Origin of the sequence: Clostridium sp. K13, assembly GCF_019734195.1 — a bacterium.
Lineage (GTDB): Bacteria > Bacillota > Clostridia > Clostridiales > Clostridiaceae > Clostridium.
This window is the reverse complement of sequence record NZ_JAASHM010000017.1, coordinates 1-57,671: the sequence shown is the minus strand read 5'-3', so window position 1 is coordinate 57,671 and position 57,671 is coordinate 1. Positions and strand designations below refer to the sequence as shown.

Genomic DNA, 57,671 nt, shown 5'->3' with positions numbered 1-57,671 from the left:
CAAAGGGATCTAATGTAGAACAAGATTATAATTTTCAAGAGTGGTTTAATTTAATAAAAAGTTATTATAAAAATTGTATAATATTTAGTCCTTGCGGACCAGATATTAGATGGATAGGTAATGAACAAGGATACGCAGGAGATCCATGCTGGTCAACAATTGACATAAAAAAAATGAATGTTTCAGTAGATCAAAAATATTTAAATACAGGTGAAGAAAATGCTCCAGACTGGGTAATTGGAGAGTGTGATGTATCAATAAGACCAGGTTGGTTTTATCATGAATCAGAAGATTTAGAAGTAAAATCATTAGAAAAATTAATGGATATATATTTCAATTCTGTAGGAAGAAATTCAGTGCTTTTATTAAATCTTCCACCTAATAAGGATGGATTACTTCATGATAATGATGTAAATAGGTTAAAAGAATTTGGACAAGCAATAAGAGACATTTTTAAAGAAAATTTGGTGGAAAATTGTAAAATAAATTCAAGTAGTATATTAAATGAAGATAAAGAGTACTCAGTTACTAATACTATAGATGGGAAAAATAATAGTTACTGGGTGCCGCAAATAGAAGATGGCAATAGGTGGGTTGAAATAGAGTTTGAACAAGATAAAGTTTTTGATGTTATTTCAATACAAGAATTTATAGAGTTAGGACAAAGAGTTTCAGAATTTAATGTTGAGGCATTTATAAATGGAGAGTATAAAGAGATTTTTCAAGGTAAGACAATAGGATATAAAAGGCTTATAAGAATAAAACCAATAAAAACAAATAAGATTAAAATAAACTTTTTAAAGTCATTAGATATACCTCTTATAAATAACATAGGAGTATTTAAGCAACCTAAATATATGGAACTTAGAGAACAGGATATAGATAATAAAATAGAGTTTGAAGAGAAATATTATGAGGTTAATAAAAGTGAAAAAAATATTATAGTAAAAGTTAAAAGAACTGGTGATATGAATTCTAAATTAGAGTTAGATTATACAACAGTTTCTGGAACAGCTATAAATGGAGTTGATTATCAACCATGGTCAGGAACTTTGAAGTTTAATGAAGGTGAAAAAGAAAAATCAATTTCTATAGTAATAGTAGATAATAATATAAAAAATTCAGATAATAAATATTTTTATTTAAAATTAGAAGATAATTTAAATCAAGGTATTTTAGGTGAGAAATATGAAACTACTATAAATATAAAGTAGTAGTATATAAAGAAAAATGGGGATGTATCAAAATTCTATTTTGCACATGATAGTTTTGATACGTCCCCTTTTATGTTGTTTTATAATATACAGAAATTAAAAGTAAATATGGAATTATATTGATTATTTGTATACTTTGTATTATAATATATAATACAAAGTATACAAAGGAGTTTAGTATTATGTTAATAAATTTAGATATGACAAGTAATATTCCAATTTATGTTCAGCTTAGAAATGAAATTGTAATGGGAATTGGAAGAGGAGAACTTAAAAAGGGAGAAGGACTTCCTACAGTCAGACAAATGGCAGAAGATATAGGTGTAAATAATATGACTGTAAATAAAGCATATGGAATATTAAAAAATGAAGGATATATAGAAATAGACAGAAGACATGGAGCTAAGGTTAGTACAGAGATAGATATGAATAGAGAATTTAAAGAAAAGCTTGAAAATGAATTAGAGTTAATTATTGCAGAGTCAGGTCTTAGGGGAATTGAATATAAAGAATTTATGAAAATGTGTGAAGATATTTATAAGAATATGAATGGATTAAATATAGGATGGAATGAGGGATAGATATGGGAGTTTTTAATATTATATGGGGAAGTGTACCTATAGTATTTGTATTAGCAATGTATTTTAATTGTAGATATATGATTAAGGGAAATAAGAATATTTTAATAGGAGTAACTATTCCTTTTTTAGAGCTTAAAAATGAAAAAGTATTAGATATAACAAATAAATTTAAGAGGGAAAATATAATTTTATATATAATAGCTATTATTGCATTTATTCCATCCTTTTTCTTTAAGTTTAATTCAAATCAAATATTATATTTGTTTTTATGGATAGGTGTATTCTATGAATTTAGTAGACGTTTATTCATGAAATACAATAAGAAGCTTATGGATTTAAAAAGAGAAAATAATTGGTTATTACCAAGTAAAAGGTTAATAACAATTGATACAGAAGTTACTCGTTTAAAGGATAAGATGCCAGTATCTGTTTTTTGGTTTATTCCAAGCTTTATAATTTCTTTAATTCCAATAGTAATTGTATTTAATAATATTAAAGAGTATGGAGTTTCTTTTGGAATTGCAGCAAGTAATGCATTAATAGGAAATATAATTTTCTTAATTATGTATAGATTATATTCTAAAGGAAAAACAGAAGTTATAAGTGAAGATACAAGTGCTAATATAGCATATAATAAAATTTTTAAAAGAACTTGGACTATGGGAACTATAATTGCAGCTACAGTTCAAAGTTTAGGAATGTTATTTACGTTTATTATATTTTTAAATAATATTAATAGCGCTATATTATTTCTCTTATCAGTAATAATACCTTCAAGTATTATTCTTATTGGTATAGTTTATATAAATAATAAGATAAGAGAAGAACAAGGAAAGATATTAAATACTTGTACAAATCCTATTTATACTGATAATGATGAGTTTTGGAGCAAAGGGGTATACAATAATCCTAATGATAGAAGTGTAACTGTCGAAGATAGGACTTGCTATGGAGTAACATATAATTTAGGTACTAAAAAAGGAAGAACAATTTATTATGGCAGTTTAATATTTGCTGGAATAATTGTAATAGGTGTTACTTTTAATTTGATGAGATTTGATCATACAAAGTTTGATTTAGATATAGTTAGTAATATAGTAAAAATAAGTGCACCAACATATGGAACAGAATTTAATATAAATGATATTGAGGAAATATCAATGATTAATAAATTACCTTCTGGAATAAGAACTAATGGCGTAGGGGCATCAACATATAACCTTGGTAATTTTAGTATTAAGGATTATGGACAATCTAAGTTATATGTTTATTTTGAAAATCCAAATTGTATAAGTATTAAGCTGAAAAATAATACTTATATTTTCTTTAATAGTAAAAGTAATGAGGAAACTTTAAAATATTATAATGAATTAAAAAATGTATTAGGAAAATAGTTAAGAACTTTGTAACAATTAAGGAGTACTATGTAAAAACTTCCATGTATTATATAATTAAATAATATGTGGAGGTTTTTTATTTATGAAAAAAGTTTTAATTGCAATGTTACTTATAAGTAGTATGGTTAGTGTTGGATGTAAGGATAGTATTATTTTAGATGAAAACACTTTAGCACAACAGAAAGAAGTTCAAAATTTTGAAATAACGGAAATGCCAGTAGACTTAAATGGAAACTTTACAGCTTTTAATTATGTAGATGATAAAGTTATTGGATTTAAGGTTGTACATGAAGATAAAGAGTACAATCTTGAAGAAGTAATTATAAATGAAGAGGGAAAGTTTATAGAAGATGAAAAATATCTTATATCAGGGGAAACATTTAATGATACTATCTTTTGTGGAGCAGAAGGAATTACTCAAGAGTATGATACTGAAAAGCAAGGTGATGAAAGAGAGTTTTATTATAGAGACAATTTAAATGATATAACTATAAGGTTAGATGGCTTTAATGAGTTAATCAAAAATTATAAGGATGGATACTATAAAGAAGGCAGAAAATTAAGTAATAGTCAAAAATATTATGTTATCTCATTAAATAAATATGATATAAGTTTAAAAGAAGATTTTAATAGTGGTATAAATCAACAAATAATAATTTTAGATATAGAGCATGAAAAAATGTATTATAAAAATGAAGCTAGAATTATTAATAGTAATAATATAGATATAAGTAATAGTGATAATGAAAGAGTGATTTCTTTATATTATGATGAAGGTATTAATTCTATTATGGCAATTACTTATAGTGGTAAAGTTAAGAAAGTAATTTTAGAGGGTAATAATATAGAGTTTGAAGATTATAAAGTTTTAAATTTACAAGGATATAAGTTGTATAATAACGGAGTAGTAGAGATTATGCAATTATCAGATAAAAAATTTATATTAACATTAGAAGATAGTGAAAATACAGGATACGTTTATGCTGTATATGATTATACTTCAGGTGAGTTAAATATATTAGAAAAAGATATTCAAGATGTTTATACTTTAGGGAAAAATAATTTATTTACAGTTAAATATAATCAAGAGGCATATTTAGCTCAATTAAAAGAAGATTATAGTGTAGAATTTATATATAAATTCAGTAAGGATAATTATAAATGTATCAATGCATATGGTGTTATGAATGGTAATGGTGACAAGGTATTTATAAAGAAGTATATTTATACAGGAGAAGATATAAATAAAGGATATGATGACAGTGATATAGAAGTAGAACATTCTTTTTTAGAATTATACAATAAATAAAAAATAAAGAGGGAACAATGAGTAAAAGAAAAATATTGGTAGTGGAAGATGAGTATTCAATTAATGATGGATTAACCTTTGCTTTAAGAAAAGAGGGGTATGATGTTAGAAGTGCCTTTAATGGGAAAGAAGCATTAGAGTTAGTAGAAATATTTAAACCAGACTTAGTATTATTAGATTTAATGTTGCCAGATATGGATGGCTTCGATATATGCAAGGAGATATCTAAAAATACTTATGTAATAATGCTAACTGCTAGAGGAGAAATATTTGATAAAATAGTAGGGCTAGAATTAGGAGCAGATGATTATATTGTTAAACCTTTTGAAATGAAGGAAGTATTAGTTAGAATTAAGGTTATATTTAGAAGAAATAATAAGAATTTTAATGAATATATACAAGAAGATAAGAAAGAAATTAACGGTATAAGAATTTCTTCTAAGGAAAGATGTGTATTTAAGGAAGGAAAGCTTGTTCCTATGAGAAAATTGGAATTTGATTTATTAAATTTCTTATATGAAAACAGGGGTGTTATTTATTCAAGAGAAGATTTATTACAAAAGGTTTGGGGATATGAGTATGAAGGTGATACTAGAACTGTTGATGTCCATATAAAAAGATTAAGAGATAGATTAAAAGAAGATAAAGATAATTCTATAATTGAAACAGTTTATGGTATAGGATATGTGATGAGGTGATTTATTGTTTAAAACACTAAGGAGTAAGTTGTTATTTGGAACAATAGTTTCAGTAGTATTAATAAACTTAGTATTTACTATTTTTATTGCATTATTTTTAGAAAATACATTAAGAAGTGATATTATAAATGAAATAACAAATATAAAGAAATTTTCCATAAATACTATTAATCAAAATGAACTTATCGGAGAAAGTAAGTGGAAAAGTTTAAATAGTATTAAGGAATTAACTAATTCATATGTTTCGATGATAAATGATAAAGGTGAAATAAATGAATTTGTTAGTGTACTAATAAGTGAAGAGGAAATTAATAATATAGTAAATGACAGTGAAAATCTAAAGTCTATTATAAGATTTAAAATGTTAAATAATATTTACTGTGTAACATATAATTATCCTATTTATTTAGAGGATGATTTTTATTGTAATTTAATTATTCAAAAAAATTATACTGATAAATATAATAAGAATATTAATTTAATAACAATAGTAATCATTGGACAAGTTATTGCAGTTTTATCAATAGTTATTGTAATTTCAATTATCATAAGCAAAGTTACTAAACCGATAAATGAATTAAGTGAATCCATGAATGATTTGTCAAAAAGTATAGATTCAAAAGATATTATTATTAATAGCAATGATGAGATTGGTGAACTTTCAAAAAGTTATAATTTAATGAAAAATAAAATAAAAGATCAAATGGAAATTATAATTGAAGAAAAAGAAAAAGTTGAAGAACTACAAAAGGTTTCAAGAGAGTTTTTTAATAATGCAACACATGAACTAAAAACTCCTGTTACAGCAATATCACTATATGCACAAATATTTAAAGATAATAAATTAAAAGAATTAGATGAAGAGTTTATAAGTAGAGCTAGTGATAGAATAATAATGGAAAGTGAAAAGATGAAAACCTTAGTTGAAAAAATACTTGATGTATCAAAGGGAGAAATTAATTCAGCTAAGAATAAATGTGAATTTTCACTAACAGAATTAATTGATGAAATAATAGAAGACTTTAAAGTAAGAATAGAAAATAAAGGTTATATAATAAACAAAACACTACAAGAAGTAACTATATATTCTGTTTTAGAAGATATGGAGTCAATAATAGTTAATTTAATTGATAATGCTTTAAAGTATAGTGTTGGGAAAAAAATAGATATTAATTTATATGAAGAAGAGGAAAATATAATTTTTAAAATAAGTAATAAATGCACTGATATTCCAGAGAATATAAGAAAAAATCTATTAGAGCCTTTTATAAAATATAATATTTATAACGATATATCTAAAGAAGTAAGCAGTTCGGGCTTAGGATTATATTTATGTAATGAATTATCAAAAGGAATTGATGGAAAATTAAGTTATAAGATAGATAATGATATTATTAAATTTACATTAAAAATAAAAAATAGTAGACAATCTAGTGAATAGAATGCTACTAATTTTTAAATGCTATTTGTCGAAATAACTAAAGTTGTAATATGGTGTAAAATATATTGCAGTATGTTTTACATCATAGTCTATTATTGACACTTTTTTTTACTTTATACTTACTTAAGATAAAAATTTTAATTTATACAATAAAAGTACTTTCATCAATCCATTTATATTCAGGTTTAATTTCTTGAATATCGCTAACAAGTTTGAAAAGAGCAAGGTCTTTTTCTTTACATTCAAGCATTATATCTATATCAGTATTAAAAGTTTTTATGTTTTCTAAGAAATTAACAAAATCATTAGGATTAATAAAATCAGCATGTTTTCTATCTTTTTCCCCGGTTTTAGGTGATGAAAAATGTAGCTTAGGTGGTAATTTTTCATTTTTCCAAGTTTGAAATATTTTAGGTATTAATTTGTATATGTCATCATCAGAATTGTTACAATTATGATGATGAATATCTAAAACCATTGGTAAATGCAATTCGTTACATAAATTTAGAGTTTCCTGTGCAGTGTATGTTTTATCATCATTTTCAATAATTATCTTAGATTTAACCTCTTCCGGAAAAGTTCTAAAATTATTTATAAACCTTTCTATACCAGCTTCCTTACCATTTGTAGCACCACCAACATGAATAACCATTTTTCCTAAATCATATTTAAAATCTTCAAACCACTCAGCTTGACACATTAGATTTATTTTAGTATTTTCAACTACATTAGGATTAATACTATTAATAACATTAAATTCATCAGGATGAGTATCAACTCTCATATTAGAATTATTAATAAGTTTACCTACATATTCAAAATCTTTTTTTAAAAACTCTCTGTGTCCCCAATATCCTACTTCAGGATGAGTTACTAGTGGAATTAATGCAGATGTTATTCTATAAAAATGAATATTATTTTCTATATTATACTTTATTATTGTTTCTAAATCTTTTAGGTTTGAAGCTGCAACTAGTTTTAGCTTTTCAAGTCTTTTTTCAGGAATAGCAATTTTATTATAATTAGTAAAAGTTACAGTACTAGATGATGTAACTTTTTTTCCGAGTTTTTTTGATATAGCAACATAGCCAAGTCTAACTTTCATTATATCCCTCCAAGTTCTTAATATTATTTATTTAGTATGTCCATAATAAAATAGTCATATGTTTTAAAAGAAATCATAAATATTTAATTGAAATCAATTCTATATATTATTTTTTATTAGTGAACCATAATATAAATTAAATAATTAAAAGTAATGAATATACTAATAATAATTAAAAATGTTAAAATGTTCTGAAAAATCCAAAAGAAATCTAAGAAAATAGCAGTCAAAATTCAGAATATTATTGTATAATAATATTGTCGGAAATGAAGAGTGTTTTAACATTCTGACGAGGGGAGAAATCGTATGCTAATAAACACACATTTAGTAATAGGTTCGTATTGTTACAAGATTTGCAATGATAAATATAATTTAAGTTTAAATAAAAAAAGATTCTTAGAAGGTTGTGTAGAGCCAGATTTACACAAGAGAGGAAATAAGATTAAACACACATATAGTGTTTCAAAGGATAAAATGCTTGAATATAAAGAATACATTGAAAATAATGAGTTAGATATTAATGAGGTATCATTTATTATAGGAAAAATAGCTCATTATATTGCAGATTGCTTTTGTAAGTATCACTTAGAAGAGTATTATGGTAAAGATATGAAGAGTCATTTTGCATATGAATTTACTTTACATGTAATGTTAAAAAAGACATTAATAAAAAATAAGTATATTTTTGATGGTATTTTAGATAATATAGATGAAACAGTTGATTATCTCGATGAATTAAAGATAAATAGAGAAGAGTATTTAAGTTTAGAAGAAGATTGTATAAATGATATATTTTATACAGTAAAGACAACTTGCCAACTTTTATATGTGGCACAAAAATATTTTGTTAAGGTATTTGAGTCATATATTTAGATAAAAAGTTAAACGCAGTAATAGTAGTTTATTATTACTGCGTTTTTTTTATTAGGAAAATCTTAAATGGTAATTATATATATACATGATATAATTTAAATATAAATTTATTTACAGTTAATAGAAAAGGTGATTAAATGAAAAAAACAATAGGTATTTTAGCTCATGTTGATGCTGGAAAAACAACTTTTTCTGAACAAATTCTTTATCATACAAATGCTATAAGAAATAGAGGAAGAGTAGATCATAAGAATTCATTTTTAGATAGTCATGATATTGAAAAAGAGAGAGGAATTACAGTTTTTTCAGATCAAGCAAGTTTTGAATTAGGAAAATCAACATATTATTTAATAGATACACCAGGACATATAGATTTTTCATGTGAAATGGAAAGAGCTATAGGAATTATGGATTATGCAATTATAGTTGTAAGTGCAGTAGAGGGAGTACAGGCTCATACAGAAACTGTATGGAAACTGCTTGAAAAATATAATGTACCTACATTTTTATTTATTAATAAATTAGATAGAACAGGAGCAAATTTAGAAAAGGTTATTAGTGAAATAAAAATAAATTTAACTAAGGATGCTTGTTATATAGATAACATTACAGATATTAAAGATGATGTAGTTGAGTTTATAGCTGAAAGAAATGATGACTTATTAGAAAAATATCTTAATGGAGAATATAATAATAAGCTATGGATAGATGAGCTAAGTAAATTAATTAAAGAAAGAAGAATATTTCCATGTTTTGCAGGAGCTGCCCTTCAGGATATAGGGATATCAGAATTTTTAAATTCTTTAGAAGAATTGACTTTTACTAACTATAATGAAAGTGAAGAATTTTCAGGAGTTGTATATAAAGTAAGATATGATGATAAGGGAACAAGGATTACATTTATTAAATCATTAGGTGGAATACTAAAAGTTAGAGATGAAATAAATGTAAAAGTTAAAAATGATGTTTTAAAAGAAAAAGTAAGTAGCATAAGAATTTATAATGGCAATAAATTTACTACTGTAGATAAGGTGATAGCAGGAGATGTTTTTGCAGTCACGGGATTAACAAGTTTAAATATAGGTGATGGAGTAGGAAGTTTAAAAGAAAAAATAAAGTTTAATATGATTCCAACATTAATGTCTAGCGTGATTTTTGATAAATCTTGCAATGTAAAAGAAGTGTTGGGGAATTTTAGAGTTTTAGGGGCGGAAGATCCTGCTTTAAATGTTATTTGGAATGAAACATTACAAGAAATACAGCTTCATATTATGGGAAAAATACAATTAGAAGTTTTAAAAGAAGTTGTATTAAAAAGATTTAATTTAAATATAGATTTTGGACCATGTGAAATAATATATAAAGAAACTATAAATAATAAAGTTAAGGGATATGGGCATTTTGAACCACTAAAACATTATGCAGAAGTACATTTAAAGTTAGAAAGTCTTCCAAGAGGTTCTGGAATTGTTTTTGAAAATAAATGTCATGCAGATCATTTAACTACAGGACATCAAAATTTGATAAAGACTCATTTGTTTGAAAGAAAACATAATGGGATATTAACAGGATCAGAGATTACAGATATTAAAGTTACGTTGCTAACTGGTAGAGCACATAATAAGCATACTGAAGGCGGAGATTTTAGAGAAGCTACATTTAGAGCATTGAGGCAAGGCTTAGAAAAAGCAGAAAATGTTTTATTAGAGCCTTTTTATAAGTTTAATATTGAGGTAGAGCTTGATTATATGGGAAGAGTTTTATCTGATATTCAAAAATTATATGGTAGCTTTAATCCTCCAGAAACTGATTTAAATAAAGTAAGAATAGTTGGAAGAGGGCCAGTATCAACATTTATGGATTATAGTACAGAACTTATTGCATTTACAAAAGGTAAGGGCAGAATAAATTTAATGTTTGATGGATATGATGTTTGTCATAATACAGAGGATATACTTATAAAAAGAAATTATAATAAAAATGCAGATATAGAGTATTCTTCAAATTCAGTATTTTGTTCTAAAGGTCAAGGATTTATTGTTCCGTGGAATGAGGTTGAGGAATATATGCATTGTGAAATTGTAGAAGAATAGAGGAGAAATATATGAATAATACTGATAATTATATGAACTTTATAGCAAATGCTAAATTCCCAGCTGGAAATAGAGATGAAGATTTATATTTTTTATTTCAAGATAAGATGATTTTAATTAAAGAAGATATGGGAAAAGTCTTTATTCCAACATTTAAGGATATTAAAAATTTAATTGATGGTCTTGAAATAATATATCATTTAGGTACATTTAAAGGAATTCATTGTTTTTGTGGTGAAATAAGTTCATGTATTAAGATAACAGGAGAATTAAAATTTATTGCTTTAAGACAGGGATCAGCAATTATAGAGAAAGATATTGTTCCCGTTTGTGGAAGAGCTGCGCAAATTATTCATTTTCATAAGACTAATAAGTTTTGTGGAGTATGTGGCGGTGAAAATGAATTTGTTGGATATGAGTTTGCAATGAAATGTAAGAAATGCGAATATATGAGTTATCCACAAGTTTGTCCTGCAATAATAGTAGGGATAACTAAAGGGGATAAGATTTTATTAGCTAATAACAAAAACTTTCCAGAAGGCTTACATAGTAATGTAGCGGGATTTGTAGATGTAAATGAGACATTAGAAGAGTGTGTAAAACGAGAAATATTAGAAGAAGTGAATATAAAAGTAAAAAATATTAAATATTTTTCAAGTCAGCCATGGCCATATCCTAATTCAATTATGATTGGATTTACAGCAGAATATGAAAGTGGAGAAATAAAAGTTGATGGTGAAGAAATTATCCATGCAGATTGGTATAGTAAAGATAATTTACCAATATTACCAGATAAAAATACAATTGCAAGAAAAATTATAGATTCAATTTTAGATGAAATATAACTATTAAAGATTTATAGATATGTTTTAGTATAATGACAAAATAAATTGTAAATTATATAAATAGCTGATATTTTTATAGATTTAAAGGTATGGAGGTAAAACATATGGATAAGAACAAAAAGATATGTTATTGTTTTAATGTATCAGTAGATGATATAGAAAGAGCAATAGAAAATGGAGCAGACACTTTTCAAGAAGTGCAAGATGCAACTAACTGTGGAAAAGGATGCGGCTCATGTTTAGCCGAAGCTAAGGCTCTTGTTGATGAGTTATTAAAGAAAAGAATAATTTAATAGTTTGTATTTAGAAGTTCACCATGACAATATTTTTTGTTATGGTGAATTTTTTATATAAATAACAAGTATTATAAAGTGGAAAGTAACTAATAATAAATTAGATTAATTAAATTATTATTAGGAGTGATAATATGAATTTTCCAACTAGCTTTCCAGCACAACATCAAGATAAGCATCCAGGATTTGAGCATGAAATGAATCCTGAACCTATTTACTATGATGAGAAATATATAAAGAGTGGTGATTTATTAAAGGATAAAGTTGCAATAATAACAGGTGGAGATAGTGGTATAGGTAGGGCAGTAGCAGTATCTTATGCATATCAAGGTGCTGATATTGTTGTAGTATATTATAATGAAGCAAAGGATGCAGAAGATACTAAAAAATTAATTGAAACAATAGGAAAAAAATGTACTATAATTCAAGGTGACATAGCAGAATCAAGTTTTTGTACTAATGTTATAGAAAAAGTTATTAGTGATTATGGAAAAATAGATATACTAGTAAATAATGCTGCAGTTCAATATGAATGTAAGGATTTTAAAGAAATTACAGATATGCAATTTGATAAGACAATGAAAACTAATGTTTATGGAACATTTTATATGACAAGAGCAGCGTTAAAGCATATGAAAGCTGGCGCTTGTATAATAAATACAGCATCAGTTACTGCATATGCAGGAAATGAAAAGTTAATAGATTATTCCATGACTAAAGGGGCAATAGTAACATTAACAAGATCACTATCTACATCATTAGCAAAGAATAAAAGTGGTATAAGAGTTAATGCTGTTGCACCAGGGCCAATATGGACACCGTTAATACCATCAAGTTTTCAAGGAAGTGAAATTCCACAGTTTGGTGCTAATACTCCTATGGCAAGGGCTGGACAGCCAGTTGAATGTGCAGGAGCATACGTATTTTTAGCATCAGAAGCTGCTTCTTATATAACAGGGCAAACCATTCATATAAATGGAGGAGAAATAGTAAATAGTTAAATACTTTTATAAGCTATTGAGTTATTAAAAAATAATTCAATAGCTTAATTTTTACCTTTAATTAAATAAAAAAAGAGTTTTTAGATAAAATATTGTTAAATTAATGACAATAAAAAAGGCAATTTGTGATTATAATCACAGTTGTAAGTATTTTTTAATGATAAAATGAATCTGAAATAATACTGAATATAAAATTTATTAAAATTGTGAATTGGAGATGAAAGTAGTATGAAGAAGATTCAATCAACATGTAATTTATGTGCATTAGCATGTAATATAGATTTTTATGTAGAAAATGGTAAAATTGCTAAGGTTTCACCTACTGTTGACTACCCTGTAAATAAAGGTTTTTGTTGTATAAAAGGTTTAAATTTAGATAAGCAACAAACTAAAATTAAAGCAAGAAAAAATCCTCTTTTAAGAGATGAAAATGGTGAAATGAAAGAAATTTCATGGGAAGAAGGATTTAAAACATTTGCTAAAAAAATGACAAGCATTCAAGAAAAGTATGGTAAAGAAAGTGTTGCTTTCATTAGTACAGGACAAATGCCAACAGAAGACATGGCTTTACTTGGACATGTAGGTAGAAACCATATGGGGATTAATGGTGATGGTAATACAAGATTATGTATGGCTACATCAGTAGTTGCTCATAAGCAAAGCTTTGGATTCGATGCTCCTCCATATACATTAAATGATGCTGAATTATCAGATACAATATTCTTAATTGGTGCAAATCCAGTTATAGCTCATCCAGTATTCTGGGGACGTATTAAAGAAAATAAAAATGCTAAAGTAATAGTTATAGACCCAAGAAAATCTGAAACAGCTATGAATGCAGATATATGGGTAGATGTTAAACCAAAAGCTGATTTAGTGTTAATGTATACTTTAGCTAATGTTTTAATAGAAAAAGGATATATAGATACAAACTATATTGAAAACCATACAGAAGGATATGAAGACTTCAAAAATCATGTTGCTAAATTCACATTAGAAAATGTTGAAGCTGAAACAGGAATATCAGCAGAGAGAGTTGTTGAGCTTGCTGAAATAATTCATGCAGGAGAAAGAGTTTCATTCTGGTGGACAATGGGAGTTAACCAAGGTTATCAAGCAGTTAGAACAGCTCAATCAATAATTAACTTAGCATTAATAACTGGAAACATTGGTAGACCAGGAACAGGTGCTAACTCTTTAACAGGACAATGTAATGCTATGGGATCAAGAGCATTCAGTAACACAGCAGGGTTATTCGGTGGTGGAGACTTCGATAATCCAGTACGTAGAAAAGCTGTTTCTGAAGCTATAGGAGTAGATGAAAGCTATCTTGCTACTAAACCAACAATTCCATACAATGCAATAATAGAAAAAGCTATTTCAGGAGAAATTAAGGGGTTATGGGTTATTTGTACAAACCCAAGACATTCATGGGCGAATAATGAAGAATTCGAAAAGTGTGTTAAGAACTTAGATTTCTTCGTAGTTCAAGATATATATGAAGATACTGATAGTGCTAAACTTTGTGATTTATACTTACCTTCAGTACCTGCAATTAAAAAAGAAGGTGTTTTAATAAACACTGAAAGAAGATTATCAAAAGTTAATCCTGTAGTTGATAAAGAAGAAGGCGAATTATCAGATTTTGAGATATTCTACAATATTGGTAAAGAACTTGGAATGGGAGATAACCTTAAAGGATGGGAAACTCCAAGAAGTACATTTGAGTTATTAAAGAAATGTTCTAAGGGAATGCCTTGCGATATAACTGGTGTAACTTATGAAATGCTTGAAGGACAAAATATGAAAGGTTCAAGAGGTGTTCAATGGCCATTTAGAGCTGGAGAAACTTTATCTGAAGATGAAAGAAGATTATTTGAAGATGGCAATTACTATACTCCTTCAAAGAAAGCTAAATTCCACTTTGAAGATATAGCTGAAAATCCAACACAAGCATCAGAAGAGTTCCCATATATATTTAATTCAGGAAGAGGAACAGTAGGACAATGGCATACTCAAGTTAGATCAAGAGAAATTGATGAATCAGAAAGAATTTACTCAAAGGAATCTTATGCATTTATGCATCCAGAGTTAGCTAAAGAGTTAAATATAGAACATAATGAAAGAGTTGCAATAGCTTCTCAAAATGGTGTAACAAGAGATTTTACTATAAAAATATCTGATCATGTTAAAAAGGATCATTTATATGCTCCAATACACTATATAGAAACAAATGCACTTACACCTTCAGTTTATGATCCATATTCAAAGGAACCATCATTTAAAACTGTTGCAGTAAAAGTTATAAAGAAATAATAAAACAAAAAAATTTAATTTTCACTTAAGGAGTGATTAGTAATGGAAAGAATTAAGATTGATAGAGATAAATGTGTAGGATGTTTAACTTGTACAACAGCATGTATAGTAGCTCATGATTCTGAAGATACAAGAAGTAGAATAACTATAGATAGTTCAGGAAAATATACACCAATATTCTGTAGACACTGTGATAGACCGGAATGTGTTTATACTTGTATGACTGGTGCTATGAGTAAAAATAAAGAAACTGGATTAGTAGAATATAATAAAGAACATTGTGCTAGTTGCTATATGTGTGTAATGGCATGTCCTTATGGAGTTTTAAAAGCAGATAGCAGAGTGCATAAAGAAATAATGAAATGTGATAATTGTAAAGCTCAAGGAACACCACAATGTGTAGCTAAATGTCCAATGGGAGCAATTACTTTAGAGGAGGTAACAGAATAATGAGATATGTTGTTATAGGAGCCTCAGCAGCAGGAATAAGTGCTGCAAGTACTTTAAGAGATTTAGATAAAAATGCTGAAATAATATTAGTATCTAAGGATGAAAATGTATATTCAAGATGTATACTTCATCACTATATTTCAAATCATAGAGATGTTGAAGCATTAAACTTTACAGGAAAGAACTTCTTTGAAGAAAATAACATAACTTGGATTAAAGGTGTAGAAGTTAAGTCACTTAATGATACTGAACAAACTTTAGAATTATCTAATGGTGAAACTTTAAGCTACGATAAGATAGTAGTCTGTAGTGGAGCATCAGCTTTCATTCCTCCAGTTGAAGGATTAAGAGAAGCTAACAATGTAGTTGGGTTAAGAAACTTAGATGATGCTATATTAATAAAAGAGCAAGCTGCAAAAGTTAAAAACGTAGTAGTTTTAGGAGCTGGTCTTGTTGGTATAGATGCAGTAAGTGGTCTTGTTGGACAAGGATTAAATATATCTTTAGTTGAAATGGGTAATAAAATACTTCCATTACAATTAGATAAGCATGCGTCTGATGTATATGAAAAGAAATTTACTGAAGCAGGAGTTTCTTTAAAATTAGGTGTTAAAGCCGAAAAGTTAATCTTAGATGAAAATAATAATCCAAAAGCTTTATTATTAAATACAGGGGAAGAAGTTCCATGTGAATTAGTAATAGTTGCAACTGGAGTAAGATCTAATGTAGCATTCTTAGAAAATAGTAATGTAGAATGTGATAGATTTGGACTAATTATTGATGCAAAAGGTAAAACTAATATAGAAAATGTATATGGTGCTGGAGATGTTACTGGAAGAAATCCAATATGGCCAACAGCAGTAAAAGAAGGTATAATTGCAGCTAACAATATGTTAGGTAAAGATAGTGAAATGACAGATTTCTTTGGTAGCAAAAATACAATGAACTTTGTAGGAGTAGCTACAATGTCTCTTGGGATGGTAGAACCAGCTGATGAAACTTATATAGTTGAAACTCATGTTGATGGAGATAATTACAAGAAGATAATTCATAAAGATGGAAAGATTTATGGAGCTATAATTCAAGGAGATCTTTCTTATGCAGGAGTATTAACTCAGCTTATAAAAGAAAATATTGATGTTTCTAAAGTAACTAAGAGTCTATTTGACATAGATTACGCAGATTTCTTCAACATAGAAAAAAACTTTGAGTTTAGCTATAAGTAAGAACCCCAATTTTCAATTTGGTTAGTTGAAGGTACACTTTAGTGTACTCAGGGACAGTCGTGAGTTGATTTTCCTTTAAGATAAGTTAGAAGTTAAAAATGGAAAAAGTATAAATTTTCATTTTTAACTCTAATTTATTACTTTTAAAATGATATAATAAAATAAGGTATTTACAAAAATAAAAAGAGTCTATATAATGCAAACTAAAAATATAATATAAGGGATGAAATTAATGTCCAAAGTAATTAATATAGTTGGTTCAAGTTCTAATGTTGGAAAAACTTATTTACTTGAAGGCTTAATAAAAGAACTAAAAGCTAGAGGTTATAGCATAGCAACCATAAAACATGATGTGCATGGATTTGATATAGATAAAAAGGGAAAAGATACATATAAACATAGAGAAGCAGGATCAGAAACAGTAATAATTTCTTCTAAAAATAGATTAGCAATGATAAAAGAATTGAAAGAAGAAACAGAACTTAATGATATTATTAAAATGGTATTAGACAAAGATATAATACTAGTTGAAGGTTATAAAAAAAGCTATTTAAGAAAAATTGAAGTATTTAGAAATGGAGTAAGTGATAAAATAATAACTCCAAAAGAAAAAATAATTGCAATTGCAAGTGATATTAAATTAGATATTAAAGATATAATTGTAGTAGAGAGAGAAAATTATAAGAAGCTTGCAGATTTAATTGAAAAAGAAAAAGAATTTAAGTTTGAAAATTATCAATAAAATATTTTCTAGAGCTAAGTATCCTAAGGATATATTCTATGGAGCTTAAGCCGGAATTTTTATAATTCAAGGGTGATATTTGAAAAGGTATTATCTCCACGTTTTGGGAAGGAAAATAAGTTGATTTAAATATATTTAATTATTTACTAGTTAATTTAAGACCTAGATTTTAGGTTTTTATATTTAAAATAGGCTTATTACTCATACCTAAAATATGAAGTAATAAGCCTATTTTTATTTAAGAGGTGAGTAAATGAAGTCATTTATATTATTAGAAGAAGCACTAAATATATTAAATAAAAATGTAGAACAGCTAGATATTGAAGAAGTTAATTTAATGGACGGAATTACAAGAATACTAGCAAAAGATGTTTTTTCAGAGATTGATAATCCTCCATTTAATAAATCGGCAATGGACGGATATGCTATAAAAGCAGAGGATAGTAAATCAGAAGAAAAGATTAATGTAATAGATAAAGTTTTTGCAGGTAATGTATGTAATAGCTTAGTTACTTCAAAAACAGCAGTAAGGATAATGACAGGAGCTCCAATACCAAGTGGAGCAAATGCTGTAATAAAACAAGAAGATGTTAAATTAATAGATCATAACTATATAGTTTTAAATAAATCTATTAAAGAAAATGAAAATATATGTTTTAGAGGCGAGGATATTAAAAAAGGAAGCTTGCTAGTTAAAAAAGGTAAAAGATTAGATTACGCTGATATAGGAATTATTGCTAGTGCAGGAGTAGAAAAAATTAATGTTTATAAATTACCTAAAATTGCTTTAATAAGTACTGGTGATGAAGTTATTGATATAGATAATAAACTAATGCCAGGAAAAATATTTAATAGTAATAAGTATAGTATAATTTCTAGAATTAAAGAATTAGGATATGACGTTAGCTATACTGCCCATGTAAATGATAGTAAAGGCCAAATAGAAGAGTATATAAGTAAACTTTCAAAGAATATGGATTTAATAATAACTACAGGTGGTGTTTCTGTAGGTGAGAAGGATTTGTTAAATGAATCAATAGAGAATATAAATGGTAAAAGATTATTTTGGAAAGTGAAAATTAAACCAGGGTCGGCAGTACTTTGTAGTAAAGTTAACAAGTCATTAGTTGTTAGTTTATCAGGAAATCCAACGGCAGCTTTAACTGCATTTGAGCTTTTTGTAAAGACATCATTAGAAAAAATGTCAGGATACGATAATGTTAAAGTAAAGAGAGAAAAAGCTGTTTTATGTGATGATTTTATTAAGAATAGCCCTCAAAGAAGATTTATTAGGGCAAGAGCAGCTATAGAAGAAGGAAAACAAGTAGTATATATAACACAAATTAAAAGTGGAAATGGAATATTAAGCTCTAATTTAAATTCAAATTGTATGATAGAAGTTCAAGATGGAAATGAAGGAATTAAGGTTGGAGAAATAGTAGATATAATAAAGTTTTAAGGAGAAGGTACTTATGATAAATAAGACTTTAGCTATACTAGCAGGTGGAAAAAGTAGTAGAATGAACTATAATAATAAAGCTTTATTAACTTATAAAGAAAAGAGATTTATAGAGCATATAATTGAAGCTGGAAAAGATTATAAAGAAGTAATTATAATTTCGAATAATTTAGAAGAATATAAAGGATTTAACTTACGAATAGTTGAAGATATATATAAGGGTAATGGACCATTAAGCGGAATACATTCTGCACTTATTAATTCAACTACAGATAAGGTTTTATGTATTGCTTGTGATATGCCATTAATTACAAAGGAAACATTAAATATAATAGGAAGTTACCAAGAAGAATACGATGTATTAGTGCCAAAAGTAAGCGAAAGATTACAGCCATTATGTGGGGTGTATTCTAAAAATATAATTTCTAAAATTGAAGAAGCAATAAAAGAAAATAATAATAAGCTACAATTATTAATAAGAACTTTAAACTTAAAAGTAATTGAAGGCGATATTAACAGTAAATTTATAGAGCAAGACTTTTTAAATATAAATACGGAAAAGGAATATAAAGAATTGGAGGAATTATAATGTATACAGTTGGAATAATTACAAGTAGTGATAAGGGATATGCTGGAGAAAGAGAAGATAAAAGTGGAGAAGTGGTAAGAGAATTAGTTGAAGCTGCAGGATTTACTGTAGTAAAACAAATTATATTACCTGATGATAAAGAAATGCTTGCTAATGAGTTTAGATATATGAGCGATGAGCTTAAAGTAAATTTAATATTAAGCACTGGTGGAACTGGATTTTCTAAAAGGGATATTACACCGGAAGCTACAAAAGAAGTAATTGAAAGAGAAGCACCGGGAATATGCGAAGCAATAAGAATGTATAGTATGCAAATTACAAAGAGAGCTATGCTTTCAAGAGCTGTATCAGGAATAAGAAGAGATACATTAATAGTAAATTTACCAGGAAGTCCTAAGGCTTGTAAAGAAGCGTTAGATTATGCGTTAAATGATATAAAGCACGGAATTGATATATTATTAGGAACAGCAAAAGATTGTGCCAGAAAATAAAGGAGGTATATAGAGATGAAAATGATAAAAGTTGAAGATGCAGTAGGAACTATACTTTCACATGATGTTACACAAATAATTCCAGGGGAGTTTAAAGGAAGACTTTTTAAAAAAGGTCATATAATTAAGGAAGAAGATATTGAAAAGCTATTATCTATAGGAAAAGAACATGTTTATGTTTGGGAACCAGTTGAAGGGCAGCTTCATGAGAATGATGCAGCAACAAGAATATCAAATTTAGTTGTTGGAGAGGGAATAAAGCTTTCGGATGAAATAAAGGAAGGAAAAGTTGATTTCTTTGCTGATATAGATGGAGTTTTAAAGATAGATAAAGAAAAGTTATTTAAATTAAATTCTGTTGGAGAGATTATAGTATCTACATTACATAATAATACTCCAATAAAAAAAGGTGAAAAGGTTGGAGCAACAAGAGTTATTCCATTAATAATAGATGAAAAAAGAATTATAACTGCAGAAGAATTAATTAAAGAAAAAATAATAAGTGTTTCAGAAATAAAGCCTAAAAAATGTTTATTAATAACTACAGGAAATGAAGTATATAAGGGAAGAATTAAAGATGCATTCTTACCTGTAATAAAACAAAAGTTGGGGTATTATGGTAGTGAGGTAGTGAGACAAGTAATATTACCAGACGAAAAAGAAAGAATAATAGAAGAGATTCAAAAAGGAATTGATGAAAAAGTTGATATGATTATTTGTACTGGTGGAATGTCAGTAGATCCAGATGATGTAACTCCTACTGCAATTAAGGAATGTGGTGGAGAATTAGTAACTTATGGCTCACCAGTATTACCAGGAGCAATGTTCTTACTTGCATATCATGGAGATACACCTATATTAGGAGTACCAAGTTGTGCTATGTATTCAAAGAGAACAGTACTTGATTTAGTATTACCAAGAGTACTAAGTGATGAGAGATTATCATTAGAGGATATAGTTGAATATGGGCATGGTGGATTATGTTTAGATTGTAATGTATGTACTTTCCCACATTGTTCATTCGGAAAATAATTTTAGAAAGCAGGATAAATAATGGATAATAAATTAACTCATTTTGATAATAGTGGAAATGCTAGAATGGTTGATGTTTCAGAAAAAAATGAAACTGCTAGAGTTGCAGTTGCAGTTTCAAGAATTAAGGTAAGTAAGGAAACATTAGAACTAATAGAAGCAGGGAAAATTGGAAAGGGAGATGTATTAGGAGTTGCTAGAGTTGCTGGAATAATGGCTAGTAAACAAACATCGAACTTAATTCCTATGTGTCATCCTTTAATGATAACAAGTTGTAATGTAGATTTTGATATAAATAAAGAGGAAAACTATATAGGAATAACTGCTACAGTAAAAATAGTTGATAAAACAGGAGTTGAAATGGAAGCATTAACAGCTGCTATGGTTAGCGCACTAACTATTTATGATATGTGTAAAGCTGTAGATAAGAGAATGGTTATAGAAGGAACTCATTTGCTTAAAAAAACAGGAGGAAAGAGTGGGGAGTTTAACTTTTAAATTACCCTCTTAATTAGTATGAAAGACAAGTTTGGAAGAGAAATAGATTATTTAAGAGTATCTGTAACTGATAATTGTAATTTAAGATGTATTTATTGCATGGATGAAAAAGGAAATAAATTCTTAAACAAAGATGAAAAGTTAACTGATGATGAAATATATAAAGTAGTAAAAGAAAGTGCAAAACTAGGAATCAAAAAAGTTAGAATAACAGGGGGAGAGCCTCTTGTAAGACCAGGAGTAGTTAGCCTTATAAGTAAAATAAATAATATTGAGGGAATTGAAGAAATTTATTTAACTACAAATGGGATTTTACTAGCAGATATGATAGATGAATTATCTAAGAATGGCCTTAAGGGGGTTAATATTAGTTTAGATTCATTAAAAGAAGATAGATTTAATAAATTAACTAGAGTAGGAAACCTACACAAAGTATTGGAAGCTATAGATAAGGCAATAGCTTTAGGGATAAAAGTTAAGCTAAATACTGTTATAGTAAATGATATTAATAAAGATGAAATAATAGATTTTGTTAATCTTACAAAAGAAAAACCTATAGATGTAAGATTTATAGAGCTTATGCCAATTGGTATTGCAGTTAACTATAAAGGTGCTACTAATGAAGAAGTTTTAAAATTTATTACTGAAAGATATCCAAATTATGAAGAGGTAGTTAGAAGTAAGAGCGGAGGACCAGCATCTTATATTAAAGTTAATGGAGCTAAAGGTAAAATAGGGTTTATAAGTGCTATGAGTAATTGTTTTTGTGAAGAATGTAACAGAATAAGATTAACTCCAGAAGGTTTTTTAAAGCAGTGTTTACATTTTGATTATGGAGTTGATTTAAAGTCTATGCTTAGATCAGGAATAAAAGATGATGATTTGAAAAAAGTAATTTATGAAAATATTTATGATAAGCCAGAAAAGCATTTATTCTTAGAAAAGAGTGAACATAAAGAATTAAAGTTTATGAATCAAATTGGAGGATAGAAAAGATGGGAAAAGTTATAGCTATATGTACAAGTAAACATAAGGGAACATTAAAAAATGAAGTTGCAGAAGCAAATCTTATAGAAGAGTTCGGAATTGAGGGAGACGCTCATGCAGGAAAATGGCATAGACAGGTAAGTCTTTTAGCTTTAGAAAAAATAGAAGATTTTAGAAATAAGGGTGGAAATGTAGATTTCGGTGCTTTTGGAGAAAATTTAGTTATTGAAGGATTTGAATTAAATAAATTACCAGTAGGACAAAGATTAACTATTGGAGAGGATATTCTTTTAGAAGTAACTCAAATAGGTAAAGAATGCCATGACAAATGTGCAATATACTATCAAGTAGGAGAGTGTATAATGCCTAAGAATGGTATTTTTACTAGAGTATTAAAAGGTGGAAAAGTTAAAGTTGGAGATGAATGTAATTTAGTAGATAGTGGCAAAAAAATATTAAGTTTATAAAAAATAAAAAAGAACTGTAATAATTCAGTTCTTTTTTTTATATCTATAAAAAATAATTAAAAAATTAACAATATTGTGATAAAAATCACATACTTAATGAGTTCTGTTAAGTATAATCATATTTGTCTTTAGGAAGTTAGTAGAATTGTTGATTAAAAAGTGAAAAAATTAACAAAATAATTAAACTTCAAAAAAATGCACAAGATATATATAGAACTTATTTTATTATTATATTTATTTAGGGGGAATTATGAATAATAAGTCATTATTACAAAAGATTGAAAACTTACCAGTTGCTATTTTACCAACTATGGTAGGTGCGTTAACTTTATCAACTGTATATTCTAATATGGGTTATACATGGATTAGACACATAACTTCATGGGCTGCAGTTGTTGTATTATTAACATATGTTGTTAAGCTTGCTGTATATCCAAAAACTTGTATGAAGGAATATTCTAATACAGTACCAGCATCACTTTATGCAGGATTTACAATGATAACTATGATATTAGGTAGTTATTTCTATAATGCAAGTCCTATTTTCGGTAAAACATTATGGTTTGCAGGTTTAATATTACATGCTATTCATATTTTAGTATTTACATATAGAAATGTAATTAAAGGCGTTAATATGCAAACTTTTGTTCCAAGTTGGTTTGTTACTTATAACGGTATTATGGTTTCAACAGTTGTTGGTGGAGTAATGAATGAACCTTTAATAGGGAAAATAGTTGTTTATTATGGTATCGCAGTATTTACTATTATAATACCATTTATGATTTATAGATTAGCAAAACATGAAATAAAGGATCCAGTATTCCATACTCAAGCAATAGTACTTGCACCATCAAGTCTTTGCTTAGTGAGTTACTTTAACTTTATTCAAACACCAAATAAATTTATAGTATATTATTTATACTTTGCAGTAATTTGTGCATTAATATTTATATTAATTAAATTACCAAAATTCTTCTCATATATATTCCATCCAGGATTTGCTGCTTTAACATTCCCTATGGCTATAGGAATAGTTGCATCAACTAAAATGTCTGGATACTTAATAGCACAAGGTTATGAAACTTTTGGGAAGATTGTTCAACAAATATCAGGAATTCAAATATATATAACAACAGGTATAATATCAGTTGTATTATTTAAATTCTTTATGATGTTAGTAAATAGTTATAAACAAAATTCTTAGATTTATATAAAATTTTAATTCTAAATTAAAATTAGAGTTAATTAGCTAGGAATATTATTTTTTAACTCGAAACTTTTATAAGATAAAAATAAATAATATATAAAAAAGCTCTTAGGATTTATAATCCTAGGAGCTTTTTATTGTTATTAATAATGTTTTGTTGGTTTATCAATTTCAAAAGGAGTTTTTTCATTTGCTTTATTTTTTATTTTCTCAGCATAGTCCTTACAGCTTGGATCAGATTTTGTACGGCATTTACTCATAAATATCACCTCTTTAAATAATACAGTTATATTTTTTACTGTATTAGATAAAGTATGTATGAAAAATAAAGGTATAAGTAGAAATAAAAGCTTTATATAATATAAAAATTTTTGAATAAAAAAATAATAATGATGAAAAATAAGATTGACTAATATAAAAAAAGTATTATAATAAATATATACCCCCCAGGGGGGTGGTGTTAATGGAGGATATTATGGAAGAAAGAAAAAAAGCAATTCAAAATTTAAAAATAGCAAAAGGTCAAATTGAAGGAATAATTAAAATGATAGAAGATGAGAGATATTGCGTAGATATATCTAATCAGATAATTGCAGTTCAATCATTATTAAAAAAGGCTAACATACAAATTTTAAAAAGACATTTAGATCATTGTGTGAAAGATGCAATTTTAAATAATAACGGAGATGAAAAAATAAATGAAATTATGAGCTTATTTGAGAAGGTTTCTAAATAAGCCTAGGAGGGAGAAGGCGTGAATAAAAAATATAAAGTTGGTGGAATGACATGTTCAGCTTGTGCAAATAGAGTTGAACGTGGAGTTAAAAAAATGGATGGTATGAAGGATGCTAATGTTAATTTAACAACAGAAGTTTTAACAGTTGATTTTGATGAAAATAAAGTATCATCTGATGATATTGAAAAGAAGGTTGAAGCTTTAGGTTATAAAGTAGTTAAAAATATTAAAACGCATACTTACAAGGTTGAAGGTATGACTTGTGCTGTATGTGCAGGTAGAGTAGAAAAGGTAACAAAAAAAATTGATGGTGTAGAAAACTCTGTAGTTAATCTTACTACTGAAAAGTTAAGTATAACTGTAGATGATGATGTGGTAACATATGGAGATATAAAAAGAGCTGTTGAAAAAGCTGGATATAAGCTTATAAGAGAAGAAGAGAAAGAAAATGCTGAAAAGAAGTTAAGTGATAAGGATAAATTATTAAGAAGACTTATTTTTTCATGTATTTTTACAATTCCATTATTAATTGTAACTATGGGGCATATGGTAGGAATGCCATTACCTAAAATTATTGATCCAATGATAAATCCAATGAATTTTGCATTATTTCAAATAATATTAACAGTACCAGTTATGATAGTTGGATATAAATTTTATTTAATAGGATATAAAAATCTGTTTAAATTAAGTCCTAATATGGACTCTTTAATAGCTGTGGGAACAAGTGCAGCATTTCTTTATAGTATTTTTGGAATGTATAAAATAGCTACAGGTGACACTAGTTATGCTATGCATTTATATTTTGAAGCAGCAGTTACAATATTAACACTTATAACGTTAGGAAAATACTTAGAAGCTATCTCAAAGGGAAAAACATCAGAGGCTATTAAAAAGTTAATGGGATTGGTACCTAAAACAGCAACAATAATTAGAGATGGAAAAGAAGCTATAATTCCTATAGATGAAGTTATAGTTGGAGATATAATATTAGTTAAACCAGGAGAAAAATTGCCTGTAGATGGTGAAGTTATTGAAGGAACAACATCTATTGATGAATCAATGCTTACAGGAGAGAGTATTCCAGTAGAAAAGACTATAGGAAGTAATGTTATAGGAGCTAGCATTAATAAAACAGGATTTATTAAATATAAGGCAACTAAGGTAGGTAAGGATACTGCATTAGCTCAAATTATAAAATTAGTAGAAGATGCTCAAGGGTCAAAAGCTCCAATAGCAAAAATGGCAGATGTAATATCATCATATTTCGTGCCAATAGTAATTGGATTAGCAATACTTGCATCGATAGCATGGCTAATTGCAGGTGAAACACCTGTATTTGCATTAACAATATTTATATCAGTATTGGTAATTGCGTGTCCATGTGCATTAGGCTTAGCAACTCCAACAGCCATTATGGTTGGTACTGGAAAGGGTGCAGAAAATGGTGTTTTAATTAAAGGTGGAGAAGCATTAGAAATAACTCATAAGATAGATACAATAGTATTTGATAAAACAGGTACTATTACTGAAGGTAAACCAGTAGTAACAGATATAGTTACTAAAGAGAAAAATAAAAATGAGTTATTATCTTTAGCAGCAAGTGCAGAGAAAGGTTCAGAACATCCTTTAGGTGAAGCTATTGTTAGAGGTGCAGAAGAAAAAAATATTGAATTAAAGCAATTAGAAAGCTTTAATTCAATTCCTGGTCATGGTATTCAAGTTGTAATAGAAGGAGATACTATATTACTTGGAAACTTAAAGTTAATGAAAGAAAACTCTATAGATATTGGAGTTCTTAAAGAAGATTCAGATAGATTAGCTTATGAAGGAAAAACACCTATGTATATTGCAATTAATAATTCCTTAGAAGGAATTATAGCTGTTGCTGATACTGTAAAACCAAGTAGTATTAAAGCAATTAAGGAACTTCATAATATGGGAATTAAGGTTGCTATGATAACTGGAGATAATAAGAAAACTGCAGATGCTATAGCAAAACAAGTTGGAATAGATATAGTACTATCAGAGGTATTACCTGAAGATAAGGCAAATGAAGTTAAAAAATTGCAAGGAGAAAATAGAAAAGTGGCTATGGTTGGAGATGGGATAAATGATGCACCAGCTCTTGCACAAGCAGATATAGGAATTGCAATAGGATCAGGAACAGATGTTGCTATGGAATCAGCAGATATAGTTCTTATGAGAAGTGATTTAATGGATGTTATTTCAGCAATAAAGTTAAGTAAAGCAACAATAAGAAACATAAAACAAAACCTTTTTTGGGCATTTGGGTATAATGTTTTAGGAATACCAGTAGCTATGGGAGTGCTTCATCTATTTGGTGGACCATTACTTAATCCAATGATTGCAGCAGCTGCAATGAGTTTAAGTTCTGTTTCGGTTCTTGCAAATGCATTAAGACTTAAGAGGTTTAAGGCTTAATAATATAAAAAATAAAAATATTTTAAATAAATTTATAAGAAGAATTAAATAATATTATTATATTAAAAATAAAGGAGTAAGGAAGTATGTTAAAAAAGATATTTATAGAAGGTATGAGTTGTAATCACTGTGTTAATCATGTAAAAGAGGCATTAGCTGAATTAAAGGATTCAGGAAAAATTCAAGTAAACTTAGAAGAAAAATATGCAATTGTAGAAACATCATCTAGTAATGAAGAAGTAAAAGAAAAAATAGAAGATCAAGGATATGATGTAGTATCAATAGAATTACTATAACTAAATTATGAAGCAATTTAGTTTGTTAAGGGCCTTCGGCCCTTAACTTTCATTTTGGTTCTCAATATACTTAAAATTATCCATATCTTAAAAGATGCCTATATTTACAAACAACAAAGTTATAGCCATCAATCCAATAATCTAGTAAATCAGGTCTATAAATTACAACATTTTTTAAAAAGTCATCAAATAAATTTAAATTTAAAAGTATTTTAATTATATCCTTTGGATAAGGAGTAATTTTTGAATATGGTTTTCTGGGGTCAATTACCATTAATTTTTCATTTTTATCTATGAAAATATGAGCATTTCTAATATTAATTCGTTTAAATTTTAATCTCTTTAAATCCTCTATTAGATCAATTAATTCTTTAGAAAGAGAATATGATAATCCATTATTTTTGAGATGTTGAGATAAATTCTCACCTTGTACAAATTCTCTAACGACTATATTGCTAATTCTAATAATAACATTAGGGAAAAAACGGCTATCTTTAACATTATCCAGTATAGATGCTTCCTTCTTTGCAGCTTTTATTGTGTTAAAGCGTTTTAAAGCAAATCCTTCTGGTGTTAAATAGACACTACCTTCAGCTCCAGATCCAAGTAAAATACAATCATTTAATTCTATAAGAGTATTCATAAAATCACTTAACTTATTGCTTTAATTATTATATGCAATATGAATGTAAAATTTTCTTAATATAATCAAAAAGTAATTTTATGATGATGAAAAAATTAATTTTTTAAAATTATAGATAAAATCATAAGAATTGTGGTAATATTGTGATGGTTAGTAATCGAAAAATAAATAATTATGGGGTAAAACATAGAAGTATGGAAAAAACAAGAAAATATGAAGAACAAAGTAAAAAATATATTATTTATATGCTTATATCAACTATATTGTTTTTAATATGTAGTCTTATATTAATAAAAGTAATTAATGTTAATGAAATAAAATCCTTGCCGATACTTAAGGATTTAAATTCAATTAATATAATAATAGGTATAATAGCTATTCCATGTTGTTTATTATATTACTACATGTATAGAAATAATGAATTCTTTATTTTAACTTTATCATATATAAGTATTTTTATTGAATATATTTATTTAAATTATATTGTTCAAAGTATAGGATTATCAGGGCGTTTAATAACATTTCCTTTTATTTTTAGAATATTTTTATTAACTATTGCTATTTTTAATGAAAGTAAATATGTAAAAAAAATTATTGATAAAAAGAGGTTATCTGTAATAGTAGTTTTAATAATTAATATTATAGGAACGTATTTAGAAGTAAAATTAAATTTAAATATATTTTTTCGAGAAAGAAATACATTTATATGGAACATATTTCAAATAAATATATTAATTTATTATGCCATATTATTAGGATTATTAGCTATACGTTGTATGAGAAAAAGAGAATTTATATATACAATTTTTATAACAACTATTAGTGTATTTACAATTAGAAGAGTATTTTATTTTAGATTATTCAATGATTGTAGTAGTAAAGTTATTGAGTATAATAAAGTATTAACATTTATTGCTTATCTTATATTACTTATTGGTTTATATATTGAAGTTGTTAGACGTATAGAGGAAAGTATTAGACTAAATAGTCAAGTAAATGACTTTAAAAAGTTAAAAATAAAATATAAAGAAATAAAAGAAGTTGAAAAGGCAAAAGGACAGTTTTTTGCAAATTTATCACATGAAATAAAAACACCTATAAATATAATTTATTCATGTGTTCAGTTATTAGATATTAATAAAAAAGAAGGGGATAGGGCATTATGGGATGCTTATAATAAATATGACAATACTATAAAACAAAATTGTTATAGATTATTAAGATTAGTTAATAATTTGGTAGATATGACTAAAATAGATTCTGGATATATGAGTCTTACTTTTGTTAACTATGAAATTGTTAGCTTAGTTGAGGATATAATATTATCAATTGTTCCTTATGTAGAATCTAAAAATATTAATGTATTATTTGATACATATATTGAGGAGCTAGAAATAAAATGTGATCCTGAAAGTATAGAAAGAGTTATTCTAAATTTACTTTCTAATGCTGTTAAGTTTACTAATTATAATGGTAATATATTTGTTTTTATGGATGCAGATGATGATTATGTCACTATACGAATTAAAGACGATGGTGTTGGAATATCAGAGGAAGTACAAGAAGAGATATTTAAACGCTTTGTACAAGAGGATAAATCATTTAATAGAAAAAAAGAAGGTAGCGGAATAGGATTAGCTTTAGTTAAATCATTAGTAGAATTGCACGGTGGACAGGTCTATTTAGAAAAAGGTATTGAAAAAGGTAGTGAATTTGTTGTTAAATTACCTAATGTTAGAATAGAAACTGAAGAAGAGACTGATAATAAAATAATAGACGTAGATAATAAACCATTAGTACAAAAAATACATATAGAGTTTTCGGATATATATGAATTGTATTGATAAAATAGTGTGAAAAAAGGGATTATATTAAAACTCTATTATTAAAGGTAAGAGAGAAGAGTGAAGAGTTAAGGTTGAAACTACTATGGCAGTTTTTTTGAAATATATGTTTTCTTAATTCAGCTTAGCTGAATTATTCCTTAACTTTTCACTCTTACTTTTTCTCTATTCACTTACTAAATTGCTTGGTAATTCAGTTGTTAATAATTTTCTTTTTATTAAACTATCGAATAACATAGAAATATAAAAGAACAATTATACCAAGTATAATTCTATACCATCCAAAAGCTTTAAAGTCATTATTCTTTATGTAAGACATTAAGAATTTAATAGCAATTATTGATACTACAAAGGCTACAACCATTCCAACTAATAATATTGTTAATTCATTTCCAGTCATGGCAAACCCAGTTTGAAGTCCAAATTTAACAAGTTTTAAAGCACTAGCTCCAAACATAACTGGAATTGCAAGGAAGAATGTGAATTCTGCAGCCACAGTTCTAGAAACACCAATTAATAATGCTCCAACAATAGTAGCACCTGAACGAGAAGTTCCAGGGAAAATTGCAGCTATAAGTTGGAAAAGTCCTATCATAATTGCAACTGTATAAGTTATTTCTGCTAAACTATTAATCTTAGGTTTTTTACCTTTATTATAGTTTTCTATAACTATAAATAAAATACCAAACAGTATTAGCATTACGGCAACTGTAGTAGGATTGAAGAATAATGCATTAAGCTGATCATCAAATAAAAGTCCAATGATAGCAGCAGGAACGCATGCAATTAAAATTTTAACCCACATTATTAAAGTATCTTTTTCAATTTTAACGCCATTATCATATTTAAATGGGAATATTTTTTTCCAATATAATAAAATAACTGCAAAAATAGCACCGAGTTGTATAACTACTAAGAACATATCCATAAATTCTTTAGAAACATTTAGTTTTAAAAATTCATCAACTAAAATCATATGTCCAGTACTACTGATAGGAAGCCATTCTGTAACACCTTCAACGATACCAAGAATTATGGCCTTAATAATTTCTAAAAACTCCATCAAATTACCTCCATTGTAACTATATTAATTTAATCACCTTTCTATTATATATAAGAATAATAATTTATTAAAGGAAAAATAGTAAAATAAAATAAAATTTTAACAAAAATCAATGCTAAATTACAACTGTTATATAAATTTCTGAAAAGGTGTATATACATTAGTAATGTTATAGAGTAAAATATAGTAGTATATGTATAAGCTAAATGGAGGAAAGGTTATGAAAAAATTATTAGTAGTAATTGATTATCAAAATGATTTTGTTAATGGAGCTTTAGGTTTTGTAAAGGCTGAAAACTTAGAGAATAATATATATAATAAAGTTAAAAGTTATTTAAATGAAGGACATAATGTAGTTTTTACATATGATACTCACTCAGAAGAATATTTAAATACAAGAGAGGGAAAAAGTTTACCAGTACCCCACTGTATAATAAATACTAAAGGGCATGAGTTATATGGAAAGCTTAGTGAATTTAAAGAAAATTCAAATACTATTCATATAAATAAATATTCTTTTGGAATTTCGCCAGAAATGATGATTAAATTAGTTGAAAGAATAGGAGACAATATAGATTGTATTGAAATAGTAGGGGTTGTAACTAACATATGTGTAATAAGCAATGTAGTAACATTACAATCACAATATATAAATGCTGATATTATAGTAGATGCATCACTATGTGCAAGCTTTGATAATGATTTACATGAAAAAGCTTTAGATGTAATTGAATCATTACAGGTTAAAGTGATAAATAGAAATTAAAAAGATTTATTTAATAAGATAGAGCAGTATAGATATAGGATGGTTATTAGAAGAACTTCCTATATCTTTTTTTATTATATATTTTAGTAAAAACAATTGTTATTTAAGTTATTAAAAGTAAGTAAAATATAAATAAAAAAGAATATCATAAAGATATTCTTTTTTTGGTTGCGGGGATAGGATTTGAACCTACGACCTTTGGGTTATGAGCCCAACGAGCTGCCAACTGCTCCACCCCGCGATATTATATTAATTTATATTATTAGTATAATACTTTAAAATTATATAGTCAATGTTAAAATACAAGAAAAGGAAAGTAAAAAGTCTGTAAGGTAAATACATATTATTTTTTATTTTTTAAATACTATTAAAGAGTAAAAATTTATTTGGTAAAAGCTTAAAACATAATATAATTTGAAAAATTAATGAAAGAGAGGTAAAAACTATGAGAAAAATGAAGACAATGGATGGTAATACAGCGGCTGCTTATGTTTCATACGCATTTACAGAAGTAAGTTCAATCTATCCAATAACACCTTCATCTCCTATGGCTGAGCATATTGATGAATGGGTAGCTCAAGGAAAGAAAAATATATTTGGAGAGCCAGTAAAGGTTGTAGAAATGCAATCAGAAGCAGGGGCAGCAGGTGCACTTCATGGGATACTTCAAAGTGGAGCATTAGGAACTTCATATACAGCATCACAAGGCTTATTACTTATGATACCTAATATGTATAAGATGGTAGGTGAAAGATTACCAGGTGTTTTACATGTTGCTGCAAGAGCATTAGCAACTTCATCATTAAGTATATTTGGTGATCATCAAGATGTTATGGCAGCAAGAGCAACAGGTTGTGCAATGCTAGCAGAGGGGTCAGTACAAGAGGTAATGGATTTATCTCCAGTAGCACATTTAGCTGCACTTAAAGGAAGAATGCCATTTGTAAACTTCTTTGATGGTTTTAGAGTTTCTCATGAAATACAAAAAGTAGAAGTTTTAGAATATGATGAATTAGCAAAGCTTTTAGATTATGAAGCTTTAGATAATTTTAGAAAAAATGCATTAAATCCAAGTCATCCAGTAACTAGAGGAACTGCACAAAATCCAGATGTATATTTCCAATTATGTGAATCATTAAATAAATATTATGATGATATACCAGCAATAGTTGAAGAGTATATGAGTAAGATTACTGAATTAACAGGAAGAGAATATCATTGCTTTGATTATTATGGAGCACCAGATGCGGATAGAATAATTATTTCAATGGGATCTGTAAGTGATGTAGTTGAAGAAACAATAGATTATTTAAGAAATAAAGGAGAAAAGGTTGGTTTAATCAAAGTAAGATTATATAGACCTTTTAGTATTGAAAGATTATTAAATTGTATTCCAAGCACTGTTAAAAAAATTGCAGTATTAGATAGAACAAAGGAACCCGGATCAATAGGTGAACCTTTATATTTAGATATATTAAGAGCTGTAAATGATATGGAAAATCCACCAAAGGTAGTAGGAGGAAGATTCGGTTTAGGATCAAAGGATCCATATCCAGCTGATATTGCAGCTGTTTATAGTAATTTAGCAAGCGAAAATCCAAGAAATAGATTTACTATAGGTATTGTAGATGATGTAACTAATTTATCATTAGATCCTAATAATGAGATAGATGTAGCTGTAGAAGGTACAACAGCATGCAAATTCTGGGGCCTTGGATCAGATGGTACAGTAGGTGCTAATAAGAGTGCAATTAAAATAATTGGTGATCATACTAATATGTATGCACAAGGATATTTTGCTTATGATTCAAGAAAATCAGGAGGAATAACTATTTCTCACTTAAGGTTTGGTAAAAATCCAATAAAATCACATTATGAAATAGATAAGGCTGATTTTGTTGCTTGTCATAATCAATCATATGTATATTCATATAATGTATTAGAAGGTTTAAGAAAAAATGGTGTATTTGTATTAAATACTATATGGGATAAAGAAGAACTAGATGAAAAATTACCAGGAAAAATAAAAAAATATATTGCTGAAAATAATATAAACTTCTATACAATAAATGCTGTTAAAATAGCTCAAGAAATAGGTTTAGGCGGAAGAATTAATATGATAATGCAAGCAGCCTTTTTTAAACTTGCTAATATTATTCCTGTTGATGAAGCTATTAAGTATCTAAAAGAAGCAGTAGTTACTTCATATGGTAAAAAAGGTGAAAAAGTTATAAATATGAATTATGCTGCTATAGATAAAGGATTAGAATCAGTAGTAAAAATAGATGTTCCAGATTCATGGAAGTCTGCAAGTGATGATAAACTTCAAGAGGAAATGAGTGTTCCTGATTTTGTAAGAAATATTTGTATTCCTATTAATAAGCTTGAAGGAAATAACTTACCTGTATCAGCTTTTGTAAATAATAATATAGAAGATGGTACATTTATGCATGGAACTACTAAATATGAAAAGAGAGGAATAGCCGTTAATGTTCCAGAGTGGATTCCTGAAAATTGTATTCAATGTAATCAATGTTCATATGTATGTCCACATGCATGTATTAGACCTTTCTTATCAACAGAAGAAGAAGTTAAAACTGCGCCTTCAAGCTTTAAAAAACTTCAAGCAAAAGGTGTTAAAGGAGATGTTTCTTATTTCTATACTATAGGAGTTACACCACTTGACTGTACTGGATGTTCTAATTGTGCAGAAGTATGTCCAGCGCCAGGAAAAGCACTTGTTATGAAACCATTTGATTCACAACATGATCAAATAGAAGCTTGGGATTTTGCAGTAGAAGATATAAAGAATAAGAAAAATCCTATGAATAAGAACACAGTTAAAGGAAGTCAATTTGAACAACCATTATTAGAGTTCTCAGGAGCATGTGCAGGTTGTGGAGAAACTCCATATGCAAAATTAGTAACTCAATTATTTGGTGATAGAATGGTAATAGCAAATGCTACAGGATGTTCTTCAATTTGGGCATCATCAGGAGCAGCAACAGCTTATACAAAAAATCAAGAAGGCTATGGACCAGCATGGGCTAACTCTTTATTTGAAGATAATGCAGAATATGGACTTGGAATGTTTATGGGAGTTAAAACTATAAGAGAAAGAATTGCTTCAAATATTCAAAAAGCATTAAATGAAGGTTTATGTAGTAGTGCAAAAGAAGCCATGGAAGAATGGTTAAATAACAAAGATGAAGGCGAAGGATCAAGGGAAAGAGCAGAAAAGTTAGAATCTGCCTTACAAGGTTGTAATGAAGAGGTTGCAAAGGAAATATTAAAGGATAAAGAATTCTTCATTAAGAGGTCACAATGGATATTTGGTGGAGATGGATGGGCATATGATATTGGTTATGGTGGATTAGATCATGTGCTTGCAAGTAATGAAGATGTTAATGTCCTTGTATTTGATACAGAAATTTATTCAAATACTGGAGGTCAAGCATCAAAATCTACACCTACAGCAGCAATAGCTAAATTTGCAGCTTCAGGAAAGAGAACTAAGAAGAAAGACTTAGGAATGATGGCTATGAGTTATGGATATGTTTATGTAGCACAAGTATCATTAGGTGCAGATAAGAATCAAACAATTAAAGCTATAACTGAAGCAGAAAAATATAATGGTCCATCATTAATTATTGCATATGCACCATGTATAAGTCATGGAATAAAATCCGGTATGAGCAATACTCCAGATGAGCAAAAGAAGGCTGTAGATTGTGGATATTGGAATCTTTATAGATATAATCCTTCACTAAAGGGAGAAAAGAATCCATTTACATTAGACTCAAAAGAACCAAAGGCAGATTTCAAGGATTTCTTAATGGGCGAAGTAAGATATGCAGCATTAGCTAAAGTTTTCCCAGAACTAGCTGAAGAATTATTTGATAAGACAGAAAAAGATGCTAAAGAAAGATTAGAAAACTATAAAAAATTAGCACAAGATTAATAATAAGGAGCTGAATTTATAAATTCAGCTCCTTAATTTTTTTATTAAATTTAGAGTAAACAGTATCTATTATGTATGGTTCGTTGCAATGAATATGTAATTCATCAATTGGAAGCCATTTAACACCACTAGTTTCTTCCTCATTAATTATAAGTTCATCCTCTTCAGAGGCTTCTAAAAGATAAGCTACAGATAAATGTAAGTGTGATGAAATATATTCACCTTTCTTAATATGACCATTTACAGTTAGAACATCTAGTCCAAGAATATCATTAATTACAGGAGTTACATTTTTTAATCCTGTTTCTTCTTTAGCTTCTTTAATGGCAACATGTAATAAATCTGAATCACCATCAGCATGCCCACCAGTCCATGCCCAGCTTTTGTAAATATTGTGATAAATCATTAAGACTTTAGTTCTTGATTTATTAACTATATACCCTGAACTAGTCATATGGGCAATAGTATTTTTACGTGTTAAAACATCATTGTGTAAATTAATAAATTTTAGTATTAAATCTTTATCTTTAAGTTCTTGTTCATTATAAGGTTCATAATTTTTTATATTTTCAATCCAATTCATAATATTAATCCTTTCTAGAATTAGAGTTTTATAAATATAATAACATAAATAATAAAAAAATAAATTATATTATTGGATTATAATAAATATTGGATTAAAATTTTAATATAAATAAATTGGAGGGATTAGATTTAAATGGATAATAATTTGAAGTGGGTTAATGAAATTAAAATAAATAGGACTTTAGAAGCCTTAAGAAAAAATAATATGGAGGGTTATTTAATTAATACAGAAAATGAGCTTATTCATAAAATACAAGAATTAGTTAATGAAGGTAGTAAAGTTAGTTTGGGTGGATCAATGACACTATTTGAAACTAAAATAATGGAACATTTAAGAAGTGGAAGATATGAACTACTAGATAGATATAAAGAAGGATTAACTGCTGATGAAATAAAGGAAATATATAGGAAATCTTTCTTTTGTGATGCTTATTTTACGAGTACTAATGCAATAACAGAAGAGGGAGAGTTATATAATGTTGATGGTAATGGAAATAGGGTTGCAGCGATGCTTTATGGTCCAGATAAGGTAATAGTTATTGCTGGAGTAAATAAAATTGTAAAAGATATAAATGAAGCAATTTATAGGGTTGAAAATTTAGCAGCACCAGCAAATGCAAAAAGGTTAAATAGAAAAACTCCATGTACAGTTACAGGAAAATGTATGAATTGTAATAGTCCAGAAAGGATTTGTCGTGAGTATACAGTAATAAGGAAGCCAGTTCCTAATAGAATATTTGTATTATTACTTAATGAAGAGTATGGATATTAATTACTGTTAAAATAAAGTGGCAAGCTTTTAGGAGTTTTATCCTAAAAGCTTGCCATAGCTGATTATCATGGATATTCTAAAATTTGTACAGTAACTTGTCTTCTTCCCCATGACATACATTCTTCATAACTATTAAGATATACATCAATAATATTTCCTTTAATTGCTCCACCAGTATCGGCAGCAATAGCTACACCATATCCAGATACATAAACTTTAGAACCTAATGGAATTACATTAGGATCCACAGCAACAGTACTAATACCATCAGGATTTCTAACAGGCTTTAGCCCAGAAGCTGTAGTAGCATGTCCATAATAAGCAGTTGATTCCATAGTTAATGTTTTGATTGCAGTCCCAACTTCAGTTCCAGTTGTAGGCACTGTAGGTGTATTAAGTTCATCTATTCTTGCTTTAGCATTACTAATTCCGTTTTTAGCCATATTAATAGTTGTTGAACTATTTAGTAATGGAATATAAGAATTTAATGTATCAATAGCATTTTGTAATTCTGATGCAGAAGCTGATGAAGAGTTAGCTATAGATAGAGGTTTTGATATTAATAGCTTTTCATTTTCTTCTATAACTGAAAAAACAGATTCTTTTTCAGAATTTAATTGTTCTACATATTGCTCTTGTTCAGCTTTTTTACTTTCAACAGTTTTTAAATCTTCTTCAATTGTTTTCTTTAAAACAACAAGTTCTGAATTTTTATTATTTAATGACTCAATAGTTGAATCTAACTCAGATTTTTTTTCATTAATAGTAGCTAATACTTCTTTATCAGTAGAAATTATTTTCGAGATAGCTTGTACCTTTGAAAATAATTCAGATACACTTTTAGAAGTAATAATACTAACTAAAATGTTTGAAGTCATATTTGTTTTATACATAGTTCTAACTCTGTTATCTAAAACAACTTGAGAATTTTCAATATCTTCTTTAGTTTGTTCTAATTTAGCTTCGTTTGTTTTTATCTGATCTTCAATATCAGCAATAGCTGTATTGTTTTCATTTAACTTAATTGTAGTTTGATCTATTTCTACATCTAATGCTTGAATTTTTGAATTTAATTCTAAAATTTGATTATCAAGTGTTTGATATTTTTGCAAGTTTTCATTTATTGTATCTTGTGGCGTAGCAGCATATACAGAAATAAAGCTTAATGAAGACGTTAATAATGCTGTAGCTAAAGAAACAGTAATAAACTTTTTAAACAAAAAATTCACCTCCTAAAAGAATTATTATTCTTGACGTTACATTACTATATAAATTTATATATGTCAAATTTGCTGTATTTAAATGTCATTTATGAGATAATATAATAATTTAAATAACATAAAAATAAATTTAAATATATTATAACATAAATATATGGAATAAAATAGAAGAAATGGAGAGTATATAAAATAAGTTGAATTATAAGAGAAAGTAATATAAAATTTAGAAAATAATGATTAAGGATTAGTTGGAGGTAAATTGATGGAAAAGTTATATTATGAAGATCAATATTTGAAAGAATTTATAGCTGAAGTAACAGAAGTAATAGAAAAAAATAATCTGTATTATGTAAGTTTAGATAAAACAGCATTCTTCCCAGGGGGAGGAGGACAACATTGTGATTTAGGATATATAGATAATCATAGAGTAATTGATGTTATTGAAGAAAATGGAAAAATATATCATGTAACAGAAAAAAGGCCTATAAAAATACATAGAGTAAATTGTAAGATAGATTGGGATAGAAGGTTAGATGGAATGCAGCAGCATTTAGGGCAGCATGTACTTTCAGGATGCTTTTTTACTTTATTCAATGCAAATACAGTCAGTGTACATGTAGGAAAGGATATTAGTACAGTAGACATTCAAGGATATTTAGATGAAGAAACTATTAGAAAAGCAGAAAAAATGGCAAATGAAATCATACAAGAAAATATAAAGGTCGAATTTTTAACACCATCTAAAAAGGAGTTGAAAAAACTAAATTTAAGAAGAGATTTACCTAATACAGATGAACAAATAAGAATAGTAAAAATAGGTGATTTAGATATTAATGCATGTTGTGGCGTACATCCTAGTAGAACATTAGACCTTCAAGCTATAAAGGTTAAAAGATGGGAAAAACATAAAGGTGCTACAAGAATTGAATATTTAGCAGGAAAAAGAGCTATAAATGATTATTTTAATAAAGATGAGTTTAGAAATAAAATTTGCAGATTTTTAAATTGTGGTGAGGATGATGCAATAAATGCAATTAATAATCTTTCAAGTGACTTAAAAAGCGCTTTAAGTGAGAATAGAGAGATTAAAGCAGAAATTGGAGAATATCAAATTAAAGATATGATAAAAGAGGCAAAATCTATTGGTGATATGTATGTAGTATCAAAGATATATAATGGAGGAGATTTAAAATATATTTCTAAGATTGCAGAAAAAATATCATTAAATGATAATATGATTGTATTATTTGCAGTGAAATTTGAAGATAAAGCAAATTTAATATTTTCAGCATCTAAGAATATAAGTAATGTATCAATGAATGATTTATTAAAAGATGCAATAACTTTAATTGATGGTAGGGGCGGTGGAAGTAAGTTTATGGCACAAGGTGGAGGTAAAAATTGTAGTAATCTTCAAGGTGCCATGGACTATGCTTTGCGTAAGATAAGTTTAATATAGTGTAATTTGGGAAAGTATAAACATAAATATTTGAAAAAGTTAAATCTGTCATTAAAAGAATAGCAATTATTTTTAAGATTCATATAATGAATTATAAAAATATTCAAAGGAGATATAATTATGGACAGAAGATTTTTTGAAAATGATAATATAGAAGACTTAACTAACAATGAAGGTCCAGAAAATTTTCAAAAAATAGAAGAGGAAGAAGAAGTCCTAAAGGAAAATTATATATGGAGTGATGAAGAAGAGAATTTTTCACCAAATGAAATTTTAGATAAAAATGATGGATATCCTATAGCAGAACAAGAGGAAATTTTTCAGGAAGATATTAAAGTAGATGTTTTAGAAGATATCGAAACAACAGAGAATATTGAAACAGTAGAGAGTATTGAAACAGTAGAGAGTATTGAAGAAATAGATGATATTGAAACATCAGAAGATACAATAATAGAAATTAAATATGAAAAAGAAAATGAGTATTCAGATTTTGAAGATAATACAGACTCAGATTATAATTCAGAGTATAATTATGAGCACAATTCAGAATGTGATTATGATTGTAATTATGACTACTCCAATTCAGAAGAATACCAAAATTCACAATGTAATTGTGAATTTACCTATAGCTACTCTGATCCAAATAAAAGATATAGCTCAGAGGAACCTTCAAGTAGTGAAGGTAATGAGAGCGGTACATTAGAAGAAAAACAAATATACAGAGAATACAAGAGATATTATTTAAGAGGTAGAAAAGATGGATATAATGATGGATATGAGGATGGAGCAAGAGATGCTATAAAAGCAGCCTATAGAGCAGGATATAAATGTGGTTTGAGAGTTGCAAGGTATAGAAATCAATATTAGTTGTATGTAAAACGGTAATTACTTTTGTAGTTACTGTTTTTATTTTTTTAATAAATCTCAACTATATACTTAGAATAAATAATGGGAATATAGGAAAAATAAAAAGGAGCATAATAGAATTAATTTTGTTTGTAGTATTATCTAGGAGGATAAACTTTATGAAAATAAACTTTTTATTATTACTATATTTATTATTATTAACTTTTTTTATAGGATGTTCAGATATAAATGATAAAGTAAATAATAACTCAACTACAAGTGAAATAGAAAATGAAGAGGAAGCTGATAAGTTTGAAGGATCTTTAATAGTTACAAATGAGGAGGAGTTGGCTATAGCATTAAAAGAAAATTATAGTATAACTATTAAAAATGATATTAATTCTAGTAATGAACTTATAATTGAAGGTGATTTTTCAAAAACAGATACAACAGAAGGAAATAAAGTTACTCATGTAGGACGTAAATTAAATTTATTTTATATAGATAGTGATAATAATACTATTAACAATTATACATTGAATGTTCCTAAGTTAGTTATAAAAAGCAATGATACAACTATAAAAGGAGGAAAGATTAAAGGGAATATATATGTTGAGGCTAAAGGGGTAATATTAGATGATACAAAGCTTCAAGGAAATATCTATTTTAAAGATGAAAAATTAAAAGATACTTTTAAATTAGAAAATACAGCTACTGTATCTGGAAATATAAAGGTTCAATAGAGTGTAATAAAGGTTAGCAAAAGCTAACTTTTATTTTATATTATGATATATTTTAAGTTTAATTACATAAGTATATAGTGAATATAAAAAATATATAATTGTAAATAATTATAATAAGATTATTTATAAGTAAACATGGAGGTTTAAAATGATGGATGAAATAAAGAAGGTTTTATTATTTGGAGTAGGAGCTGTAGCAAGCACATATGAAAAAGCAACAGAAGTAGTAGATGAGCTTGTTAAGAAGGGAAAAATAACAATAGATGAAGGAAAGGAATTAGGAGAAGAGCTAAAAAGAACTTTTAGAGAAAAAACTAAGGAAAATGAAATTATTACAAATAAGACTAATGTTAATATAGGAAATATAGAAGCTCATAATTATGTTTTAAGAGATGAGTATGAGATGCTGAAAGCAAGAGTATATAAATTAGAAAAGTTATTTAATAAAGAAGAAAAATAGAAGTTAATTTTGGAGGAAAGTAATGGAGGGGAATTCTGTTAATAGATTTAAAGAAATTTTAAAAGTATTTACTAAGTATGGATTAGGATATATTTTAGGAAAAAAAGAGGATAAAATAAAAAATTCCCCTGCAAATCTTAGAAAGGCATTTGAAGAGCTTGGACCAACGTTTATTAAAATTGGTCAAATATTAAGTACAAGACCAGAACTAGTTCATGATGACTATATAGTAGAACTATCTAAGTTGCAAGATGATGTGCCAGCAGAAGAATTTGAAGAAATGTCAAAGGTATTTTATGAAGAGTTTTCTAAAAAGATAGAGGATGAATTTTTATTTATAGATAAAAAGCCAATAGCATCAGCATCTGTAGCACAAGTATATAGAGGTGTGTTAAAAGATGGAAAGGATGTGGTGATAAAGATTCAAAGACCAAACATTAAGGAAAAAATGGATATGGACTTTGATATTTTATTAAGTTTAAGTGAAAAGATTAGTAAAATTTTTAAAGATTCTATAGTAAATCCAAAAGAGATATTATTAGAAATTAAACTATCTACAGAGAGAGAATTAAACTTTAATTTCGAAGCCCAAAATATTGAAAAATTTAGAGAATTAAATAAAGATATATACTGTGTATATGCTCCTTATGTAATAAATGAATATACAGGCAGTAGGGTTTTAACTTTAGAAAGTATAGATGGATTTAAGGTAAATGATTTCGTAGCTATAGAGCTATTAGGTTATGATAAAGATGATATAGCTAAGAAGTTAACACTGTCATATTTTAAACAAGTATTAAAAGATGGTTTTTTTCATGGAGATCCTCATCCTGGTAATATCTTAATAAGGGGTGGGAAAATTTGTTTTATTGATTTCGGAATAGTAGGAGAATTATCAAAAGAAAAACAATGTGAACTAAATAGTGCAATTGCGGCAATTGCAAATGAAGATATAGATAAATTAACTGATTTTGTAATGAGTATAGGAATAAAGAGTGGAAAAGTTGATAGAGAGATTTTATATAAAGATATTGAGTATATTTTTAGAAATTATTATACTACATCATTAAAAAATATAAAAATATCTGTTTTATTTCAAGAAATCTCATCCATTGCAAAAAGAAATAATTTAAGATTAGCTAGCGATTTTACTATGCTTATAAGAACAATGGTGATGGTTGAAGGTTTAGTAGCAGACCTTTCACCAGAACTTAATATAATAAGTTTGGTTATTCCTTATGCTAAGGATTATTATAAAGAGTATTTTTTATCAGAATTTGATTTTAATGACTATTTAATAAAAGGATATAAATTGACAAGAGACACTTTAAATATACCATCTAAACTTGTAGCTTTATCAGATATTTTAATTAAGGGCAGAGGTAAGATAAATATTGTTATTGAGGATAAGGATAAATATATCGATGTATTGAATAAAATGGTAAACAGATTAGCTTTTGCTTTAGTTATAGCAGGAATGGTTGTAGCTTCATCTTTGATAATAAATATAAATGCAGAACCAAAGGTGTATGGAATATCAGTAATAGGAATGGGTGGATACTTTGTATCAGCAATTTTAGGGCTATGGTTACTAATATCAATAATTAGATCAGGAAGTTTAAAATAGAGATGCTTTTAGAAGGTATTGAATCTTAATTTTACTGATATAATTTCTAATTCAAGTAAATACTATATTAGAAGTAATATGTGAAAGGGGAGTTAAGATGCACTATAAAAAAGAATATTCAGATGTATTAAAAGAGGTAGATAGTACAATTAATGGAATTTCAGAGGAAGAAGCTAAAAATAGGCTAAATAGAAATGGATATAATGAATTAAAAGAAGCTTCAAAAGTTCCTATTTGGAAAATATTTTTAGAGAGTTTTAAAGATCCATTAGTAATTATATTGTTAATTGCAGCAATTGTTCAAATATTTTTAGGTGAATTTGTTGAATCTATTATTATATTTGTTGTAGTAATTCTAAATTCAGTATTAGGCGTTACACAAACAAGAAAGGCAGAAAGCTCCTTAGATAGCTTAAAGAAATTATCATCACCTAATGCAAAAGTTTTAAGAGCTGGGAAGAAAAAAACTATTCCGGTTAGAGAAATCGTAGTAGGTGACATAGTATTTTTAGAAGCTGGTGATTATATACCAGCAGATGGAAGAATAATAGAAGCACAAACACTTAAAGTTGTTGAAGGAATGCTTACAGGAGAAGCTGAAGCTGTATTAAAACATAGTGATAAAATAGGAGAAGAAGTTGGTATTGGAGATCAAAGAAATATGGTTTTCAGTGGTGCTACTGTTGTTTATGGAAGAGGAACATTAGTTGTTACAGCTACCGGTATGAATACAGAAGTAGGTAAAGTTGCTACTTTATTAGAGACTGCTGGTAATAAGCAAACTCCTCTACAAGTTAAATTAGATGAGTTTGGTAAAAAATTAGGAATAATTATAATGATTTTAGCTGCAATAATTTTTGGAATTCAAGTAGTTAGAGGATATATTTCTGGAGATAATATGAAAACATTAATATTTGATTCATTTATGTTTGCTATTGCAGTTGCTGTAGCAGCTATTCCAGAAGCATTATCATCAATAGTAACTATTGTACTGGCAGTAGGAACAAAAGACATGGCTAAGAAGCAAGCTATAATAAGAAAGCTACCAGCAGTGGAAACATTAGGTTCGACTAGTGTAATTTGTACAGATAAGACAGGTACATTAACACAAAATAAAATGACTGTTGTTGATTTTTTTATGTATGGAGTCAATAAAGAAGAAATTCAAGAAGAAAATAATGATTCTAATCAAATTGAAGCAATAAATTTATCATCTACATTATGTAATGATTCAGAAATAACTGATACAGGAAAAGAAATTGGAGATCCAACAGAAATTGCTCTTCTTCATTTTGCAACTAAAAGAGGAATTGATTATAAGGAGTTAAGAGAAAAATATGATAGATTAAGTGAAATACCATTTGATTCAGATAGAAAGTTAATGTCAACAGTAAACTCTATTAATGGAGATGCAATTATGTTTACTAAGGGAGCTCCAGATGTGGTGTTTTCACGAGTAAAATATGCTTTAGATGACGGTGAAATAGTAGATATAAATGAGGATATAATAAATAAATATAAGAAAATTAATGAAGAATTTTCTAATAGGGCATTGAGAGTATTAGCTTTTGCTATAAAAGATGTACCAGATGAAAACTTTATTCCTTGTTTAGAAGATGAAGTGGAAATGACATTAGTAGGATTAATGGCAATGATTGACCCACCAAGAGAAGAAGTTTATCATGCAGTAAAAGAAGCTATTGGAGCTGGAATAAAAACTGTAATGATAACAGGAGATCATAAAACAACAGCAGCAGCAATTGCTAAAGAAATTGGTATAATGTCAGAAGGAGATATATCATTAACTGGTAAAGAACTTGATGCTTTATCTGAAAAAGAACTTAAGGATAAGCTAGAGCATATTACTGTATATGCTAGGGTTTCTCCTGAAAACAAGATACGTATAGTTAAAGCATGGCAGGAAAAGGGATACATAACAGCTATGACTGGAGATGGAGTTAATGATGCTCCAGCATTAAAACAAGCTAATATAGGAATTGGTATGGGAAGTGGTACTGATGTAGCAAAGGATGCATCAGCAATGATTTTAACAGATGATAATTTTTCAACTATAGTATCAGCTATTGAAGTTGGCAGAACAGTTTATAGTAATATAAAGAAAGCAATAACATATTTATTTGCTGGAAATTTAGGAGCAATAATTGCAATACTCTTTGCAGTTTTTGTTAATTGGCCAAATCCATTTACTGCATTACAGTTATTATTTATTAATTTAATAAATGATTCATTACCTGCTATAGCCTTAGGATTAGAAGAAGCAGAACCCAATATAATGAAGGAAAAACCAAGAGATATTAATGAAGGCATATTAGCTGGTGGAACATTAAAAAGTGTAATTTTAAGAGGATTAATTATTGGAGTTATAGTAATAATAGCTCAATATGTAGGAGATTTATCATCTCCAGCTTTAGGAGCTGCAATGGCATTTTCAACAGTAACTCTTGCAAGAATATTCCAAACTTTACCGGCTAGATCTAATGATATACCAATATTAAAGTTGGGAGTATTTAAGAATAAATATGCAATAGGAGCAATTGTTATATGCTTATGCTTATATTCTATTGTATTGATTCCTGGAGTTAGAGGAATATTCAATATACCAGAAACTTTTGGGTGGTTACAATTTGGAATATGTTTAGGACTATCAATTATTGCAGCATTAATAATGGATTTTTCTAAATTTTTTAAAAAAGCAAAGGTATAAATAAAAAAATGGAGTTGTAATTAAATAACAACTCCATTTCTTTTTATTTTAAAACTTTTTTTGCAAAATCTAAACCAAAGTTATAAGCAGCAGATAAGTTTTCTTCACTAGGCTTAAATACAATTCCAAGTGGTTCAGAAACAATATTTAATTTTAATTGTTTATATCTTTCATTTATATTTTTAAGACCTTCACCACTCCAGCCATAAGAACCGAAGCAACTTACTGGTAATCCTCTATGAATTACTGGGTTTAATGATGATAGAATAGTCCAAATTTGAGGTAAAGTATCAGCAAGTAAAGTAGGAGATCCAAGTAATAATCCACTACACTCATTAATTTCTTTTAAGACTTCATTCATATCAGCATCTACTAAGTTGTACATTAATATATCTGCATCAAAGTTAGCAGCTTCAATTCCTTTTTTTACAGCTTCTGCAATAACTTCAGTGTATCCATAAGCAGTTACATAAGGAATAACTATGCTTTGTCTTTCTCTTTTTACTGGTTGACACCATTCTTTATAAAGATTCATATATTTTTCAATATTTGAGCTATCTAAAACTAATCCATGACCAGGGCAAATATAACTTAGTTTTAAGTCTTTAATTTTATCCATTGCTTTTAGCATAAATGGTTTAAATGGGCCCATAATCATTCTAAAGTAGTAATTATAAGCTTCAACATAATCATCTTCTTTAGATTCTTCTATAGAGCTCTTTAATATACGTTCATCACAATAGTGAGCTCCGAAAGAGTCACAAGTAATTAATGTTTCATCTTCAATAACATAAGTATACATTGTATCAGGCCAATGTAATTGAGGAACACTATAAAACTTAAGAGTTTTATTACCTAAAGATAAAGTTTCACCATCTTTTACAATTTTGTTTTTGAAAGGTTTGTTGATTATTTCGCCTAAATATTTGATAGCAAGTGCAGAACCAACAACAGTTGCATTAGGTGCATATTCTAAGATCTTTTCTACTGAACCTGCGTGATCTGGTTCTGTATGATTTACAACAACATAAGTTATATCTTCTAAGTTTATTATTGAACGAATTTTTTCTAAATGTTCATCAAAGAATTTTTCTTTTACAGTTTCAAATAAAGCAATACCTTCTGATCCCTTTAAAACATAAGAGTTATAAGAAGTACCAAATTTAGTTTCCATTATTATGTCAAAAATTCTTAAGTTTGGGTCAAGAGCGCCTACCCAAAATAAGTCTTCAGTTATTTTGAATGTGTTAGCCATGTGAATAATCTCCTTTTTATAATTTAATATTAGATTTATAAGTTCTAATTCAAAGCTTTCTATAATAATTATAATCCAACAATAATTATTGTCAATAAACAAAGGACGAGATAATTATAAAGTTTAATATAGTTACTTTTAATATTTGTATAATGTTTATTTACTATTCTAGAAAAATATTTAATTTTTTTAGCTAAAAATTAAAAATAACTAAGTCCTACGACTTAGTTATTTTTAAATGATTGCTTATTTGTTGAATATTCAATTCCATATGTATACATAGATTCAAGAAGAGGAACTATTTTTTTTCCTATATCAGTAAGTCCATATTCTACTTTAGGTGGAACTACAGGATATACTTTTCTAAAAATAAGGTTGTCCTCTTCAAGACTTCTTAACTGATTAGTTAGCATTTTTTGAGTAGTATCTGGTAATTTTCTTTTAAGCTCACTAAATCTTAAGGTTTCATTACTTAAATACCATAATATTAATATTTTCCATTTGCCAGATAATATTCTATGTACAAGAATCATAGGACATGTATCATATTTAGCACAACGATTCTTAATATGACAATCATTATGAAACGAAAGTGTTTTATTCATTATGAACCTCCTTTTAGAGTACATTTATACATGATAACATATTATAAAGTTTAAAACTATATACTTAGTATCTTTTTTGACACTATATATAAAAAAAGTGCCTTCTTGTATATAAAAAATATAGAGAGTATTATTGAGAATGTCGATTGTGATTAAAGTTTATTTAGAAATATAATTATTAAAGAATCTTTTGGTAACTATTAAAAAAACAAATGTATAAACATGGTAGTTTTCTATTGAAGAAATTACAATATATGATTATACTAAGAAGTGACAAAAGATTACAAAATTATACTAAATAAAATTTCTAATAAAGTACTAGAAAAATATTTAGAATTAAGTATAATAATTATTAATGGATAATTATTATCTAATACTTAGGACGATGAAAGAAGGTATATTATCATGGCAAAAAAAATGATGACTATTGATGGTAATACAGCTGCTGCTCACGTAGCATATGCGTTTACAGATGTAGCTGCAATATTTCCTATAACTCCATCTACTACTATGGCAGAAGTTGTTGACGAATGGGCAGCACAAGGAAAGAAAAATATTTTCGGACAACCTGTTAATGTTGTAGAAATGCAATCAGAAGCAGGAGCTGCAGGTGCATTCCACGGTTCTCTTCAAGCAGGTGCATTAACTAGTACATTTACTGCATCTCAAGGTTTATTACTTATGTTACCAAACATGTACAAGGTAGCAGGAGAATTATTACCAGGTGTATTCCATGTAAGTGCTAGAGCAATAGCTTCTCAAGCATTATCAATATTTGGGGATCATCAAGACGTTATGGCAGCAAGAATGACAGGATGTGTAATGCTTGCAGCTGGATCAGTACAAGAAGTTGCTGACTTAGCTCCAGTATCTCACCTTTCAGCTATTAAAGGTAGATTACCTTTCGTAAACTTCTTCGATGGATTTAGAACATCTCACGAAATTCAAAAAGTTGAAGTTTTAGATTATGAAGATTACGCTGAAATGATAGATAAAGAAGCATTACAAGCGTTTAGAAATAGAGCATTAACTCCAAATAACCCAGTTACAAGAGGAACAGCTCAAAACTCAGATATATACTTCCAAACTAGAGAAGCTTCAAATAAATTCTATAATGATATAGTTCCAATAGTTGAAGAATACATGGCTAAAATGGAAGAAAAGACTGGAAGAAGCTATGGATTATTCAATTACTATGGAGCAGAAGATGCTAAAGAAATAATTGTTGCTATGGGTTCAGTTACTGAAGCTATAGAAGAAACTATAGATGAATTAAATGCTAGAGGAGAAAAGTACGGATTAGTAAAAGTTCACTTATTCAGACCATTCTCAGTTGAGCATTTATTAAAAGCTATACCACAAACAGTAGAAAAGATTTGTGTAATAGATAGAACTAAGGAACCAGGTTCAAATGGTGAACCATTATACTTAGATGTATGTTCAGCATTCTATGGAAAAGAAAATGCACCTAAGATAGTTGGTGGACGTTATGGATTAGCTTCTAAGGATGTTACTCCTTCAGATATTAAGGCTATATTTGATAACTTAAAGAAAGATAACTCAAAGAACTTCTTTACAGTTGGTATAGAAGATGATGTTACTTTCACTTCAATTCCAGTAGAAGATGAATTAAGAATAGCTACACCAGGAACAGTTAGATGTAAGTTCTGGGGATTAGGATCAGATGGTACAGTTGGTGCTAATAAGCAAGCAATTAAGATTATCGGTGAAAATACAGATAAATATGTACAAGCTTACTTTGCATATGACTCAAAGAAATCTGGTGGGGTTACTATGTCTCACTTAAGATTTGGAGATACACCAATAAGATCAACTTACCTTATTGATGAAGCTGATTACATAGCATGTCACGTACAAGCTTACGTAAAACAATATGACTTATTAAAAGGTCTTAAAAAGGGTGGAAACTTCGTATTAAATACAATTTGGAACGAAGAAGAAATCGAAAGAAAATTACCAGCTAAAATGAAGAGATATATAGCTGAAAATGAAATAAACTTCTACACAGTTAATGCAACTAAGATAGCATCTGAAATTGGATTAGGTAGAAGAATTAACATGATAATGCAATCTGCATTCTTCAAGTTAGCAGAAATAATACCACAAGAAGAAGCAACTGAATACTTAAAAGCTTCAATCAAGAAAGCTTACGGTAAGAAGGGTGATAAGGTTGTTAACATGAACTATGAAGCAGTTGATGCTGGTATGAATTCATTAGTTAAAGTTAACGTTCCTGAAAGCTGGAAAACTGCTACAGATGCTCCAAAGACTGAAACTAAGGTAGTTACAGATTTCGTTAAGAATATAATGAACCCAATGAATGCTTTAGAAGGTGATAATTTACCAGTAAGTGCATTTAATGGAATAGAAGATGGTACATTCCCAGCTGGTACTGCAGCATATGAAAAAAGAGGTGTTGCAACAGAAGTTCCAGAATGGAATATGGCAAAATGTATTCAATGTAACCAATGTGCTTTCGTATGTCCACATGCATGTATTAGACCAGTTCTAGTAAATGATGAAGAATTAGCTAAGGCACCAGAAGGATTTGAAACTAAGAAGGCTACTGGTAAGACTTTAGCAGGATTAAATTACAGAATCCAAGTAAGTACATTAGACTGTACTGGATGTAACAACTGTGTAGATATTTGTCCAGCTCCAGGTAAGGCATTAGAAATGAAGCCACTTGGAACTCAAGTAGAAAAAGAAGTTGCAAATTGGGACTTCTCAGTATCAAAAGAAGTTTCTAACAAAGAACATTTAACTACTGGTAAGAATGTTAAGGAAAGTCAATTCAAACAACCACTTATCGAATTCTCAGGAGCTTGTGCTGGTTGTGGAGAAACTCCTTACATTAAATTAGTTACTCAATTATTTGGTGATAGAATGATGATTGCTAATGCAACAGGATGTTCATCAATCTGGGGTGGTTCAGCACCATCAACACCATATACTAAGAACCATGAAGGAAAAGGTCCAGCTTGGGCTAACTCATTATTCGAAGATAATGCTGAATTTGGATTTGGTATGTTCTTAGGAGTTAACCAAATGAGAGACAACATAGCTATGAATATGGCTAAGTTATTAGAAATGCCAATAGCTGAAGAATATAAAGAAACATTTAAAAATTGGTTAGAAAATAAAGAAAATGGGGAACTTTCTAAAGTTTACTCAAGAGAAGTTGAAGCAATACTTGCTGATAACAACATAGAAGATACAGAAGCAAAAGCTACTCTTGAAGAAATCAGAAACAGAGCTGATTACTTAGTTAAGAGATCTCAATGGATCCTTGGAGGAGACGGTTGGGCTTACGATATCGGATACGGTGGATTAGATCACGTACTTGCTTCAGGACAAAACGTAAATGTATTAGTATTTGATACTGAAATCTATTCTAATACTGGAGGTCAATCTTCAAAATCTACACCAGCAGCTGCTATGGCTAAATTTGCAGCATCAGGTAAGAAGTCTAAGAAGAAAGACTTAGGAAGAATGATGATGGCTTACGGAAATGTTTATGTAGCACAAGTTGCTATGGGAGCAGATAAAAACCAAGTAGTTAAAGCAATGCTTGAAGCAGAAGCTCATAACGGTCCATCAATCATTATTGCATACTCAACTTGTATCAGCCATGGATTAAAGAAGGGAATGGGATTCTCTATAAGAAACATGGATGAAGCTGTTAAGGCTGGATACTGGCATCTATATAGATTCAATCCAGAATTAAAAGCACAAGGAAAGAATCCATTTAGCTTAGACTCAAAGGAACCACAAGGAAGCTTCAGAGACTTTATAATGGATCAAGTAAGATATTCAGCAATTGCTAAGCAATATCCAGAACAAGCGGAAGATTTATTCCAAATGGCTGAAGAACATGCTAGACAAAAATATGCTGACTTAAAGAAATTAGCAGAACAAGAATAAAAAACTGGGAATCCAGAATTTATAGAGCCAAACTCTATGCTTAGTCATAGGGATTGGCTCTTTTTAAATTCATAAATCTATTATCTATTTATAAAAAGTATTTATTAAATTCTAATAAGATATAATATATTAAATATACTATAAAAATAAAGTGGATTTAATGAAAATTAATAATATAATATACATAAGATATAATTAAATAAAGATTTGTAAAATTATATAGTCTGATATTTGAAGGAGAATAGAGTAATGGGAATACTAATTGCTATAGCTGCGCTTGGTGGAATCTTTTGTTACTATCAAAATAATAAAATTGTAATAACAGATATAAAGGTAAAGCATAATATAAATAATAAAATTAGAATAGTACAAATATCTGATTTACATAGTAAGGAGTTTGGGAAAAACAATAATGTTTTGTATAGAAAAATTATTGAACAAGAACCTGATATTATTGTAGCAACAGGAGATTTAATAGATTCAAATATGAAAAAGTTGGATGAAATTATTGAATTTTGTAGTAGAGTAAATAAAAGGGTGCCTATGTACTATATATTAGGAAATAATGAAATGAGATGTAGCAGATTAAATGAAATAATAGAAAAATTAAAAGCAAATAATATTAATGTTTTAGAAAATCAAATACAAACTATAAAAATTAAAGGTAATATAATTAATATTTTAGGGTTAGCTGAAAAAAGAATAGATGGAGGGGGAGAGTTTTATAGCAAGGTTAAAAGTAGATATGCACTTGATAATAATGAAATATTATTTAAAAATTTGGAAAAGTTAAATGGCATTAAGCTTGTTTTATCACATTATCCGGAAAATTTTGAGTATGTAGATGAATTTTCCTATAATAAATATAAATTTGATATTATGTTTTCAGGGCACGCTCATGGTGGACAATTTATATTACCTGTTTTAGGTGGTATATTTGCACCAGGCCAAGGTTTGTTTCCTAAATATTACAAGGGTGTATATGGAGAAAAAAATAAATTAGTAGTAAGTAGAGGCTTAGGTAATAGTGGATTTCCTTTAAGATTATTTAATAGACCTGATATAGTTGTTGTAGATATAATAAATAAATAAATATGTAATACATTTGATTAAGAATGAATAATATGTATCATAGAGACAAAACAAAAGATAATTTAAGGAGGAAAAAAATTATGACTATAATTCAAACAAATGTGGTACTAGGAGAACAAAGTAAAGTATTTTTCAAGAGGTAGAATTTGATTTTACAAAAATTTATCCAAGAGGAATATTTATGGTTGAGAATGTTACAGAGGACGTTAAGGTTACACCATACGTTGTTGCAGGAAATACAATAATGTTTAATGCTTGGATAACTAAAAATATAGCTTATAAAGTAGCAGAAACTGCTTATGTAGATAAAAATGGAATACCAACAGTTGTTGGACCAATCAGACACATGACAAAAGTTATTCAATTTGGAGGATCTATAGATTTAGATTTACCAGAAGGTGTAGTTTTAGAAAGAACTGATAAAGCAGAAGTTTTATCTGCAGCTGTTATTGGAAGTAATGATGAATTATTATGTCCAGTAGAAATAACTCCAGCATATTTTGGACAACAAGTTCAAGAATTACAACAAACTTCAATAAGACCACTTTCTCAAAAAGCTGCATGTACTAATTTAGAAGTTGCACAACAAGGACTTTTCCAAGGTTGCGCAGGACATTTTGATCCAAAATTATATCAATATGGGAAGTTACGTGAAAAAATGGCTATAGAGATTCTTGTAAAGGCTGTTAGAGTATCTCATGTTGCTGTAGCTGAAGATGTAGAAGGTTAATTAACAGTATAAAAAATATAATAAAGTTTTAATGAAAAGGTTCTATTAATAGTAGAGCCTTTTTTATAACAAATTAAAAAAAAAACATACTATATATAAAGAGTAGAAGTTAGAGGATATAGTATGAATAAAGGAGAAGAAAAAAGAAAAATAACAAATATAGATAATACTAGAGTTATACAAGAAAGAATTGTTACTGGAAAAGGTATGGGGGAGTTTTATATAGAAGTTAATTTTGAATTTAGAGATTATCCATTTTGGAAAATAGAGTCATCTAGTACAACAGTAGATGTATATAAAACAATTATTATTGCTGATAATAAGGTTTTGTTTAATTCGTGGGTTTATAAAAGTGTAGTATATGAAACTATAGATAGTGGATTAGGATTGATAGATGAAAAAGGAATTGTAACTTTAAATGGAGAATTAAAACATAAAACAAAGAGAATACCACTTAATGGTATTATAAATATAAACCCTATTAATGATAATATTATTTCAAATAAAGATTTAGTTAAAATTATAAATGCATATGTTTCTGCAGAAATAGAAGAAGAAGAAATAGAAGAGCCAATTAGAAATAAAATGATTAATTATAGATTTTATAATAGGGTAAGATATTCATATGAAGAACAAAAAAATAATAATATTAATATTTTTGAAATAAGTAGTAAACCAATGAAGAGTTACAGGAAGTTAAATGTAAATATGATAATAAAAATAGAGGTAAAAACAGTTAGAATAGAGGAAATTCCAATAAACATATAATTTTTATAATAATAAAATAAGAGCTTATTGCATTTGCAATAAGCTCTATTTATTATTATAAACAAATTACATTGATTTGTGGAATGTTCTGTTTATAACGTCTAATTGTTGTTCTCTTGTTAATTTAATGAAGTTAACAGCATATCCAGAAACTCTGATAGTTAATTGTGGATATTCTTCTGGGTGTTCCATAGCATCTAATAAAGTTTCTCTATTAAATACATTTACGTTTAAGTGTTGAGCACCTTGTGAGAAGTATCCATCCATCATAGTACCTAAGTTATGGATTCTGTTTTCAGGTGTTTTTCCTAATGCATCTGGAACGATAGAGAATGTATTAGAAACACCATCTTGTGAATGTTCGTAAGGAATCTTAGCAACTGAGTTTAATGATGCTAATGATCCGCTACAGTCTCTTCCGTGCATTGGGTTAGCTCCTGGTGCAAATGGTTCTCCAGCTTTTCTTCCACATGGAGTAGTACCAGTCTTCTTACCATAAACAACGTTTGAAGTGATTGTTAATACTGATTGAGTGTGGTAAGCATTTCTGTAAGTCTTGTTTTGTCTGATCTTATTCATCATGCTTTCAACTAACCAAGCAGCAATTTCGTCAACTCTGTCATCGTCGTTTCCATATTTAGGGAAGTCGCCTTCAACTTCGAAGTCGATAGCAATACCTTCTTCATTTCTTATTGGCTTAACTTTTGCGTATTTGATTGCAGAAATAGAGTCAGCACAAACTGATAAACCAGCTATACCACAAGCCATAGTTCTGAATACGTCTCTATCGTGTAAAGCCATTTGTAATTTTTCATAAGAATATTTATCGTGCATGTAGTGGATAACATTTAATGTATTAACGTAAAGGTTAGCTAACCAGTCAGTCATAACATCGAATCTTTCCATAACTTCGTTGTAATCTAAGTATTCACCAGTTAATGGAGCTGTCTTAGGCCCAACTTGCATTCCGTACTTTTCATCTTTACCACCGTTTATAGCGTAAAGTAAAGTCTTAGCTAAGTTAACTCTAGCACCGAAGAATTGCATTTGCTTACCAACTCTCATTGCAGATACACAACAAGCGATAGCATAGTCATCTCCCCAGTATGGAGCCATTAAATCATCATTTTCGTATTGAACTGAAGATGTATCAATAGAAACCTTAGAACAGAAATCTTTAAATCCTTGAGGTAATCTAGTTGACCATAAAACAGTTAAGTTTGGTTCTGGTGATGGCCCTAAAGTATATAATGTGTTAAGTACTCTAAATGAGTTCTTAGTAACTAAAGTTCTACCATCTAATCCCATACCACCGATTGATTCAGTAACCCAAGTAGGATCTCCTGAGAATAAATCGTTGTATTCTGGAGTTCTTAAGAATTTAACTAATCTTAACTTCATTACGAAGTGATCCATTAATTCTTGAGCTTCTTCTTCAGTAATAACACCATTTCTTAAATCTCTTTCAATGTAGATATCTAAGAAAGTAGAAGTTCTTCCTAGAGACATTGCAGCACCATTTTGGTCTTTAATAGCTCCTAAGAATCCAAAGTATAACCATTGGATAGCTTCTTTAGCGTTAGTAGCTGGTTGAGATATATCGAATCCATAGCTAGCAGCTAATCCCTTTAATTCTTTTAATGCAAGAATTTGATCAGATATTTCTTCTCTTAATCTGATTACATCTTCATCAATTGTCTTAACTTCTAAGCTTAATTTTTGTTGTTCTTTATCTTGTATTAATCTATCAACACCATATAAAGCAACTCTTCTGTAGTCACCTATGATTCTTCCTCTACCGTAAGCATCTGGAAGACCAGTGATAACACCAGATTTTCTAGCTAATCTCATTTCTGTAGTATAAGCATCGAAAACACCTTGGTTGTGAGTTTTTCTATATTTGCTGAATATTTCAGAAATTCTTGGGCTTACTTCATATCCATAAGCTTTAGCAGCATTTTCAGCCATTCTAATACCACCGTATGGCATTACAGCTCTTTTTAATGGAGCATCAGTTTGTACACCAACGATTTTTTCAAAAGCTTGGTCAATATAACCAGGGTTATATTCATTGATTCCAGATATAGTTTCTGTATCTACATCTAAAACTCCACCGTTTTCTCTTTCTTTCTTAAATAATTCACTAACTTCAGCCCAAAGTTTAGTTGTAGCTTCAGTAGCTCCTGCTAAGAAGCTGTCATCACCTTCGTAAGCAGTGTAGTTAGTTTGAATAAAGTTTCTTACGTCAACACTTTTTGTCCATGAACCTGTTTTGAAATCATTCCATTCTTCTCTCATCATAGCGCCTCTTTTCTTAAAATTATTACATAAGTAATGTCATTTAATGTTAAAAATAATAATTAAATAATAATTATTATTAATTAACAATGGCATATTTAAACTATATCACTAAAATTTGAAATTTTCAAGCATTAAATAGAAAATTTTTATAGAAATTTATAGTGATTTAAGTCCTTAAATATAATAACATAGTATTAATTGATAATCAAAGGGTATGACAAGAAAATAGGGTAAGATATTGTAGAAAAACAATATTATTATTAATAAAATACAAAAAAATAGTAAATATGAAATATAGATAGTTAAAAAATTAACATATATATATATTAATTTTTATAAAATTTATAAAAAACACAAAAATAAGAAGAAACTTTAATTAAAGTTTCTTCTTATTTTTCAGACTGTTGACAAAGTGTCAACAGTCTTTAATTTTATACAAATATGTAATATAATATAAAATATATTAATTT

Annotated in this window: 48 protein-coding genes, 1 tRNA gene and 1 riboswitch (1 of these 50 running past the window's edge); of the genes, 40 read left to right on the top strand and 9 right to left on the bottom strand. The window is 28.0% G+C overall.

The window, feature by feature from the left end; translation table 11 throughout:
- From HCG76_RS11005 to HCG76_RS10980, 6 genes are all read left to right on the top strand, one after another.
- Positions 1–1,214, top strand: the 3' portion of a protein-coding gene (locus tag HCG76_RS11005; RefSeq protein WP_221700316.1) for an alpha-L-fucosidase. The gene continues 502 nt to the left of window position 1, outside the view; the window shows 1,214 of its 1,716 coding nt (coding positions 503–1,716); its start codon lies beyond the left edge, outside the window; the stop codon is at positions 1,212–1,214.
- A gap of 182 nt (positions 1,215–1,396) precedes the next feature.
- Positions 1,397–1,795, top strand: coding sequence for a GntR family transcriptional regulator (locus HCG76_RS11000; protein ID WP_221700273.1), 399 nt, complete (start codon positions 1,397–1,399; stop codon positions 1,793–1,795).
- Between the two features lie 2 nt (positions 1,796–1,797).
- Positions 1,798–3,189: a PH domain-containing protein gene (locus HCG76_RS10995; RefSeq protein ID WP_221700274.1), complete on the top strand. Its 1,392-nt coding sequence runs from the start codon at positions 1,798–1,800 to the stop codon at positions 3,187–3,189.
- An 85-nt stretch (positions 3,190–3,274) separates the two neighbouring features.
- The gene (locus tag HCG76_RS10990) at positions 3,275–4,501 is read left to right on the top strand and encodes a hypothetical protein (RefSeq protein ID WP_221700275.1); all 1,227 of its coding nucleotides are present in this window, start codon (positions 3,275–3,277) and stop codon (positions 4,499–4,501) included.
- Between the two features lie 17 nt (positions 4,502–4,518).
- Complete coding sequence (locus HCG76_RS10985; RefSeq protein WP_221700276.1) at positions 4,519–5,199, top strand: response regulator transcription factor; 681 nt, start codon at positions 4,519–4,521, stop codon at positions 5,197–5,199.
- Between the two features lie 4 nt (positions 5,200–5,203).
- Positions 5,204–6,640, top strand: a complete 1,437-nt coding sequence (locus tag HCG76_RS10980; protein ID WP_221700277.1) for a sensor histidine kinase — start codon at positions 5,204–5,206, stop codon at positions 6,638–6,640.
- Between the two features lie 142 nt (positions 6,641–6,782).
- Here HCG76_RS10980 and uvsE read toward each other — a convergent pair whose 3' ends face one another.
- Positions 6,783–7,745 carry a UV DNA damage repair endonuclease UvsE gene (gene uvsE / locus HCG76_RS10975; RefSeq protein WP_221700278.1) on the bottom strand — a complete coding sequence of 321 codons (963 nt, stop codon included), beginning with the start codon at positions 7,743–7,745 and terminating at the stop codon, positions 6,783–6,785.
- Between the two features lie 306 nt (positions 7,746–8,051).
- On the opposite strand from uvsE, the gene HCG76_RS10970 reads away from it, so the two are divergent.
- The 20 genes from HCG76_RS10970 to HCG76_RS10875 all read left to right on the top strand — a co-directional run bounded on the left by HCG76_RS10970 (position 8,052) and on the right by HCG76_RS10875 (position 27,791).
- Positions 8,052–8,618, top strand: coding sequence for a zinc dependent phospholipase C family protein (locus tag HCG76_RS10970; RefSeq protein ID WP_221700279.1), 567 nt, complete (start codon positions 8,052–8,054; stop codon positions 8,616–8,618).
- Positions 8,619–8,755: 137 nt separating this feature from the next.
- Positions 8,756–10,711 carry a GTP-binding protein gene (locus tag HCG76_RS10965; protein WP_221700280.1) on the top strand — a complete coding sequence of 652 codons (1,956 nt, stop codon included), beginning with the start codon at positions 8,756–8,758 and terminating at the stop codon, positions 10,709–10,711.
- A gap of 11 nt (positions 10,712–10,722) precedes the next feature.
- Complete coding sequence (nudC, locus tag HCG76_RS10960; RefSeq protein ID WP_221700281.1) at positions 10,723–11,556, top strand: NAD(+) diphosphatase; 834 nt, start codon at positions 10,723–10,725, stop codon at positions 11,554–11,556.
- Between the two features lie 104 nt (positions 11,557–11,660).
- Positions 11,661–11,849 (top strand): (2Fe-2S)-binding protein, encoded by a 189-nt coding sequence (locus HCG76_RS10955; RefSeq protein ID WP_195987444.1) that lies wholly within the window; start codon positions 11,661–11,663, stop codon positions 11,847–11,849.
- A gap of 134 nt (positions 11,850–11,983) precedes the next feature.
- Positions 11,984–12,850 (top strand): SDR family oxidoreductase, encoded by an 867-nt coding sequence (locus tag HCG76_RS10950; RefSeq protein WP_221700282.1) that lies wholly within the window; start codon positions 11,984–11,986, stop codon positions 12,848–12,850.
- Positions 12,851–13,078: 228 nt separating this feature from the next.
- Positions 13,079–15,166, top strand: a complete 2,088-nt coding sequence (locus HCG76_RS10945; RefSeq protein WP_221700283.1) for a molybdopterin oxidoreductase family protein — start codon at positions 13,079–13,081, stop codon at positions 15,164–15,166.
- Between the two features lie 42 nt (positions 15,167–15,208).
- Complete coding sequence (locus HCG76_RS10940) at positions 15,209–15,616, top strand: 4Fe-4S dicluster domain-containing protein (protein WP_221700284.1); 408 nt, start codon at positions 15,209–15,211, stop codon at positions 15,614–15,616.
- Positions 15,616–16,842, top strand: a complete 1,227-nt coding sequence (locus HCG76_RS10935) for an NAD(P)/FAD-dependent oxidoreductase (RefSeq protein WP_221700285.1) — start codon at positions 15,616–15,618, stop codon at positions 16,840–16,842. Before HCG76_RS10940 ends, HCG76_RS10935 begins: the two co-directional genes overlap by 1 nt.
- Positions 16,843–17,074: 232 nt before the next feature.
- Positions 17,075–17,584, top strand: coding sequence for a molybdopterin-guanine dinucleotide biosynthesis protein B (mobB, locus tag HCG76_RS10930; RefSeq protein ID WP_221700286.1), 510 nt, complete (start codon positions 17,075–17,077; stop codon positions 17,582–17,584).
- A riboswitch (molybdenum cofactor riboswitch) is annotated at positions 17,579–17,714 on the top strand. (Overlaps the previous gene by 6 nt.)
- A gap of 123 nt (positions 17,715–17,837) precedes the next feature.
- Complete coding sequence (locus HCG76_RS10925) at positions 17,838–19,043, top strand: molybdopterin molybdotransferase MoeA (RefSeq protein ID WP_221700287.1); 1,206 nt, start codon at positions 17,838–17,840, stop codon at positions 19,041–19,043.
- A 13-nt stretch (positions 19,044–19,056) separates the two neighbouring features.
- Positions 19,057–19,632, top strand: coding sequence for a molybdenum cofactor guanylyltransferase (locus tag HCG76_RS10920; RefSeq protein ID WP_221700288.1), 576 nt, complete (start codon positions 19,057–19,059; stop codon positions 19,630–19,632).
- A complete protein-coding gene (locus HCG76_RS10915; RefSeq protein WP_221700289.1) occupies positions 19,632–20,123 on the top strand; it encodes a MogA/MoaB family molybdenum cofactor biosynthesis protein in 492 nt (163 codons plus the stop codon). The genes HCG76_RS10920 and HCG76_RS10915 overlap by 1 nt, the downstream gene beginning before the upstream one ends.
- 15 nt (positions 20,124–20,138) lie before the next feature.
- Entirely contained in the window at positions 20,139–21,155 is a 1,017-nt protein-coding gene (locus HCG76_RS10910) for a molybdopterin-binding protein (protein WP_221700290.1), read from the top strand.
- Between the two features lie 21 nt (positions 21,156–21,176).
- Entirely contained in the window at positions 21,177–21,653 is a 477-nt protein-coding gene (moaC, locus tag HCG76_RS10905; RefSeq protein ID WP_221700291.1) for a cyclic pyranopterin monophosphate synthase MoaC, read from the top strand.
- Between the two features lie 18 nt (positions 21,654–21,671).
- Positions 21,672–22,643, top strand: coding sequence for a GTP 3',8-cyclase MoaA (gene moaA, locus HCG76_RS10900; protein ID WP_221700292.1), 972 nt, complete (start codon positions 21,672–21,674; stop codon positions 22,641–22,643).
- Between the two features lie 5 nt (positions 22,644–22,648).
- A complete protein-coding gene (locus HCG76_RS10895) occupies positions 22,649–23,107 on the top strand; it encodes an MOSC domain-containing protein (protein ID WP_221700293.1) in 459 nt (152 codons plus the stop codon).
- Positions 23,108–23,357: 250 nt separating this feature from the next.
- Entirely contained in the window at positions 23,358–24,311 is a 954-nt protein-coding gene (locus tag HCG76_RS10890; RefSeq protein WP_221700294.1) for a TDT family transporter, read from the top strand.
- A 475-nt stretch (positions 24,312–24,786) separates the two neighbouring features.
- Complete coding sequence (locus tag HCG76_RS10885) at positions 24,787–25,050, top strand: metal-sensing transcriptional repressor (RefSeq protein WP_221700317.1); 264 nt, start codon at positions 24,787–24,789, stop codon at positions 25,048–25,050.
- 45 nt (positions 25,051–25,095) lie between these two features.
- Positions 25,096–27,495, top strand: a complete 2,400-nt coding sequence (locus HCG76_RS10880; protein WP_370778858.1) for a heavy metal translocating P-type ATPase — start codon at positions 25,096–25,098, stop codon at positions 27,493–27,495.
- Positions 27,496–27,581: 86 nt separating this feature from the next.
- The gene (locus tag HCG76_RS10875) at positions 27,582–27,791 is read left to right on the top strand and encodes a heavy-metal-associated domain-containing protein (protein ID WP_221700296.1); all 210 of its coding nucleotides are present in this window, start codon (positions 27,582–27,584) and stop codon (positions 27,789–27,791) included.
- 76 nt (positions 27,792–27,867) lie between these two features.
- Here HCG76_RS10875 and HCG76_RS10870 read toward each other — a convergent pair whose 3' ends face one another.
- Positions 27,868–28,434, bottom strand: coding sequence for a serine/threonine protein kinase (locus tag HCG76_RS10870; protein WP_221700297.1), 567 nt, complete (start codon positions 28,432–28,434; stop codon positions 27,868–27,870).
- 194 nt (positions 28,435–28,628) lie between these two features.
- Between HCG76_RS10870 and HCG76_RS10865 the strand changes: the two genes are divergently transcribed.
- Positions 28,629–30,278: a sensor histidine kinase gene (locus HCG76_RS10865; protein ID WP_221700298.1), complete on the top strand. Its 1,650-nt coding sequence runs from the start codon at positions 28,629–28,631 to the stop codon at positions 30,276–30,278.
- 223 nt (positions 30,279–30,501) lie between these two features.
- Here HCG76_RS10865 and HCG76_RS10860 read toward each other — a convergent pair whose 3' ends face one another.
- Positions 30,502–31,341 carry an undecaprenyl-diphosphate phosphatase gene (locus tag HCG76_RS10860; RefSeq protein WP_221700299.1) on the bottom strand — a complete coding sequence of 280 codons (840 nt, stop codon included), beginning with the start codon at positions 31,339–31,341 and terminating at the stop codon, positions 30,502–30,504.
- 220 nt (positions 31,342–31,561) lie between these two features.
- On the opposite strand from HCG76_RS10860, the gene HCG76_RS10855 reads away from it, so the two are divergent.
- On the top strand, positions 31,562–32,107 hold the full coding sequence (locus tag HCG76_RS10855; RefSeq protein ID WP_221700300.1) for a cysteine hydrolase family protein: 546 nt from the start codon (positions 31,562–31,564) through the stop codon (positions 32,105–32,107).
- A gap of 165 nt (positions 32,108–32,272) precedes the next feature.
- On the opposite strand, the gene HCG76_RS10850 is transcribed toward HCG76_RS10855, so the two are convergent.
- Positions 32,273–32,348: transfer RNA gene (locus HCG76_RS10850), tRNA-Met, on the bottom strand.
- A 204-nt stretch (positions 32,349–32,552) separates the two neighbouring features.
- Here HCG76_RS10850 and nifJ (HCG76_RS10845) point away from each other — a divergent pair.
- Positions 32,553–36,068, top strand: a complete 3,516-nt coding sequence (gene nifJ / locus HCG76_RS10845; protein ID WP_221700301.1) for a pyruvate:ferredoxin (flavodoxin) oxidoreductase — start codon at positions 32,553–32,555, stop codon at positions 36,066–36,068.
- A gap of 16 nt (positions 36,069–36,084) precedes the next feature.
- Here nifJ (HCG76_RS10845) and HCG76_RS10840 read toward each other — a convergent pair whose 3' ends face one another.
- On the bottom strand, positions 36,085–36,651 hold the full coding sequence (locus HCG76_RS10840) for an NUDIX hydrolase (RefSeq protein ID WP_221700302.1): 567 nt from the start codon (positions 36,649–36,651) through the stop codon (positions 36,085–36,087).
- Between the two features lie 135 nt (positions 36,652–36,786).
- Here HCG76_RS10840 and HCG76_RS10835 point away from each other — a divergent pair, with 135 nt between their 5' ends.
- Positions 36,787–37,425, top strand: coding sequence for a lactate utilization protein (locus tag HCG76_RS10835; RefSeq protein WP_221700303.1), 639 nt, complete (start codon positions 36,787–36,789; stop codon positions 37,423–37,425).
- Between the two features lie 65 nt (positions 37,426–37,490).
- On the opposite strand, the gene HCG76_RS10830 is transcribed toward HCG76_RS10835, so the two are convergent.
- The gene (locus HCG76_RS10830) at positions 37,491–38,645 is read right to left on the bottom strand and encodes a 3D domain-containing protein (RefSeq protein ID WP_260458098.1); all 1,155 of its coding nucleotides are present in this window, start codon (positions 38,643–38,645) and stop codon (positions 37,491–37,493) included.
- A gap of 262 nt (positions 38,646–38,907) precedes the next feature.
- Here HCG76_RS10830 and HCG76_RS10825 point away from each other — a divergent pair, with 262 nt between their 5' ends.
- From HCG76_RS10825 to HCG76_RS10800, 6 genes are all read left to right on the top strand, one after another.
- Positions 38,908–40,104: an alanyl-tRNA editing protein gene (locus HCG76_RS10825; RefSeq protein WP_221700304.1), complete on the top strand. Its 1,197-nt coding sequence runs from the start codon at positions 38,908–38,910 to the stop codon at positions 40,102–40,104.
- 120 nt (positions 40,105–40,224) lie between these two features.
- Positions 40,225–40,971 (top strand): hypothetical protein, encoded by a 747-nt coding sequence (locus HCG76_RS10820; protein WP_221700305.1) that lies wholly within the window; start codon positions 40,225–40,227, stop codon positions 40,969–40,971.
- A 158-nt stretch (positions 40,972–41,129) separates the two neighbouring features.
- Entirely contained in the window at positions 41,130–41,693 is a 564-nt protein-coding gene (locus HCG76_RS10815) for a hypothetical protein (RefSeq protein ID WP_221700306.1), read from the top strand.
- Positions 41,694–41,841: 148 nt separating this feature from the next.
- A complete protein-coding gene (locus HCG76_RS10810; protein WP_221700307.1) occupies positions 41,842–42,153 on the top strand; it encodes a phasin family protein in 312 nt (103 codons plus the stop codon).
- A 22-nt stretch (positions 42,154–42,175) separates the two neighbouring features.
- Complete coding sequence (locus HCG76_RS10805; protein ID WP_221700308.1) at positions 42,176–43,780, top strand: ABC1 kinase family protein; 1,605 nt, start codon at positions 42,176–42,178, stop codon at positions 43,778–43,780.
- A 97-nt stretch (positions 43,781–43,877) separates the two neighbouring features.
- Positions 43,878–46,505, top strand: a complete 2,628-nt coding sequence (locus tag HCG76_RS10800) for a cation-translocating P-type ATPase (protein ID WP_221700309.1) — start codon at positions 43,878–43,880, stop codon at positions 46,503–46,505.
- A 43-nt stretch (positions 46,506–46,548) separates the two neighbouring features.
- Here the strand turns inward: HCG76_RS10800 and HCG76_RS10795 are convergent, their stop codons facing one another.
- Positions 46,549–47,760 (bottom strand): FprA family A-type flavoprotein, encoded by a 1,212-nt coding sequence (locus HCG76_RS10795; RefSeq protein WP_221700310.1) that lies wholly within the window; start codon positions 47,758–47,760, stop codon positions 46,549–46,551.
- Between the two features lie 224 nt (positions 47,761–47,984).
- Complete coding sequence (locus HCG76_RS10790) at positions 47,985–48,365, bottom strand: winged helix-turn-helix transcriptional regulator (RefSeq protein WP_221700311.1); 381 nt, start codon at positions 48,363–48,365, stop codon at positions 47,985–47,987.
- A 405-nt stretch (positions 48,366–48,770) separates the two neighbouring features.
- Here HCG76_RS10790 and nifJ (HCG76_RS10785) point away from each other — a divergent pair, with 405 nt between their 5' ends.
- From nifJ (HCG76_RS10785) to HCG76_RS10770, 4 genes are all read left to right on the top strand, one after another.
- Positions 48,771–52,310 carry a pyruvate:ferredoxin (flavodoxin) oxidoreductase gene (gene nifJ / locus HCG76_RS10785; RefSeq protein WP_221700312.1) on the top strand — a complete coding sequence of 1,180 codons (3,540 nt, stop codon included), beginning with the start codon at positions 48,771–48,773 and terminating at the stop codon, positions 52,308–52,310.
- A 249-nt stretch (positions 52,311–52,559) separates the two neighbouring features.
- Positions 52,560–53,402 (top strand): metallophosphoesterase, encoded by an 843-nt coding sequence (locus tag HCG76_RS10780; RefSeq protein WP_221700313.1) that lies wholly within the window; start codon positions 52,560–52,562, stop codon positions 53,400–53,402.
- A 181-nt stretch (positions 53,403–53,583) separates the two neighbouring features.
- Positions 53,584–54,132 carry a hypothetical protein gene (locus HCG76_RS10775; RefSeq protein WP_221700314.1) on the top strand — a complete coding sequence of 183 codons (549 nt, stop codon included), beginning with the start codon at positions 53,584–53,586 and terminating at the stop codon, positions 54,130–54,132.
- Positions 54,133–54,255: 123 nt separating this feature from the next.
- A complete protein-coding gene (locus HCG76_RS10770) occupies positions 54,256–54,900 on the top strand; it encodes a hypothetical protein (protein ID WP_221700315.1) in 645 nt (214 codons plus the stop codon).
- Between the two features lie 66 nt (positions 54,901–54,966).
- Here HCG76_RS10770 and pflB read toward each other — a convergent pair whose 3' ends face one another.
- Entirely contained in the window at positions 54,967–57,198 is a 2,232-nt protein-coding gene (pflB, locus tag HCG76_RS10765) for a formate C-acetyltransferase (RefSeq protein WP_221700319.1), read from the bottom strand.
- Positions 57,199–57,671: the final 473 nt, after the last annotated feature.

Excerpts from the sequence above, each read along its gene's own strand:
- HCG76_RS10890 (WP_221700294.1), top strand. The coding sequence starts at position 23,358 with ATGAATAATAAGTCATTATTACAAAAGATTGAAAACTTACCAGTTGCT.
- moaA (WP_221700292.1), top strand. The coding sequence starts at position 21,672 with ATGAAAGACAAGTTTGGAAGAGAAATAGATTATTTAAGAGTATCTGTA.
- HCG76_RS10820 (WP_221700305.1), top strand. The coding sequence starts at position 40,225 with ATGGACAGAAGATTTTTTGAAAATGATAATATAGAAGACTTAACTAAC.
- HCG76_RS10780 (WP_221700313.1), top strand. The coding sequence starts at position 52,560 with ATGGGAATACTAATTGCTATAGCTGCGCTTGGTGGAATCTTTTGTTAC.
- nifJ (WP_221700301.1), top strand. The coding sequence starts at position 32,553 with ATGAGAAAAATGAAGACAATGGATGGTAATACAGCGGCTGCTTATGTT.
- pflB (WP_221700319.1), bottom strand. The coding sequence starts at position 57,198 with ATGAGAGAAGAATGGAATGATTTCAAAACAGGTTCATGGACAAAAAGT.
- HCG76_RS10925 (WP_221700287.1), top strand. The coding sequence starts at position 17,838 with ATGAAGTCATTTATATTATTAGAAGAAGCACTAAATATATTAAATAAA.
- HCG76_RS10805 (WP_221700308.1), top strand. The coding sequence starts at position 42,176 with ATGGAGGGGAATTCTGTTAATAGATTTAAAGAAATTTTAAAAGTATTT.
- HCG76_RS10770 (WP_221700315.1), top strand. The coding sequence starts at position 54,256 with ATGAATAAAGGAGAAGAAAAAAGAAAAATAACAAATATAGATAATACT.
- HCG76_RS10810 (WP_221700307.1), top strand. The coding sequence starts at position 41,842 with ATGATGGATGAAATAAAGAAGGTTTTATTATTTGGAGTAGGAGCTGTA.
- HCG76_RS10865 (WP_221700298.1), top strand. The coding sequence starts at position 28,629 with ATGGAAAAAACAAGAAAATATGAAGAACAAAGTAAAAAATATATTATT.
- HCG76_RS10855 (WP_221700300.1), top strand. The coding sequence starts at position 31,562 with ATGAAAAAATTATTAGTAGTAATTGATTATCAAAATGATTTTGTTAAT.
- HCG76_RS10795 (WP_221700310.1), bottom strand. The coding sequence starts at position 47,760 with ATGGCTAACACATTCAAAATAACTGAAGACTTATTTTGGGTAGGCGCT.
- HCG76_RS10875 (WP_221700296.1), top strand. The coding sequence starts at position 27,582 with ATGTTAAAAAAGATATTTATAGAAGGTATGAGTTGTAATCACTGTGTT.
- HCG76_RS10895 (WP_221700293.1), top strand. The coding sequence starts at position 22,649 with ATGGGAAAAGTTATAGCTATATGTACAAGTAAACATAAGGGAACATTA.
- HCG76_RS10940 (WP_221700284.1), top strand. The coding sequence starts at position 15,209 with ATGGAAAGAATTAAGATTGATAGAGATAAATGTGTAGGATGTTTAACT.
- mobB (WP_221700286.1), top strand. The coding sequence starts at position 17,075 with ATGTCCAAAGTAATTAATATAGTTGGTTCAAGTTCTAATGTTGGAAAA.
- moaC (WP_221700291.1), top strand. The coding sequence starts at position 21,177 with ATGGATAATAAATTAACTCATTTTGATAATAGTGGAAATGCTAGAATG.
- HCG76_RS10860 (WP_221700299.1), bottom strand. The coding sequence starts at position 31,341 with ATGGAGTTTTTAGAAATTATTAAGGCCATAATTCTTGGTATCGTTGAA.
- nudC (WP_221700281.1), top strand. The coding sequence starts at position 10,723 with ATGAATAATACTGATAATTATATGAACTTTATAGCAAATGCTAAATTC.
- HCG76_RS10920 (WP_221700288.1), top strand. The coding sequence starts at position 19,057 with ATGATAAATAAGACTTTAGCTATACTAGCAGGTGGAAAAAGTAGTAGA.
- HCG76_RS10870 (WP_221700297.1), bottom strand. The coding sequence starts at position 28,434 with ATGAATACTCTTATAGAATTAAATGATTGTATTTTACTTGGATCTGGA.
- HCG76_RS10995 (WP_221700274.1), top strand. The coding sequence starts at position 1,798 with ATGGGAGTTTTTAATATTATATGGGGAAGTGTACCTATAGTATTTGTA.
- HCG76_RS10935 (WP_221700285.1), top strand. The coding sequence starts at position 15,616 with ATGAGATATGTTGTTATAGGAGCCTCAGCAGCAGGAATAAGTGCTGCA.
- HCG76_RS10910 (WP_221700290.1), top strand. The coding sequence starts at position 20,139 with ATGAAAATGATAAAAGTTGAAGATGCAGTAGGAACTATACTTTCACAT.
- HCG76_RS10775 (WP_221700314.1), top strand. The coding sequence starts at position 53,584 with ATGGTTGAGAATGTTACAGAGGACGTTAAGGTTACACCATACGTTGTT.
- HCG76_RS10985 (WP_221700276.1), top strand. The coding sequence starts at position 4,519 with ATGAGTAAAAGAAAAATATTGGTAGTGGAAGATGAGTATTCAATTAAT.
- HCG76_RS10790 (WP_221700311.1), bottom strand. The coding sequence starts at position 48,365 with ATGAATAAAACACTTTCGTTTCATAATGATTGTCATATTAAGAATCGT.
- HCG76_RS10840 (WP_221700302.1), bottom strand. The coding sequence starts at position 36,651 with ATGAATTGGATTGAAAATATAAAAAATTATGAACCTTATAATGAACAA.
- HCG76_RS10990 (WP_221700275.1), top strand. The coding sequence starts at position 3,275 with ATGAAAAAAGTTTTAATTGCAATGTTACTTATAAGTAGTATGGTTAGT.
- HCG76_RS10945 (WP_221700283.1), top strand. The coding sequence starts at position 13,079 with ATGAAGAAGATTCAATCAACATGTAATTTATGTGCATTAGCATGTAAT.
- HCG76_RS11000 (WP_221700273.1), top strand. The coding sequence starts at position 1,397 with ATGTTAATAAATTTAGATATGACAAGTAATATTCCAATTTATGTTCAG.
- HCG76_RS10955 (WP_195987444.1), top strand. The coding sequence starts at position 11,661 with ATGGATAAGAACAAAAAGATATGTTATTGTTTTAATGTATCAGTAGAT.
- HCG76_RS10880 (WP_370778858.1), top strand. The coding sequence starts at position 25,096 with ATGACATGTTCAGCTTGTGCAAATAGAGTTGAACGTGGAGTTAAAAAA.
- HCG76_RS10800 (WP_221700309.1), top strand. The coding sequence starts at position 43,878 with ATGCACTATAAAAAAGAATATTCAGATGTATTAAAAGAGGTAGATAGT.
- HCG76_RS10815 (WP_221700306.1), top strand. The coding sequence starts at position 41,130 with ATGAAAATAAACTTTTTATTATTACTATATTTATTATTATTAACTTTT.
- uvsE (WP_221700278.1), bottom strand. The coding sequence starts at position 7,745 with ATGAAAGTTAGACTTGGCTATGTTGCTATATCAAAAAAACTCGGAAAA.
- HCG76_RS10965 (WP_221700280.1), top strand. The coding sequence starts at position 8,756 with ATGAAAAAAACAATAGGTATTTTAGCTCATGTTGATGCTGGAAAAACA.
- HCG76_RS10950 (WP_221700282.1), top strand. The coding sequence starts at position 11,984 with ATGAATTTTCCAACTAGCTTTCCAGCACAACATCAAGATAAGCATCCA.
- HCG76_RS10825 (WP_221700304.1), top strand. The coding sequence starts at position 38,908 with ATGGAAAAGTTATATTATGAAGATCAATATTTGAAAGAATTTATAGCT.
- HCG76_RS10835 (WP_221700303.1), top strand. The coding sequence starts at position 36,787 with ATGGATAATAATTTGAAGTGGGTTAATGAAATTAAAATAAATAGGACT.
- nifJ (WP_221700312.1), top strand. The coding sequence starts at position 48,771 with ATGGCAAAAAAAATGATGACTATTGATGGTAATACAGCTGCTGCTCAC.
- HCG76_RS10915 (WP_221700289.1), top strand. The coding sequence starts at position 19,632 with ATGTATACAGTTGGAATAATTACAAGTAGTGATAAGGGATATGCTGGA.
- HCG76_RS10970 (WP_221700279.1), top strand. The coding sequence starts at position 8,052 with ATGCTAATAAACACACATTTAGTAATAGGTTCGTATTGTTACAAGATT.